Here is a 55098-nt window from a genome sequence, read left to right on the forward strand (position 1 = left end):
AATGACCAACGGGGCGGGGCCAAAGATCATGAAAGCACGCCGTAGAGGGGGCACGGTTTGCCCTTAAGGTCCGCCACGTCACCACGAGTGATGCAATCCCTTGATTGTTCACCGAGTAAACCGTTCTTATCTCTGACAAGCCCGTTACAATCAACCAAACCTCGCTTTACCGCCACCATCCAGACAGGGACTCGTTATGCAGATCGGTACCGTATTGCTTCTTTTTGTAGGCTTGGCTATCGCCATCCTCTTCATGGGTTTCAAGGTCGTGCCACAGGGCTATCAGTGGACGGTCGAACGTTTCGGGCGCTACACCAACACGCTCACACCCGGCCTGAACATCATCATTCCGGTCATGGACCGCATCGGTCGCAAGATCAACGTGATGGAAAGCGTGCTGGATATTCCGCCCCAGGAAGTCATCACCGCCGACAACGCCACGGTACAGATCGATGCTGTGTGCTTCTTCCAGGTGGTCAACACCGCCCAGGCGGCCTACGAGGTGAACAACCTCGAACACGCCATCCGCAACCTGCTGCAAACCAACATCCGTACCGTGCTCGGCTCCATGGAACTGGACGCGATGCTCAGCCAGCGTGACGGTATCAACGAAAAACTGTTGCGCACCGTCGACGAAGCGACCGCGCCGTGGGGCATCAAGATCACCCGGATCGAAATCAAGGACATCAGCCCGCCTGCCGACCTGATGGCCGCCATGTCCGGCCAGATGAAGGCCGAGCGGATCAAGCGTGCCCAGATCCTTGAAGCCGAAGGCCTGCGGGCGGCGGCGATCTTGACGGCTGAAGGCAAGAAGCAGGCACAGATTCTTGAAGCCGAGGGTGGTCGCCAGGCCGCATTCCTGGAATCCGAAGCCCGTGAGCGTCAGGCCGAGGCAGAAGCCCGCGCCACCAAAGTGGTATCGGAGGCAATTGCCACCGGTAACGTGCAAGCCATCAATTATTTTGTTGCACAGAAGTACATCGAAGCCCTCGGCAAGCTGGCCTCGGCCAACAACAGTAAAGTGATCCTGATGCCTCTGGAAGCCAGCCAGGTGATCGGTGCGGTGGGCGGCATCGGCGAGATCGTCAAAGCCACCTTCGACAACAAGAAAGCCTGAGGCACACGCCATGTGGGAATTCTTGCAGAACCTGTCTTTTTGGGACTGGCTGGCACTGGGCACCGTGCTATTGATCCTTGAGGTGTTCGGTGCCGGTGGCTATCTGTTGTGGATGGGTATCGCGGCGGCGGCCGTCGGCGTGCTCAAGTTCCTGATCCCAGGGCTTGGGCTGGAACTGCAGCTGCTGCTGTTTGCCGTGCTGTCCATATTGACGGCGGTGTATTGGTGGAAACGCCAACGCAGCAGCGCCAAGGTCAGTGACCAACCGGGGCTGAACATGCGTGGTTCGGAGCTGATCGGTCGCACCTTCGTGGTGCATCAAGCGATTATCGACGGCCGGGGCAAGATCAAAGTCGGCGATGGCGTGTGGATGGCCACCGGTAAAGATGCGCCGGTAGGGGCTCAAGTCCGAGTGATTGGCCAGGATGGCGTGGTTCTGCGGGTTGAAACTGTTTAGTCAGCCAGGGAACTAGGCTGGGCTATCTATAATCCAACGATTTAGATAACCCAGTTGGAGTCACCCATCATGCGTCTCAAATATGCTGTCGCAACCCTCGCCGTGCTATCCCTTCCTGTCGGTTCAGCCATGGCCGACAGCTTCTGGCGTAATGTCATCTCCTCGGGCGCCACAACCGGCTCAACGTACCTGACCTTCAAGGACCACAAGCTCGTGGTCGCAGCCCAGGACGACGCCGGCAGTTTCGTCGCCAGCGACGGCGGCATCCGTGGCCCGTACCTGGAAGCCGCAATGCAGAAGGTCCGCGCTGACAACCCTGGCCTGAAAGCCACGGACATGGAGCTGGCCAACGCCATCCTGGCGAAAAACGCCATCGCTTCCGAGTAAAACCGCCTCATGAAAAAGCCGCTTTTGAAGCGGCTTTTTTTTGCCTGGAGGGTGACAATTCGTTCACAGATGACAGGCTATATTCAGTCTCTGCATGTAACCATGTTGATATGTTTTTACCCATTGCCTCTCTTAAACGGATACCTGCCACGTCATGAGCCAGTTGCCCTTCCTGCCGTTTTCAAAGCCCACCATTGATGAAGCCACCATCTCGGCGGTTGGTGATGTGTTGCGCTCTGGCTGGATCACCAGCGGGCCCAAGGTGCTGGCGTTCGAGGCGCAGTTATCGGAATATTTTGGCGGCCGGCCGGTGCGCACGTTCAACTCAGGCACCTGCACGATGGAGATTGCCTTGCGCATCGCTGGCGTTGGGCCTGGGGATGAAGTCATCACCACGCCGATCTCCTGGGTGGCCACGGCCAACGTGATTCTTGAAGTGGGCGCCACACCGGTGTTTGCCGATATCGACCCGGTCACCCGCAACATCGACCTGGCCCAGGTGGAAGCGGCCATCACGCCGCGCACCAAGGCAATCATTCCGGTGTACCTGGCGGGCCTACCGCTGGACATGCCAATGCTCTACACGCTGGCCAATAAGTACGGCCTGCGCATCGTCGAAGATGCCGCGCAGGCACTGGGCTCCAGCTGGGATGGCCAGCGTATTGGTGCCACCGGAGATTTTGTGTCGTTCAGCTTCCAGGCGAACAAAAACATTACGTCCTCCGAAGGCGGCTGCCTGGTGTTGAACAACGCAGAAGAAGCCCGACTGGCAGAGAAATATCGCCTGCAAGGCGTTACCCGCAGCGGCTTCGACGGCCTGGACGTGGATGTGCTGGGCGGCAAGTTCAACATGACCGATATTGCGGCGGCCATCGGCCTGGGTCAGTTTGCCCATATAGAGAACATCACCGCCCATCGCCAAGCACTGGCCCAGCACTATTTCGAATGTTTTGGCAGTAATTTTGAAGAGAAGTACGGCGCGCAACTGCCGCCGGCAGACTTCGAGAACAGCAACTGGCACCTGTTCCAGCTGGTGCTGCCGGAGCGCCAGGACGGCCTGCCGGCACGCGCCACGTTCATGGAGCAGATGCAGGCCCACGGCGTCGGCATTGGCTATCACTACCCGCCGATCCACCTGCTGAGCCTGTATCGGGCACAAGGATTCAAGGAAGGCATGTTCCCGGTGGCGGAAAAAGTCGGGCGTTTGATTGTTTCGTTGCCGATGTTTACGGCGATGACGAAAGCGGATGTAGAGCGTTCGGTGGCGGCGGTCAAAGCAGTGTTGAAGGCAAGCTAAACAACGATTTTTAGCCTCCCCCAATCAAATGCAGGAGCTGGTTTGCCAGCCCCCGCACTGATTTGCGCCGTTGCAGCTCTCGGGCTTATTCGCCGATGACAGCCTTGTAGCCGGCAGCATCCAGCAGTTTGTCCAGTTCAGCGGCATTGCCTGGCTTGAGCTTGAAGATCCAGGCGCCGTACGGGTCAGTGTTCAGCGACTCGGGGCTGCCACCCAAGTCTTCGTTGACTGCAATCACTTCACCGGCAATCGGTGCATAGATGTCCGAGGCCGCTTTCACCGACTCAACCACGCCAGCCTGATCGCCCTTGCCAAACACCTTACCCACTTCAGCCAACTCGACGAACACCACATCCCCCAGAGCTTCCTGGGCATGGTCGGAGATTCCGACGGTTACGGTGCCGTCAGCTTCCAGTCGGGCCCATTCGTGACTTTCGGCAAAACGCAGGTCGGCAGGGATATCGCTCATAATCTGTGTCCTCAAGAAGAAATGTCAGCGGCCATTGGCCCGCCGGAAAATTTAAATCAATGTTTTACCATGGCGCACAAAGGTCGGTTTGACCACCCGGACCGGGTACCACTTACCGCGAATTTCCACTTCGGCACGGTCAGCGGTCGCCATCGGTACACGCGCCAGGGCAATGGATTTGCTTAGCGTAGGAGAGAAACTACCACTGGTGATCTCTCCTTCGCCAACATTGGCGATACGGACCACCTGATGAGCACGTAAAACCCCGCGCTCTTCCAGCACCAGGCCCACCAGCTTGAACTTCACACCGCCAGCCCGCTCGGCTTCCAGCGCAGCGCGGCCGATGAAGTCGCGGCCGGCAGGTTCCCAGGCGATGCTCCAGGCCATATTGGCGGCAAGCGGCGATACATTCAGGTGAATATCCTGTCCGTAGAGGTTCATCCCGGCCTCAAGGCGCAGGGTGTCACGGGCGCCGAGGCCGATGGGCGAGATACCCGCACCTACCAGGTCGTTGAAAAACGCCGGGGCCTGATCGGCAGGCAGGATAATTTCCAGGCCATCTTCGCCGGTATAACCGGTACGCGCAATAAACCAGTCGCCGTCGGCCTGACCTTCAAAAGGTTTGAGCTGGTGAATCAGGACACCACGGGACTGGGTCACCAGTTCGGCGATTTTGTGCCGAGCATGGGGGCCCTGAATGGCGAGCATGGCCAAGTCCGCGCGCTCGTGCAGTTGCACCTGGTAGCTGCCCAAATGAGCCTGCATCCAGGCGATGTCCTGGTCGTGGGTGGCAGCGTTGACCACTAGCCGATAGCCGGCTTCAGTGCGGTAGACAATCATGTCGTCCACCACGCCGCCTTGCTCGTTGAGCATGGCGCTGTACAAGGCACGGCCGCAGCCATGCAAACGATCAACATCATTGGCCAATAAATACTTGAGCCATTGCGTGGCCTGAAGGCCGGTGACGTCGATCACGGTCATGTGGGAAACATCAAATACTCCGCAGTCACGTCGCACCTGATGGTGCTCTTCGACCTGCGAGCCGTAATGCAGAGGCATATCCCAACCGCCAAAATCGACCATTTTCGCGCCAAGGGCGAGATGCAGGTCATACAGAGGCGTACGCTGTCCCATGGGTTTCTCCTTCCGGGCGTGGCGAAGGTGCGGACGGTTGCCGTTCGGGCCACACACCTTGCAATACAAGGCCTGCAGCCACGTTCAGTCACCCGATCTAAAAGATGGACCGCACCGAATGCCGCGCATTGTAGCCTCAAGCCGTAGGACTGACACCTAACCGATTCGTCGCGCTGAACGCCGGATCAATCCGATGACCGGTAATAGGCCCACCAGCACCAGGGTCAACGCTGGCAGAGACGCGCGCGCCCACTCGCCTTCACTGGTCATTTCGAAGATTCGTACCGCCAACGTGTCCCAACCGAACGGGCGCATCAGCAGGGTCGCAGGCATCTCCTTGAGCACATCGACAAACACCAGCAGCGCCGCGCTCAAGGTCCCCGGCAGCAATAACGGCAGATACACTTTGCAAAACAGTCGCGGACCACTTACCCCCAAACTGCGGGCGGCTTCAGGCAGCGAGGGCCGGATTCGCGCCAGGCTGTTTTCCAGCGGCCCGTAGGCCACCGCCATGAACCGCACCAGATAAGCCAACAGCAATGCCGACAGGCTGCCCAGCAGCAACGGCTTACCCGCACCACCCAACCAGCCCGACACCGGGATCACCAGTTCACGGTCCAGGTAACTGAATGCCAACATAATCGACACCGCCAGCACCGAACCCGGCAGGGCGTAACCGAGGTTGGCCAGGCTGATACCCGAACGAATAGCCCGGGTCGGCGCCAGGCGATGGGCAAACGCCAGCACCAACGCCACGCTAACGGTGATCAACGCCGCCATGGCGCCCAGGTACAAGGTATGGACGATCAACCCGGCGTAACGCTCGTCGAGGTCGAACCGGCCGCGCTGCCAGAACCAGGCCACCAGCTGCACCATGGGGATGACGAAAGCGCAGGCGAAAACCAATCCGCACCAGCCGCTGGCCGCTGCCGCCTTGAACCCGCGCAGGTGATAGAGCGCCTTGCCACGCGGCCGTTCATTGCTCGGCCGGCTGGAACCCCGGGCACGACGCTCGCCGTACAGCACCAGCATCACCACCAGCAGCAACAGGCTTGCCAGTTGCGCGGCGCTGGAAAGGCTGAAAAAACCGTACCACGTCTTGTAGATGGCGGTAGTGAAGGTGTCGAAGTTGAACACCGAGACCGCGCCGAAATCCGCCAGGGTTTCCATCAGCGCCAGCGCCACACCAGCCCCGATGGCCGGCCGGGCCATGGGCAAGGCCACGCGCCAGAACGCCTGCCACGGCGATTGCCCCAGCACCCGCGCCGCTTCCATCAGGCCCTTGCCCTGGGCCAGGAATGCGGTGCGCGCCAGCAGGTAGACGTAGGGGTAGAACACCAGCACCAGCACGATGATGACGCCACTGGTGGAGCGCACCCTCGGCAGGCGCAGGCCGCTGCCGAACCATTCGCGCAGCAGGGTTTGCACGGGGCCGGAGAAGTCCAGCAGGCCGACGAAGACAAATGCCAGAACATAGGCGGGAATGGCAAACGGCAGCATCAGCGCCCAGTCCAGCCAGCGGCGGCCAGGGAACTCGCAGAGGCTGGTCAGCCAGGCCAGGCTGACACCCAGCACCGTAACGCCCACGCCCACGCCCAGCACCAGGGTCAGGGTGTTACCCAGCAGGCGCGTCATCTGGGTTTCCCATAAATGGGACCAGATTTGCTGGTCGATGCTTTGCCACGACAGCAACAGGACGCTCAGCGGCAACAGCACCAGGGCGGCGACGGTGAAGACCGGCAGGTACCAGCGGCGTTGAGCGGGGTGGGCCAAGGAAAACTCTCGATCAAGGTAGGAATGTGTGCGCTTTGCAGAACACGCCGTTGCTCTACTGTAGGAGCGAGCTTGCTCGCGAAAAACGTCAACGACAAATCGGACTTACCTGGAAGAATGCGGCGCTCTCAGGCTTTTCGCGAGCAAGCTCGCTCCTACACAAAGCAAAGCCCGTTAAGCAAAACGCCCCGCAAATGCGGGGCGCAGTATAGCGTTTGGCTTAGTTCCAACCAGCGCGATCCATCAGGCGAATGGCTTCGGCCTGGCGCTTGCCAGCCACTTCAACCGGCAGGGTGTCGGCGACAAACTTGCCCCAGGCGGCCACTTCGGCCGACGGCGGCACAGCCGGGTTGGCCGGGAACTCCTGGTTCACGTCTGCAAAAATTCTCTGGGCCTCAGGTGTAGTCATCCACTCCACCAGCGCCTTGGCCGCTTCCGGGTGAGGCGCGTGCTTGGTCAGGCCAATACCCGACAGGTTGACGTGCACACCACGGTCGCCCTGGTTCGGCCAGAACAGTTTCACCGCCAGGCTCGGCTTCTGCTTGTGCAAGCGGCCGAAGTAGTAGGTGTTGACGATGCCGACATCACACTGGCCGGCGTTGATGGCTTCCAGTACCGCGATGTCATCGGAGAACACGTCGGTGGATAGGTTGTTGACCCAGCCCTTGACGATTTCTTCAGTCTTGGCCGCGCCGTGGGTTTCGATCAGGGTGGCGGTCAGCGACTGGTTGTAGACCTTTTTCGACGTGCGCAGGCACAGGCGGCCTTCCCATTGCTTGTCGGCGAGGGCTTCGTAAGTGGTCAAGTCGCCCGGTTTTACGCGATCGGTGGAATAGGCGATGGTCCGCGCCCGCAGGCTCAAGCCAGTCCAGGCATGGGTCGATGAGCGGTATTGCAGCGGGATGTTGGCGTCGATCACCTTGGAGGTGAGCGGTTGCAGGATGCCCATTTGCTCGGCTTGCCAGAGGTTGCCGGCGTCGACGGTGAGCAGCAGGTCGGCGGTGGCGTTTTCGCCTTCGGCCTTGATGCGCTGCATCAGCGGCGCTTCCTTGTCAGTGATGAACTTGATCTGCACGCCGGTTTTTTTGGTGTAGGCATCGAAGACTGGCTTGATCAGTTCGTCGATACGCGAGGAGTAGACCACCACCTCGTCAGCCGCCTGGACGGTGGTGCTGCCAATTAGGGTGAGTGCCAGGGCAGTCAGGAGGCGCTTGGGTACCAACATGAGTGCGGTCTCTCGTAGCGAAATGAGCGTAAATGATAAGGACTCACATTTAGCTTCTCAACTGAACACTTGGCGAAGGCGTTACGAGATGTTGCGCAACCGGAATTTCGGGTGAGGCCATCAGCCGCACCCTCTCCTTCACGCCTTGGCCAGTTCCGGCAAATCCCCGGTCAACCCCAACGCCTGACGCACGAACACCGCCTTGGCCTCAGGCATCTGGTCCACCACTTTCAAGCCGGCATTGCGCAACCAGCGCAACGGTAGTTGATCGGCCTGGAACAACCGCTCAAAGCCTTCCATTGCCGCCATCAGCGCCAGGTTATGGGGCATGCGCCGGCGCTCATAACGGCTGAGCACTTTCACATCCGCCAGCCGCTCGCCGCGCTCCGATGCCTGCAACAACACCTCGGCCAACACGGCTGCATCCAGGAAGCCCAGGTTCACACCCTGCCCCGCCAGCGGGTGAATGACATGAGCCGCATCGCCGATCAGCGCCAGGCCTTCGGCCACATAGCGCTTGGCATGGCGTTGACGCAGCGGCACGCACAGTCGCGGGTCGGCGCTTACCACGGCGCCAAGACGGCCTTCAAAGGCACGCTCCAGCTCACGACAGAAGCTTTCATCATCCAGCGCCATCAGGCGTTCGGACTCGCTCGGCGTGGTCGACCAGACGATCGAACACCAATCTTCCTGGCCGTCCCGTACCAGCGGCAGGAACGCCAGCGGGCCATGGTCGGTAAAGCGCTGCCAGGCGGTACGCTGATGCGGCAGGCTGCTGCGCACGCTGGTGACGATGGCGTTATGCAAGTAATCCCATTCACGTGTCGCGGTACCGGTCAGACGCCGCACCGCCGAATTGGCGCCGTCAGCGGCGATCACCAGCGGCGCACGCAAGGTGCGGCCATCGGCCAGGGTCAGCAGCCAGTCGTCGCCGGAGCGGCGCATCTGCTCCAGCCGCGCATTGGCCAGCAGGCCCAGGTCGCAGTCGTGCAGGCGGTCGAGTAAGGCGTCCTGGACCACGCGGTTTTCGACGATATGCCCGAGCACCTCGGCATGTACGCTGGCCGCCGAAAAGTGGATCTGCCCAGTGCCACTGCCGTCCCACACCTGCATCTCGCCATAAGGGCTCGCGCGGCGCTCAACGATGCCGTCCCAGACGCCGAGTCGCTCCAGAATCCGCTGGCTGGCAGCCGACAAGGCGCTCACCCGCGGTTCGAACGGCGCATCCACGTCGAAGGGCTTGACGCTCAGCGGGCTGCCATCGAGCAGCAGCACTTGCAGGCCACTGCCCTGCAACGCCAGCGCCAGGGCGCTTCCGACCATTCCGGCCCCGACAATCAGCACATCTGCGCGCATGTCCATGCTTTAAGCCTGTCTCGCTGGCGGCTTGCGCCGCACGTAAAGGGTTTTGTCGACCCGCGCCACCAGGGTGCCGGAGCCGTCATGAATCAGGACCTTGAGGTGCGGCAAATACTTGTCGCCGCTATCGGTCTGTCGGCGAATCTCGTCCAGCAAGGCTTCGTCGATGGAAAACTCGGCAAACACCGGGCCTTTACCCGGCGAGATAAAGTCGATGGCCGCAGCCTTGTCCCATACGATGTAGTCGCGGCCCAGGTTCTCCATCAGCATCAGCATGAAAAACGGGTCGACCATCGAGTACAGGCTGCCGCCAAACTGCGTGCCTACGTAATTACGGTTGTACCAGCCCAGGCCCATGCGCACCTTGACCTGACGAAAGTCGCTGCTGATGTGCTGCACGCGAACCCCGGCGCCGAGGTACGGCGGGTACAGGGTCATGATCCAGCGCAACAGCCGCGCCTTGCCCTGGCGCTCGATCAGCCACCTACGCATCGGGACGGGTGCCCAGGCCCATGGCCTGACGGGCGAACCAGCGCTTGGCCGGTGGCAACAAGTCCAGACCGAGCAAGCCCATGTTGCGGCCCAACGCGACCAACGGCTGGGCACTGCCAAACAGGCGGGTGACCTGATCGGAGAAACCCACGGTCAATTTCTGATCCATGCGCTGGCGTTCGCGGTACGCCTGCAAGGTCGCCAGGTCACCCGGCACCGCCGGCCCGGCCAACAAGGCCTCGGCCAGGGCGTAGGCATCGCGCAGGGACAAGTTGAAACCCTGCCCCGCAATCGGGTGCAGGCTATGGGCGGCGTTACCCAGTATCGCCAGATGGGAGCGCACCTGCTCCTCGGCTTCCACCAGGGTCAACGGATACAAATGCCGAGCGCCCACCTGTTTCAGGGTGCCAAGGCGATAGCCGAACACGCCTTGCAACTCACTGAGGAAACTACGTTCGTCGAGATTGGCAAGACGCTGGGCGTCCATGCCGACACGGGTCCAGACCAGCGCGCAACGGTTGTCCGGCAGCGGCAGCAAGGCCATCGGGCCGTCATCGGTGAAACGTTCGAACGCCTCGCCGTTATGGACTTCACTCGGGGTGATGTTGGCAATCAACGCGCTCTGGTTGTACGGGCGTTGTTTAACGCCGATGCCTAACTGCTCCCGCAGCCCGGAACGGCCACCATCGGCGAGTACCGCGAGATCACACTCGAGGACGGTTTCATCGTTCAGCGTCAGGCGATAGCCGTCGGCCAGCGGCTCCATGCGGGTGACTTCGGCCGGGCAGCGCCAACTGATTACGTCCTTGTCCAGGCCTTGCCACAGGCATTGGCCGAGCCAGGCGTTTTCCACCACGTAGCCGAGAGCCGGAACGCCCTCTTCCATGGCCGACAAGCGCGCGGTAGAGAAACGTCCACGGTCCGACACATGAATCTGCTTGATTGGCTCGGCGCGGCGGGAGATCTCCTGCCACACGCCCAGGCGCTGATAAATCTGCCGCGCACCGAAGGACAGTGCCGAAGAGCGGGCATCGTAGCTCGGCTGGAAACTGTCGCCGGGGGCAAAGGGCTCGATCAGCACGATCTTCCAGCCGCGCGCCTTGGCCCCGGCCTGCAGCGCCAACGCCAGGCTGGCGCCCACCAGGCCGCCACCAATGATTGCCAGATTGACCCGACTCATCGTGCATCCGCCATCAGGGCTTCGATCTCGGCGACCGTCCTGGGCACGCCACCGGTCAGAATTTCACAACCTTGCTTGGTCACCACCACGTCGTCCTCGATGCGTACGCCAATGCCACGCCATTTCTTCGCCACGTTCTGGTTGTCCGACGAGATATAAATCCCCGGCTCCACGGTCAGGGCCATGCCGACTTCCAGCACCCGCCACTCACCGCCGACCTTGTACTCGCCGACGTCGTGCACATCCATCCCCAGCCAGTGGCCGGCGCGGTGCATGTAAAAAGCCTTGTAGGCTTCGCTGGCGATCAACTCGTCCACATCGCCCTGCAACAAGCCCAACTTCACCAGCCCGGCGGTGATGACGCGAACCGTCGCTTCGTGGGCCTGGTTCCAGTGCTTGTTCGGCGCGATCTGAGCAAACGCGGCTTCCTGGGACGCCAGCACTATTTCGTAAATCGCTTTCTGCTCAGCAGAAAACTTGCCGTTGACCGGCCAGGTACGCGTGATGTCGCTGGCGTAGCAGTCGATCTCGCAACCGGCGTCGATCAGCACCAGGTCGCCGTCCCTGAGCACCGCGTCATTCTGCTGGTAATGCAGGATGCAACTGTTGCGTCCCGACGCGACGATGGAGCCATAGGCCGGCATCTTTGCCCCGCCCTTGCGAAATTCGTAATCAAGCTCTGCTTCCAGGCTGAATTCATGCAGCCCGGCACGGCAGGCCTGCATCGCCCGTACATGGGCCGCGCAGGAAATCCGCGCCGCCTCACGCATCACCTTCACTTCCGCGGCGGTTTTATACAGACGCATGTCGTGGAGCAAATGATCCAGGGCAACAAATTCGTTCGGTGGCTGGGCGCCCAGGTGCGCCTTGGAGCGAATCACATTGATCCACTCCATCAGGTGCCGGTCGAATTCGGCGTGGCTGCCCATGGCCGAATACACCCGGTCGCGGCCTTCGATCAGGCCAGGGAGGATGTCGTCGATATCGGTGATGGGAAAAGCATCATCGGCACCAAACTCACGGATTGCGCCTTCGGTGCCGGCACGCAGGCCGTCCCACAATTCGCGCTCGGCATTGCGTTCGCGGCAGAACAGCACGTACTCGCCATGCTGGCGACCGGGCATCAACACGATCACCGCTTCGGGCTCGGGGAAGCCACTCAGGTACTGGAAGTCGCTGTCCTGGCGATAGACGTGTTCGACATCGCGATTGCGGATCGCCACGGCGGCGGCAGGCAGGATCGCGATGCTGTTGGGTTCCATCTGCGCCATGAGCGCCTTGCGGCGCCGGGTGTATTCCGCTTTGGGGATATGAATCATGGGCAGGAGGGCTTCCTTTCTTAGTGCAGCGAAGGCTTGATTGCTGCCGGCTCATCCGGTTTCTTGGTCTCGGTAAACAGCAGCAGCGGCGCGACACGCAAGTATTCCATCACTTCCATATAGTCGCTTTCGCCGTCTTCGGATTCTTCCAGGGCTTCTTGCACCTGGGAGATGGCGGCGAGATCTTGCAGCACTTCCTTGGCGTCGGTGCTCAACTCCAGGCCGGCGGCGTTCACCCCAAAACCATGGAGGAAGCCCTGGCACCATTGGCCCAGTGCCGCGGCACGGTCAGCGAGCGGCGCATCATCGGTTGGCAACAGCAGGACGACAGTCACGTCGTCGCCGGTCAGCTCGCCCTTGACCATCTCTTGCAAGCCGATCAGAGCGTTGCGAACGTTCTCTTGCGGCTCGGTTTCAAGCAGCTCGGCAACGTCAGCCAACCAGTTGTCGGCATCAAACCCGACACCGGTGCAACTGCGACCCAGCAGCACGCCGTGAAGCTCGGCAGGCGAGCAAGGATGACCGCTGATGCTCAGCAGTTTGGAAAAAGCGTCGTACGGGGAATTCTGAATAGGCATGGTGAGCTAGGCGCCAAGCGGCGCAATGTCTAGAATGAAGCGCTGTATCCTAGCATCGGCAGACGTACCAAGACTATCGAGGGCGTCAGATCGTTTATCCAGCAGTTGCCATTCATCAGACAAATCCAGTGGAACCCAATGGAAGACACCGACCTGCAAGCGCTGATGGCCAGACTCGAATTGCTAATTAACCGGGTCGAGCAACTAAAGAGCCAGAATGGACTCCTATTAGCTCAGGAAAAGACCTGGCGCGAGGAGCGCGCTCACCTCATTGAAAAAAACGAAATCGCCCGGCGTAAGGTCGAGTCGATGATTTCGCGCCTGAAGGCCCTGGAGCAAGACTCATGAGTTCAAGCAATAGCGTCACCGTGCAGATTCTCGATAAAGAATATTCGATCAGCTGCCCCCAGGAAGAACGCAGCAACCTGGTGAGCGCTGCCCGCTACCTGGATGGCAAGATGCGTGAAATCCGCAGCAGCGGCAAAGTGATTGGCGCCGATCGCATCGCCGTGATGGCCGCGTTGAATATCACCCACGATTTGCTGCATAAGCAGGAACGCCCTGACGTGCAGGCCGGCGGCTCGACGCGCGAGCAGGTACGCGACCTGCTGGAGCGCGTTGATCTGGTGCTTTCTACCGACCAGGAGCCACCCAAGGGCTGATTGCAGCGTCTGTTTCGGGTATACTTGCCCCACTCCCTGGCGTGCTTGCCAGTCGGCGATGTCCCGGAGCCGATTCGCACTACCCTGGAAGTTGCACGTTTGGCTGGTGTGCATGTCCGCTAGACGGAAAGCCTTAAAGCCTACTGCTTCTTCCACCTTGAACTTTCGGGTTCAAGGGCTTAGTCGACAGCGGTTCTGTCGGGGAGCCTGATTCCCAAATACAATGCCAGTCTTGTGACTGGCATTGTTTTATGACCCAAAAAAAGCAGAACCCCATGACCGAACCTGCGCCGCTTTCCCGCCCGCAACTTCGACGCATGCTGCGCAAAGCCCGTCGCGCCCTGACGCCGAGCGAGCAACGCCAGGCCGCCCACGGCCTGTATCGGCAACTGGCACAGCACCCGCTGTTTCGCCGGGCCAAACATATCTCTTTATATCTACCGATGGACGGTGAAATCGATCCGCGCTTGCTGCTGCGCGCCGCTCAGCGCCGGGGCAAGGCTACCTACCTGCCGGTACTCAGTGCGTGGCCGCGAACCAAGATGGTGTTTCAACGGGTGCGCCCGGGGGAAAAGCTGTCGCCTAACCGTTTTCGCATTCTTGAACCACGGGTCAACGTTGGCCGCCAGCGCAAGGTCTGGGCCCTGGATCTGGTACTGTTACCGCTGGTGGGCTTCGATGATGTGGGTGGACGCCTTGGCATGGGCGGCGGCTTTTATGACCGCAGTCTTGCCTACTTGGCGCGGCGAACAACCTGGCGCAAGCCGACGCTATTGGGCCTGGCCCATGAATGTCAGAAAGTCGAACGACTGGCGCAGGCGAGTTGGGATGTGCCGCTTGAAGGCACGGTCACCGATAGGCAATGGTATGTCGCAGAGAGGACGCAACTGGAGTCAGCGGCGCCGAAGTAGCTTCAACGCTTGAAGAGTTGTGGCGTCTGTTGTGCAAGTTCAATCGGTGCTTCGGTCTTGTTCGTCCACAGGCTTTGCGCGTAGCCAGTGGTCACGACGCCCAGACCGAACAAAATAACCAAAATCCATAGTAAATCCGGTTTGCGTTTCATCGATTGCCCCCCTTCAGGCATATCACACACGATGACAGCAACGTTCCATAAGTAGTCCGTTCTGGCTGCGTCAAGCTTAAAATCCCGGCATTCTGCGTTAACGTGATCCAACACGCAAACCTTGACGTCAACCGACCGTCGGTTTGTCATGCAATTGCCGAACAACTTGCCCAATACCCCAAAAGGAGCAAAAACATGGCCTATTGGCTGATGAAATCCGAGCCCGACGAGCTGTCCATCAAGGACCTGGGGAAACTCGGTGAAGCCCGTTGGGATGGCGTGCGCAATTACCAGGCGCGCAACTTTCTGCGGGCCATGGCGGTGGGCGATGAGTTTTTCTTCTACCACTCCAGCTGCCCGGAGCCGGGGATTGCCGGGATAGGAAAAATCATCGAGGCGGCCTATCCCGACCCGACCGCGCTGGAGCCCGAGAGTCATTATTTCGATGCCAAGGCTACGTCCGAAAAGAATCCGTGGAGCGCGATCAACGTCGCCCATGTCGAGACTTTCCCCAAGGTGCTGGGCCTGGGGTATTTGAAACAACAGAGCGCCCTTACCGAATTGCCCCTGGTGCAAAAAGGCAGCCGACTGTCGGTGATGCCGGTAACCGCCGACCAATGGGCCGCCGTGCTGGGCTTGCGCTAGATAGCAGAACCCTGCGGTCACGCCACCGGCGCATGCATCTGCGCGTCAACCGGGTTAGGCTTGCGCTTCATTTGACCGGTATCAAGGGCCCTAGGGCAGTATCTGTCAAACTAGGACGCTAACGCCGCAGGATGCACCCATGTCGACGACCCATCGCAGCTCCCATCTTTTCGCCACGCTCCTGATACTTCTGCTGGTGGCCGCTGGCGGCTTCGGTTACTGGAAGTCCACCCAGGACCGCCTGCCCGAAGGCTTGAGCATGGGCAACGGCCGGCTCGAATCCACCGAAGTGCAGATCGCCACCAAAATCCCCGGGCGCCTGGCCGAGGTGCGGGTCGATGAAGGCGACAAGGTGCTCAAGGGCCAACTGCTGGCGCGCATCGACACCCGCACCCTGGAAGCCCAGCGTGCCCAGGCCGAGGCTGAAGTGCTGCGAGCCAAGGAAAACTTCGCGGCAGCCGAGGCCAACGTGCAACTGCGCCAGAGCGAACAGCTGCTGGCCAACCAGGAACTCAAGCGCACCCAGGAACTGTACAAGCGCGGCTTCGCCAGCGGCCAACTGATCGACCAGCAACAGGCCCGCCAGAACACCGGTAACGCCGCCGTGCTTGCTGCCCGCGCTCAGGTCAACGCAGTCAAGGCCGCCATCGGCGCCGCCCAGGCCAGCGTCGAACAGCTTACCAGTGAAATCGAAGACAGCAGCCTGCGGGCGCCCATCGACGGCATCATCCAGTTGCGCCTGGCCGAGCCCGGTGAAGTGCTCGGCGCCGGTGGCCGGGTGTTGTTGCTGATCGATCCCAACGACCAATACATGAACCTCTATTTGCCCGCCTCCGTTACCGGTCGCCTGACCGTAGGCAGCGAAGCGCGGATCGTCCTCGACGCCCTGCCACAACAACCGCTGCCGGCAAAAATCAGCTTTGTCGCCGCCAAATCCCAGTTCACCCCCAAAGAAGTTGAAACCCGCGACGAGCGCCAGAAACTGGTGTTCCGGGTCAAGTTACGCCTGACCCAACCCAGCGCCGTGCCGCAAGCCAAGCCCGGTATGCCCGGCGCCGGCTACGTGCGCACCGCCGAACTGGACTGGCCGGCTAACCTGCAATGACCGGCCCGGCGCTGCACGCCACAGGCATCAACCATCGCTACGGCAAGCAACAGGCCTTGATCGACATAGCCTTCAGCTTGCCGGCCGGCACCCGTTGCGGGCTGATCGGCCCGGATGGTGCCGGCAAGTCGAGCCTCCTGGGATTGATCGCCGGGGTTAAAAAGCTCCAGGACGGTCAACTTGAGGTGCTCGGCGGCTCCATCGAAGACCGCCGCCACCGCAACAGCCTGTACCCGCGCATCGCCTTCATGCCCCAAGGCCTGGGCGGCAACCTTTACCCCGAGCTGTCCATCAGCGAAAACATCCGTTTCTTCGCGACCCTGTTCGGCCTGTCGAAAGCTGATTGCGACCAGCGCATGCACAACCTGCTGCTGGCCACCGACCTGGCTCGTTTCGCCGAGCGCCCAGCGGGCAAGCTCTCCGGCGGGATGAAACAGAAGCTCGGCCTGTGCTGCGCGCTGATCCACGATCCGGACCTGTTGATCCTCGACGAACCCACCACTGGCGTAGACCCGCTCTCCCGCCGGCGCTTCTGGGAGCTGGTAGAAAACGTACGCAGCGAGCGGCCGCAACTGACCCTGCTGGTGGCCACCGCGTATATGGAAGAGGCCGAGCAGTTCGAACATTGCCTGATGCTCGACCGCGGCAAATTGATCGCCGATGGCCTGAGCAGCGAACTGGCGGCCATCACCCCCAGCGGCAAACTGGATGAAGCCTTTACCCACTTCCAGGGCGACAGCGCCCACAACAACCAACCGTTGGTAATTCCACCCAGGGCGAGCGACAACACTGACATCGCCATCGAAGCCCATGACTTGACCCTGCGTTTCGGCGACTTCACGGCGGTGGACAAGGTCAGCTTCGCTATCGGCCGGGGCGAAATCTTCGGCTTCCTCGGCTCCAACGGCTGCGGCAAGACCACTACCATGAAAGTCCTCACCGGGCTGATGCCGGCCAGTGAAGGCAGCGCCACCTTGCTGGGCAACCCGGTGAACGCCAAGGACCTGGCCACCCGCAAGCGCGTGGGCTTTATGTCACAGAGCTTCTCGCTGTACGGCGAACTCAGCGTGCGGCAGAACCTGGTGCTGCATGCGCAACTGTTCGACCTGCCCAAGGCTGACAGCGAGCAGCGCATCGACGAGTTGATCCAGCGCTTTGACCTGGGCGGCGTTGCCGAGCAGCCTTCCGGCGAGTTGCCATTGGGCTTGCGTCAGCGCCTGTCATTGGCGGTGGCGGTGCTGCATCGTCCGGAAGTGCTGATCCTCGACGAACCGACTTCCGGCGTCGACCCGGCGGCGCGGGATGATTTCTGGCGGCTGTTGGTGGAGTTGTCCCGCGAGCAAGGGGTGACGATCTTTCTGTCCACCCACTTCATGAACGAAGCTCAGCGCTGCGACCGCATCTCGCTGATGCACGCTGGCAAGGTGCTGGCTTGCGATACGCCCGATGCACTGCAACAGCAATTCCACGGCGAGACCCTGGAAGCGGCGTTTGTTACTTGCCTAGAACAAGCCCAGGGTGCGCCTGACGCGCCGACAACCGTCGAGACCGCCACTGCTGAAACACCCGCTACGGTGCCCACCAGCAAACGCGGCTTCAGCGTGGCCCGCCTGTTGGCTGTCGCCAGCCGCGAAGGCAAGGAGTTATTGCGCGACAAAGTGCGCATGGCCTTCGCCCTGCTCGGGGCGATTTTCATGATGGTGATCTTTGGCTACGGCATTTCCCTCGATGTGGAAAAGCTCGCCTTCGCCGTCTACGACCAGGACCAAACTCCACAAAGCCGCGCCTACCTGGAAGCCTTTCGCAGTTCGCGCTACTTCGCCGAACAACCGCCGATCCAGGACTCGAACGAGCTGCACAAGCGCCTGCAACGCTCGGAAATCAAGCTGGCCCTGGAAATCCCACCCGGTTTCGGCCGCGACCTGTACGCCGGGCGCCAACCGGCGGTTGCCGCCTGGCTCGACGGCGGCATGCCGTTTCGGGCCGAGACCAGCCGCAACTACGTGGAAGCAGTACATCAGGCCAATCTCCAGCAACTGGCCGAACTCCACAGCCCACCACTGAACAACCGCGCCGCCGCCAAACTGGAAACCCGCTTTCGCTACAATCAAGACGTGGTCAGCGTAAACGCCATCGGCCCCGGCGTCATGGCGCTGATCCTGGCGTTTATCCCGGCGATGCTCACCGCCCTCGGAATCGTACGTGAAAAGGAGTTGGGCTCCATCACCAACTTCTATGCCACGCCGCTGACCCGCCTGGAGTTCCTGCTGGGCAAACAGGCGCCGTACCTGGCCGTCAGCCTGATCAACCTGGCTTTGCTGGTGGCGATGAACCGCTGGCTGTTCGGCGTGCCGTTCAAGGGCAGCGGCGTGACCCTGGCCTTCGGCGGCCTGCTTTACGTGCTGGCAACCACCAGCATGGGCCTGTTGATTTCGGCGTTCACCCGCACCCAGATCGCCGCGATCCTCGGCACCATGATTATCACCAGCCTGCCGACCATTCAGTTTTCCGGGTTGATCGTGCCGCGCTCGTCCCTGGAAGGTGCGGCCGCGCTGATGGGCATGCTGTTCCCGGCCGGTTACTTTCTCGATATTGCCGTCGGCACCTTCACCAAGGCTCTGGACCTGCGCCAGCTGTGGCCGCAGTGCCTGGCGCTGTTCGGGTTTTTCCTGGGGTTTACCGGGCTTAGCCTGATCATGCTCAAGAAGCAGGAGGCCTGATGCACAAGCTCGCTCATATCCTGCGCCTGGGCATTAAAGAACTGACCAGCCTGCGCCACGACAGCGTGTTGCTGTTGTTTTTGTTCTACGCCTTCACGGTGGCGATCTATATGCCGGCGGCCGGTTCGGTCATCGGCGTACATAACGCCAGCGTTGCCCTGGTGGATGAAGACCACAGTCACTTGTCCCGCCAGTTGGCCGAAGCCTTGCAACCGCCAGAGTTCCAGCCCGCGGTGCCGTTGCCCTATGACCAGCTGGACAAGGTCATGGATAGCGGCCAGTACACCTTCGTGATCAACGTGCCGGCAAATTTCCAGGCCGACCTGTTGGCCGGGCGCCAGCCGAGTGTGCAGGTCAATGTCGATGCCACAGCCATGAGCCAGGCCTTTATGGGCGCCGGGTACATCGGGCGGATTTTCCAGCGCGAACTGCTCACCTATAGCGGTCAGGCCGAGGCGGCCAACAAGGCGCCGGCGTTACTCACCACGCGGGCGTTGTTCAATACCAACCTGGAAGGCGGCTGGTTCCTGGCGGTGATCCAGATCGTCAACAACATCACCATCCTCGCCATTGTGCTGACCGGCACCGCATTGCTGCGCGAGCGCGAACACGGCACCCTCGACCACTTGCTGGTGCTACCGCTGACGGCGCTGGAAATCATGCTGGCGAAAATCTGGAGCAACATGCTGGTGGTGGTGCTCTGTACCTGGCTGTCGCTGGAAGTGGTGGTCAAGGGCTTGCTCGGGGTACCGCTGGCAGGATCGCTGACGTTGTTTCTTCTGGTCACGGCACTGTATCTGTTTGCCAGTACTGCCCTGGGAATCTTCCTCGCCACCCTCGCCCGCTCGACGCCACAGTTCGGCTTGCTGGCGATCCCGGTGATCATTCCGATGCTGTTGCTGTCAGGCGGCAGCACACCGCTGGACAGCATGCCGCAATGGTTGCAATGGGTGATGCAGGGCTCGCCGTCGACGCACTTTGTCAGCCTGAGTGCGGCGATCCTGTTCAGGGATGCGGGTGTGAGCGTGGTGTGGCCGGACTTGCTGGCGCTGGCGGGGATTGGCTTGCTGTTTTTTGCGGTGGCGTTGGCGCGGTTCAGGAAGAGCCTTGCCTCTTAAGGTATTGCCTATCTCTGTGGCGAGCGGGCTTGCCACAAAGGGCCCGCCGCACACAGCAATAGGGTGCGATTACTGGATGATCAGGTTGTTGAACAACAAATCCTCAACCATCGGTTTACCGGTCTCGTCGTTCATCACTTGCTGGGTCTGCTTCAAGGCTTCCTGACGCAGTTTTTCCTTCCCCTCGACGCTGCCCATGGCTTCGGCGGTTTGCTGGGTGAACAGGGCCACCAACTGATTACGAATCAACGGATCATTGGCTTTGACCGCCGCGGCAGCCTCCGGCCCGGTCACACGCAGGGCGATGTCAGCCTTGTACACCTTGAGCTTCGCAGTGCCGTCCAGGCCATAGTTGCCAACGAAGGGCGGCGTCAGGCTGATATAGCTGACCTTCGGCGCTTCGCCTTCCTTGGCTTCCTTGGCTTCTTCGGCATGGGCTGCCATCGGCAACGTCAGGGCCAGCATCAACAGGGTCCACGCTTTCACAGTTCATTCCTCAATTCGGTTGCTCAGTAGCATAACGCTAGCAAGGCTGAGCACAAGCTTATGGCGACTTATCAGGCCAAGGTATGCTCGTTGACCCCTCGACTTACCCACCTACACTTATCGGCCAATACACCAAAAGGAAGAGTCCGATGAAAGCCGTGCTGTGCAAAGCCTTCGGCCCCGCCGAAACCCTGGTGCTGGAAGACGTCGAAAGCCCGGCAATCAAGAAGAACGAAATCCTGCTGGATGTGCACGCCGCCGGGGTGAATTTCCCGGACACCTTGATCATCGAAGGCAAATATCAGTTCAAGCCGCCCTTCCCGTTTTCGCCGGGTGGTGAAGCGGCGGGCGTGGTCAGCGAAGTCGGGGAAAAGGTCAGCCACCTGAAAGTCGGCGACCGGGTCATGGCCTTGACCGGCTGGGGCAGCTTTGCCGAACAGGTCGCGGTACCGGGCTACAACGTGCTGCCAATCCCGCCGAGCATGGACTTCAACACCGCCGCCGCCTTCAGCATGACCTACGGCACTTCGATGCATGCCTTGAAACAGCGCGCCAACCTGCAAGCAGGGGAAACCCTGTTGGTACTGGGCGCGTCTGGCGGCGTTGGTCTGGCTGCTGTGGAAATCGGCAAGGCCATGGGCGCCCGGGTGATCGCTGCCGCCAGCAGTGCGCAAAAGCTCGCGGTGGCCAAGGCGGCCGGCGCTGATGAGTTAATCAACTACAGCGAAACCAGCCTCAAGGATGAAATCAAGCGCCTCACCGACGGCAACGGCGCTGATGTGATCTACGACCCGGTGGGTGGCGATCTGTTTGACCAGGCCATCCGCGCCATCGCCTGGAACGGCCGGCTGCTGGTGGTGGGTTTTGCCAGCGGGCGCATCCCCGAGCTGCCGGTGAACCTGGCACTGCTCAAGGGCGCGGCAGTGGTCGGGGTGTTCTGGGGTTCGTTTGCCCAGCGCCAGCCCCAGGATAATGCGGCGAACTTTGCGCAGTTGTTTGGCTGGTATGCCGAGGGCAAGTTGAAGCCGTTGGTGTCGCAGGTGTATCCGCTCGACAACGCCGCCCAGGCGATCAATGACCTCGGCCAGCGCAAGGCGGTGGGCAAAGTCGTGGTTCAAGTCCGCTAACCCTGCCTTTCTGTAGGAGCGAGGGACGCCTAGTTCTTACTCGCGAAAAACCCGAGAGCGTCGCGTTCATCCAGGCCGAACGTGTCATCGTTAACGTTTTTCGCGAGCAAGCTCGCTCCTACCTATTACGCCCCTCACTTATCTATTAGCGACATGTTCGTAAAAGAACATGCAATAGCTCCCAATTCCTGTGCTCCCAGATAAGAGGCGATGCTATTTTCGGTAACGAAACTGTAACATTCGCATCCGCAGTCAAAACAAGAAACTTGGAGCTCTTGAATGTTTGCTTTCTTTCGACCTGCCGCACACCAGGCACCCCTGCCTGAAGAAAAAATAGACAGCACCTACCGACGCCTGCGCTGGCAGATCTTCGCCGGTATTTTCGTTGGTTACGCCGGGTACTACCTGCTGCGCAAAAACTTCTCCCTGGCCATGCCGTATCTGATCGACGAGGGTTACACCCGCGGCCAGTTAGGCCTGGCGATGTCGGCGATTGCAATTTCCTACGGCTTGTCCAAGTTCCTCATGGGCCTGGTTTCCGACCGCTCCAACCCACGTTACTTCCTGCCCTTCGGCCTGCTGGTTTCCGCCGGGGTGATGTTCATTTTCGGTTTCGCACCTTGGGCGACGTCCAGCGTCACCATGATGTTCATTTTGCTGTTCATTAACGGCTGGGCCCAGGGCATGGGTTGGCCGCCAAGTGGGCGAACCATGGTGCACTGGTGGTCGCAGAAGGAACGCGGCGGCGTGGTGTCTGTGTGGAACGTGGCGCATAACGTCGGCGGCGGCCTGATCGGCCCGCTGTTCCTGCTGGGCATGGCCTTGTTCAACGACTGGCACGCGGCATTCTACGTCCCGGCCACCGTGGCTTTGCTGGTGGCGGCCTTTGCCTTCATCACCATGCGCGACACCCCGCAATCGGTAGGACTGCCGCCGATCGAGCAGTACAAAAACGATTACCCGGAAGGCTATGACGCCAGCCACGAAGAGGAATTCAGCGCCAAGGAAATCTTCGTCAAGTACGTGCTGCGCAACAAAATGCTCTGGTACATCGCCTTCGCCAACGTCTTCGTCTATCTGCTGCGCTATGGCGTACTGGACTGGGCGCCAACTTATTTGAAAGAAGCCAAGCACTTCGACGTCGATAAAACGTCCTGGGCCTATTTCCTCTACGAGTGGGCAGGGATCCCAGGCACGCTGTTGTGCGGCTGGATGTCAGACAAGATCTTCCGTGGCAACCGTGGCCTGACCGGCATTGTGTTTATGGCATTGGTGACGGTCGCGACCCTTGTTTATTGGCTCAACCCACCAGGCAACCCGATGGTCGACATGATCGCGCTGTTCTCCATCGGTTTCCTGATCTACGGCCCGGTGATGCTGATCGGCCTGCAGGCGCTGGAATTGGTACCGAAGAAAGCCGCTGGTACGGCGGCAGGCTTTACCGGCCTGTTCGGTTACCTGGGCGGTTCCGTGGCAGCCAGTGCGGCCATGGGCTACACCGTTGACCACTTCGGCTGGGATGGCGGTTTTGTGTTGCTGATCGGTGCGTGTCTGTTGGCGATTGCCTTCCTGATCCCCACCTTGTGGCACACCAATAACGTCAGCAACGCGCGCTAGTCGACGGAGCAATCCTTCGAACAACGCTTGAGCCGCGCCTCCAGGTTTTTATCTGGCATGGCGTGGCTACGCAGGGCGTTAACGGTCTGCTCGACATAATCGCGCGTAGTGCCATAACGCCCGCAAGCGCTTTCAAATACCTGGTACAGCACGCTGTCCGGCAAGTTGCCGGCGTAGCTGGGCAGGTGCCGTTCCAGGACAAATCCCAACGCCTGCACCTGGCTGCCATCGGCAAGACGGCAGTTGAGCCAGTGCGGGCGGTAGGATGGAAACGGCATCTCGCGGCGCCACAGGGCGTAGAGCGACGCTTCTAGTTGCTCTTCCGGCAAGCGGTAGGCAAACCCGCTGCAGGAGCCGCCACGGTCCAGGCCAAACACCAGCCCCGGTAACTCCGGCGTGCCCCGATGCTCGTGGGACCACAGGTACAAGCCGCGATGATAACCATGCACCCGTCCCCGCACCCGCTCTACGGCTGAGCATTCAGGCCGCCAGATCAGCGAGCCATACGCGAATAGCCAGACCGGCCCACCCTTGTGCCGGCCCATGGTGGCCTGCATCGAGCTCATCAACTGTTCGTGAGTGAGTTGCGGCCCAAGATCGAGCCGCGGAGGGTAAGCCAATTGCAAAAGATCAGATTCAATGGCGGTCATGGCGAATCGCTTAGGTCTCCCTTCTTAATTACCAATTGTATGCAACTTTACCGTAATAGAACGCGCCGCTGTAACCGTACGGCGAAAAAGTGCTATAGGCCAAGTTACCACCGCTACTCGCGTAGGCATTGAGCTTTTCCGGGTATTTGTCGGTGACGTTGTCGCCGCCGAAGGTGTAGAACTCGGCCGTCAGGATTCAGCGACTCAATCCCGGTACTTTCAGCATCCGTTCAGCCTTTGTGCACCCCGAGCCTTCAAAATAGGCGTACGTCACGACCCACTTAGCCGTCACTCAATCGACTATCGAGGTCGCACCATGAAATACCGACTTTGCGGCCTGCTGCTTATTGCACAGGCCAACACTGCCCTGGCGGTCGAAACACCACCGACCGAGGATGACAAAGGCTTCTGGTACGCCCAGACCAGCGTCTACACCCGGCACTTTGCCCCGGACCCCGAGCACAACAACAACCAGGACCTGATTGGCCTGGAGCGCAATGAAGCTTCGGGGCTGGTGTATGGCGGGGCGACGTTTCGCAACTCGTTCAGCCAAAGGTCCTACTACGCCTATGCCGGCAAGCGCTATGACATGACCGACTATCCGGTGTACCTGAAGCTGACCGGCGGGGTGATCCAGGGCTATCGCGGCAAGTATCGCGACAAGATCCCGCTGAACCGTTTTGGCGTGGCGCCGGTGATCATTCCGTCAGTGGGCGTTCACTATGGGCCTGTGGCCGGGGAATTTGTGTTGCTGGGGTTTAATGCGGCGATGGTGACAACGGGGCTGCGGTTTTGATTGCTGTGGCGAGCGGGCTTCCACAACAAGCCCGCTCGCCACAGGATACCCGGCAGTTTTTGAGGTTAGGACCTTGGGGCATAGGCAAACACATCGGCACGCATCTGGTGCGCATCCATGCCGGCCGTCACCAACGCATCCAGCGTGGCATAGATCATCGCTGGGGAACCGCTGGCGTAGACATGCACGGACTTGAGCTCGCTGATGTCTTCGCACACCGCTTCATGCAACATCCCGCAGCGCCCTTCCCAACCGCAGAGGTCGCTGACCACTTTGTGCAAGAACAGGTTGGGCAGTTGCTTCCATTGCTCCCAATGCTCGATCTGATAAAAGTCGTCGGGACGACGCACGCCCCAATACAGGTGCACCGGGTGTTTGAAACCGCTGGCCCGGCAATGTTCGATCAGGCTGTGCATCTGCGCCATGCCGGTACCGGCGGCGATCAACACCAGCGGCCCGTCGGGCAATTCCGCCAGGTGAGTATCACCAAACGGCAGTTCGACCCGCGCCATCTGGTTGCGTTGCAACTGCTCGATCAGGCTACGGGCACTGTCTTCGCGGACCAGCACATGCAGCTCAAGCTCACGTCCACCGTGGGGGGCCGAGGCCAGTGAAAATGCCGACTTCTCGCCGTTTTCCCGCTCAATCATCAAGTACTGCCCGGCGTGATAACGCACCGGCTTGCCGGCCGGCGCCCGCAAGCGGACGCGCCAGACATCACCACCGATGTCCACGCACTCGCTCAGCTGGCACGACAGCTTGCGCACGGGCAACTCTCCCGGCGCCAACACGCCATCCCATAGAACGATGCAATCTTCCAGCGGCTCGGCAATGCAGGTATAGAATTCGCCATGGTCACGCACCTCGCCGGCCTGCTGCACGCGGCCCTCGACCAGCAGTGCCGCGCACACGTGGCACACGCCGTTGCGACAGGCCTGGGGGCAATCGTAGCCCAGGCGCCGCGCGCCATCGAGAATCCGCTCACCGGGCACAAGCTCAAGTACCGCACCAGAAGGCTGCAGGGTTACACGCATCAATCTATTCCTAATTCTTTCCAGAGCGCATCGATACGAGCAGTCACCGCCTCGTCCTTGACGATCACGCGGCCCCACTCGCGGGTGGTTTCACCCGGCCATTTATGGGTGGCATCCAGGCCCATTTTTGATCCCAGGCCTGATACCGGCGAGGCGAAGTCGAGGTAGTCGATTGGCGTGTTGTCGATCATCACCGTGTCGCGCTTGGGGTCCATGCGCGTGGTAATGGCCCAGATCACGTCATTCCAGTCCCGGGCGTTGATGTCGTCGTCGGTCACAATAACGAACTTGGTGTACATGAACTGTCGCAAAAACGACCAGACACCGAGCATTACCCGCTTGGCGTGGCCCGGATACGACTTCTTCATGGTCACGATGGCCATGCGGTACGAGCAACCTTCGGGCGGCAGGTAGAAGTCGGTGATTTCCGGAAACTGCTTCTGCAGGATAGGCACGAACACTTCGTTCAGCGCCACGCCGAGAATCGCCGGCTCATCCGGCGGACGGCCCGTGTAGGTGCTGTGGTAGATCGGTTTGATCCGGTGGGTGATGCGCTCGACGGTGAACACCGGGAAGCTGTCGACTTCGTTGTAGTAGCCGGTGTGGTCGCCATACGGACCTTCAGCAGCCATTTCGCCGGGATGTATCACGCCTTCAAGGATGATTTCGGCAGTGGCCGGCACTTGCAGGTCGTTGCCACGGCACTTCACCAGCTCGGTGCGATTACCGCGCAGCAGTCCGGCGAAGGCGTATTCGGACAGACTGTCGGGCACCGGTGTCACCGCACCAAGGATGGTCGCCGGGTCTGCGCCCAGAGCCACGGCGACCGGGAACGGTTTGCCGGGATGCTTCTCGCACCACTCGCGATAATCCAGCGCACCACCTCGGTGACTCAGCCAACGCATGATGACCTTGTTGCGGCCGATCACTTGCTGACGGTAAATGCCGAGGTTCTGGCGGTCCTTGTTCGGGCCCTTGGTGACGGTCAGGCCCCAGGTGATCAGCGGGCCAACGTCGCCGGGCCAGCAGGTTTGCACCGGAAGCATGCCAAGGTCGACGTCATCGCCTTCGATGACGACTTCCTGGCATACCGCATCCTTGACCACCTTGGGGGCCATGGCAATGATCTTGCGGAAGATCGGCAGCTTCGACCAGGCGTCTTTCAGGCCCTTGGGTGGCTCGGGCTCCTTGAGGAAGGCCAGCAACTTGCCAATCTCGCGCAACTCGCTGACCGCTTCGGCGCCCATGCCAAAGGCCACTCGCTCGGGGGTGCCGAACAGGTTGCCGAGCACCGGGATATCAAAGCCCACCGGTTTTTCGAACAGCAACGCCGGGCCCTTGTTACGCAAGGTGCGGTCGCAAATCTCAGTCATTTCCAGGACCGGGGAAATCGGCACCTGGATACGTTTCAACTCTCCGCGCTGCTCAAGTTGCTGCACGAAATCCCGAAGATCCTTGAATTTCATTAACCATGCCACCCGTAAAATAGGCGTACATCCTACCTGCTCTGAGGGCGGCTGGCAGCTTATCGCGGTGTAATTGAGCGCCGCGCACGCTTAATTGGCCGTCAGCCCTCGCGATTGCAGCGAACTGAACAACGGCTCCAGGAAACCCTCAATGTAACGCGCGCCCACCTCGGAAATGTGGTTGTCGTCGGTATACAGCGCCTGGCCATTGAGTTCGACCCGGCACAGGCTGTCGATAGCACACAACCGGGACGCAGGGTCCAACGCTACGACGCCTGGGTCGGCGGCGGCCATCTGATCGAACAACTGGTTAATGAACCCCTGGCGCTGCAAGTGATGAGCCAGCGGCAATCCTTGGCCTTCCACCGACCGATGGAGCATCGCCAGACGGCTCAGACGGTACGGCACGCTAAACTCCTGCAGCGGCACTTCCTTGACCAGCCAGACCCGATGCCCTGCGGCGCGCAACCCGGCGACGCGCTCACGCATGCCCTCGGCGAAACGCTGTTCGGCAATAGCCTGCACGTAGTGGCCGGTGGCCGGGTCCTTGAGCGCATGCTCTTTGTCGCCAGACACCTGCCCATAAACGTATAGGCTCCAACGGGCCACCAGCACCACATCGCTGAAGGTTTGCTGGGCCAGGACCTCTTGCACGCGCTGATTGAAATGCGCACAACGGGGAATATTTTCCAGGCCTGCAAGGGGCACGCAGCCGGCAAAACTAGCCTGAACCAGGCTGATATCGTGTTTCTGCGCCCCATCCTCAAGGGCCGGGATCAACGCCGTGGCATGGCTGTCGCCCCAGACCAGGGCGGAAACCGAGCGACTCCTGGGGCCGAAATGGCAAAAAAGCCGGTCATCAGGGGTGTCCTTCTCGGCTAGGCACGCCAACAGTTCCGGGCTCCACTCTTTGGCCTGGGCATAACGCAACGCCTCCTCGGACAGCCGCCAGGGCAAGCCATCGGTCCAGCGCAACGCTTGCCCGGCCAGGCCGATACAAAGAATGCCGACGCCCGCCGCGGCCAATATCGCCTTGCGTCCCGCCAACAAACGCTTTTCCCGGAACGGGCTTTCCACCAGCCGCCAGGACAGGTAACCCAGTCCCAGGGTCAGCAGAATCAGCCCAGCGAGCTCGAACGGCCCCAGGCCATCGACGCTGGCATAACTGGCAAAAACAAACACTGGCCAATGCCACAGGTACCAGGAATAGGAAATCAGACCCAACCCCACCAACACTCGCGTGCCCAGCAGCCGTCCCATCAGCGTTTGCTGATGTCCGTTGGCCCATATCAGCCCGACCACGCCCAGCACCGGCAGCAACGCCGCCACACCTGGAAATGGCGTGCGGGGATCAAAACAGAACACCGCCAGCAAGATCAGCACCATGGACACCAGGCTGACGCCTTGAGCCAGGGCCGGTGATGCGCGCCAGTCGCGCTTGGGCTGTACCGCCAGCATGGCACCGGCAAGGAGTTCCCAGGCACGCATCGGCAGCAGGAAAAAGGCTTTTTCCGGGTGATAAGCCACGGCCCAGACACTGAGCCCGAACGACACCAGTAACACCGCGAACAACGCCGTGCGCCAGTGTTTCAAGTAACGAGACAGCAGCGCCAGTAACAGCGGGAACAGGATGTAGAACTGCTCCTCCACCGCCAGCGACCAGGTGTGCAGCAAGGGCTTGAGGTCGGACGCCACGTCAAAATAGCCGTCCTGGCGCATAAACAGCAGGTTGGAGGTGAACAGCACCTGATAGCGCACCGAACGCCCCAGCTCTTCATAGTCCTTGGGCGCCAGCAGAAACCAGCCCATCAGCAGCGCCGCGATCATCATCACGAACAGCGCAGGCAGGATGCGCCGGGCACGACGGGCCCAGAAATCCACGAAACTGAAACGATTGGATTGGCGCTCGCGCCAGATGATGGAAGTGATCAAATAGCCAGAAATCACAAAGAACACGTCGACGCCAATAAAGCCGCCGGTGAAACCTGGAACGCCAAAATGGAATAACACTACAGCGATTACAGCTATTGCGCGCAGGCCGTCGATATCCCTTCGGTAAGCAAGTGTGGTCATAAATTCTTATTGTCAGTCAGATGCGAATGGGGTGAGCGTAGACGTGCTCACCTTTTTTGTTTCTTAACAGACATGCATAGCGCCTAAACCTCCCACTCTCGACACAAAAAAAATGGCGCCCCGTAGGGCGCCATCTTTTTTCGACCTGAAAAGTCGCGTTACTTGCGCTTCATCGACAAGAAAAACTCGTCGTTGGTCTTGGTTTGTTTCAACTTGTCGATCAGGAACTCGATGGCGGCTACTTCGTCCATCGGGTGCAGCAACTTGCGCAGAATCCACATGCGTTGCAGTTCGTCGTCGGCAGTCAGCAACTCTTCGCGGCGGGTGCCGGAGCGGTTGATGTTGATGGCCGGGAAGACGCGCTTTTCAGCGATCTTGCGATCCAAAGGCAATTCCATGTTGCCGGTACCTTTGAATTCTTCGTAGATCACCTCATCCATCTTCGAGCCGGTTTCAACCAGCGCGGTGGCGATGATGGTCAGCGAGCCGCCTTCTTCGATGTTCCGTGCGGCGCCGAAGAAACGTTTCGGTTTCTCCAGGGCGTGGGCATCGACACCACCGGTGAGGACCTTGCCGGAGCTCGGGATCACGGTGTTATAGGCACGGGCCAGACGGGTGATGGAGTCGAGCAGAATCACCACGTCCTTCTTGTGCTCGACCAGGCGCTTGGCCTTCTCGATCACCATTTCGGCAACCTGCACGTGGCGGGTTGGCGGCTCATCGAACGTCGAGGCAACCACTTCGCCGCGCACGGTGCGCTGCATTTCGGTCACTTCTTCCGGACGCTCATCGATCAACAATACGATCAGGTGAACTTCAGGATTGTTACGGGCGATGTTCGCTGCGATGTTCTGCAGCATGATGGTCTTGCCCGCTTTCGGCGGCGCGACGATCAGGCCGCGCTGGCCTTTGCCGATCGGGGCGCACAGGTCGATGACTCGACCGGTCAAGTCTTCGGTGGAACCGTTGCCAGCTTCCATCTTCATGCGCACGGTCGGGAACAGCGGCGTCAAGTTCTCGAAGAGAATCTTGTTTTTCGCGTTCTCGGGACGATCGTAGTTGATCGTGTCGACCTTGAGCAGGGCGAAATAACGCTCGCCTTCCTTCGGAGGACGGATCTTGCCAACGATGGTGTCACCGGTGCGCAAGTTGAAGCGACGGATCTGGCTCGGCGAGACGTAGATATCGTCTGGACCGGCAAGATAGGAAGCGTCTGCAGAGCGGAGGAAGCCGAAGCCGTCCTGGAGGATCTCCAGCACGCCATCACCGGAGATTTCCTCGCCGCTTTTCGCGTGCTTTTTCAACAAGGAGAAAATCACGTCCTGCTTGCGCGAACGGGCCATATTTTCTATGCCCATCTGTTCGGCCAATTCGAGCAGTTCGGTAATCGGCTTTTGCTTGAGTTCAGTCAGATTCATATAGGAATGACGTAATCATTTATGGAGGGGGGGAATTAAGCTTTGGGCTTAATGAGGCCGCGCCGCAGAGAAGGCGACAGAATCGCGTACTAATCGAAAAGAAGAGCGTCGGCGACGGCTTGCAGGGGGCAGTGGAGAAACCAGTGCGGGGCCGAATGTACCACCTGAGTTTCAGAGCGTCTAGCCCTGACTTACGAAAAAGCCCCGCAATTTGCGGGGCTTTTTTTTACGACGCTTAGATGTTGGCGTCGAGGAATGCTTGCAACTGGGACTTGGACAGTGCGCCGACCTTGGTGGCTTCGACGTTGCCGTTCTTGAACAGCATCAGCGTCGGGATACCACGCACGCCATGCTTGGCCGGGGTTTCCTGGTTGTCGTCGATGTTCAGCTTGGCAATGGTCAGTTTGCCTGCGTAAGTGGTAGCAATGTCGTCCAGGACCGGAGCGATCATTTTGCAAGGACCACACCATTCAGCCCAGTAGTCAACCAGCACCGGGCCTTGGGCCTGAAGTACTTCTGCCTCAAAGGTCGCGTCGGTGACGTGCTTGATAAGATCGTTGCTCATGGATGTCTCCGGGTTGTAAGCAAAAAAAACGTTGCCCATCATAGCTGCCCTTCCCTCGTTCAGGAAGCCGCCTCTGATTGACTCTTGCTATGGTGGTGCATGAGTTTGGGTATAGCCCAACTTAAGGCGCGACGGGAGTAGTGAAGGCAATTCCTGTACGCAACGCCGCATTGCGTACATGTTCCTGCATGGTTTTCTGCGCCACCCCGCTAGCGCGCCGGGCCAGCGCCCGGAGAATCTTGCGGTGCTCCTGCCAAGTTTCCATGGCCCGCTCCGGCCGGATGAACGGTAGCTTCTGGCTCTCCAGAAACACCTCGGCACTGGCACTGAGAATGCTGAGCATTGCCTGATTGCCGCTGGCCTGAAGGATGTGCTGGTGGAATTCGAAGTCCAGCCGGGCCGACGCTTCAAAGTCGCCGGCCTTGAGCTCCTTGCGCATCGCCTCGACATTATCTTCCAGGATATCCAGCTCATCGGTGGTCAACGTCACCGCCGCCAGCCCTGCCGCGAACCCTTCCAGGGCGTAGCGCAGTTGAAAGATGTCCAGCGGCGTGGCCTGCGCAGCAAAAGGCCAGGCCAGCTCTGGGGTTTCCTCGGGCGCTTGTACGAACACGCCTTTACCTGGCTGCACACTGACCACGCCCAAGGCGCTGAGGGAAGACAAGGCTTCGCGCAACGAGGCGCGACTCACGCCCAATTGCAGCGCCAGGTCGCGCTGGGAGGGCAGCGCATCGCCCGGCCCGAAACCCTCTTCAGCGATCAGTTTGCGGATGGCTTGCAACGCCACCTCCGGTACGGCCTGCGCGATGGAATTCATAAAAACTCAAGTTTCCAGTCAACTGATCGGCTAGTTGTAAAGCTATTCGCGCCAGCCGGCAAGCCACGCCCTAAAGGGGCTCGCGGGTTTTTGGCGACGCTCGAAAAGGGTGCAAGAAGCGCAGCAACTGTTCAGACCAGTAAGACCGCCGTAGCTCAACAGATACCGGTCTTGCAGCCGATCTAGGCAGTGATGGCATGGGCTGTGCACTGGCAGAAACCAGAAAATCCCTTCGCCCTTTTCGGAGAGTTGCCATGACCAAGCGTTGCAGCGTCCTGCTCACTGCCCTGTTTGCCAGCCTGATGCTGAGCCAGGCGCCCGCACAGGCTGACAGCCTGGACGATATCGTTGCCCGTGGCACCCTCAAGGTCGCCGTGCCTCAGGACTTCCCGCCGTTTGGTTCGGTAGGACCCGACATGAAGCCTCGCGGCCTGGATATCGACACCGCAAAACTGTTGGCCGACCAGCTCAAGGTCAAGCTGGAACTGACCCCAGTCAACAGCACCAATCGCATTCCGTTCCTGACCACCGGCAAGGTCGACCTAGTGATTTCCAGCCTGGGCAAGAATCCGGAGCGGGAAAAAGTCATCGACTTCTCCAAGGCTTATGCGCCGTTCTACCTGGCGGTCTTCGGTCCGCCTGACGCTGCGATCAGCACCCTCGACGACCTCAAGGGCAAAACCATCAGCGTGACCCGTGGCGCCATCGAAGACATCGAGCTGACCGCCGTCGCGCCCAAAGAAGCCACCATCAAGCGCTTTGAAGACAACAACTCAACCATCGCCGCCTACCTCGCAGGCCAGGTGGACCTGATCGCCAGCGGCAACGTGGTCATGGTGGCCATCAGCGCGCGCAATCCCAAGCGCGTGCCGGCACTGAAAGTGAAGCTCAAGGACTCGCCGGTCTACGTGGGCGTGAACAAGAACGAGCCAGCGCTGCTGGACAAGGTCAACCAGATCCTGGTCGCGGCCAAGGCCGACGGCAGCCTGGAAAAGAACGCAAAACTGTGGCTCAAAGAGCCGCTGCCAGCTGATCTCTAATCGCTGCGAAGAGGGTTAGATATGGCCTATCAATTCGACTTTGTGCCAGTCCTGGCCAATACCGATCTGTTGCTGCGCGGTGCGCTGTTCACACTTGAGCTGACCGCCATCGGCGCGGTGCTGGGCGTGGCCCTGGGGATCGTCGGGGCGGTGGTGAGGGCGTGGAAGATCCAGCCGTTTTGCTGGATCTTCGGGGTGTATGTCGAGTTGATCCGCAACACGCCGTTCCTGGTGCAGTTGTTTTTCATCTTCTTCGGTTTGCCCTCCCTCGGCCTGCAGATTTCCGAATGGCAGGCGGCTGTGCTGGCGATGGTGATCAACCTGGGGGCCTACTCCACGGAGATTATCCGTGCAGGCATCCAGGCCATTCCTCGCGGACAGCTGGAAGCCGCGGCGGCGCTGGCGATGACCCGCTTCGAGGCGTTCCGCCATGTGGTGCTGCTGCCGGCGCTGGGCAAGGTCTGGCCCGCCCTGAGCAGCCAGATCATTATCGTGATGCTCGGCTCGGCAGTCTGTTCACAAATCGCCACTGAGGAGTTGAGCTTTGCCGCCAATTTTATCCAGTCGCGCAACTTCCGCGCGTTTGAAACCTATGCCCTGACCACCCTGGTCTACCTGTGCATGGCGTTGATGATCCGTCAGTTGCTCAATTGGATCGGCCGCCGCTATGTGATGAGAAACAGTCAATGAGTGATTTTTCCTTCTGGGACATCGTGCGCAACCTGCTCACCGGCCTGCAATGGACCCTGCTGCTGTCGCTGGTAGCGTTTATCGGTGGCGGCCTGATCGGTTTGCTGGTGATGACGATGCGCATCAGCACCAAGGCGTTCCCACGCAACGTCGCGCGGACTTACATCGAACTGTTCCAGGGCACGCCGCTGTTGATGCAGCTGTTTTTGGTGTTCTTCGGCGTGGCCCTGCTGGGGATTGATATCTCACCCTGGCTGGCGGCCGCGATTGCCTTGACCCTGTTTACCAGCGCCTACCTGGCGGAGATCTGGCGTGGCTGCGTCGAATCCATCGTCCACGGGCAATGGGAAGCGTCGGCGAGCCTGGCCCTCAACCCGTATGAGCAACTGCGCTACGTAATCCTGCCCCAAGCCCTGCGCATCGCCGTGGCGCCCACCGTAGGTTTCTCGGTGCAGGTGGTCAAAGGCACCGCCGTGACCTCGATCATCGGCTTCACCGAACTGACCAAGACCGGCGGCATGCTCGCCAATGCCACCTTCGAACCCTTCATGGTCTATGGCCTGGTGGCGCTGGGTTACTTCCTGCTCTGCTACCCCTTGTCCCTTAGTGCGCGCTACCTGGAAAGGAGACTGCATGCCTCTGCTTAGAATTTCTGCCCTGCATAAGTATTACGGCGATCACCATGTGCTCAAGGGCATCGACCTGACGATCGAAGAAGGCCAGGTGGTCGCGATCATCGGCCGCAGCGGCTCGGGAAAATCCACTTTGCTGCGCACCCTCAACGGCCTGGAGTCGATCAACGATGGCGTGATCGAGGTCGATGGCGAATACCTCGACGCCGCCCGTGCCGACCTGCGCAGCCTGCGGCAGAAAGTCGGCATGGTATTCCAGCAGTTCAACCTGTTCCCCCATCTGACGGTGGGTGAAAACGTCATGCTCGCGCCGCAGGTGGTGCAGAAAGTGCCCAAGGCCAAGGCCGCACAGCTGGCGAGGCAGATGCTGGAACGGGTTGGGTTGGGGGAGAAGTTCGATGCTTTCCCCGATCGCCTGTCCGGCGGCCAGCAACAGCGTGTGGCCATCGCCCGTGCGCTGGCAATGTCGCCCAAGGTGTTGCTGTGCGACGAAATCACCTCGGCGCTGGACCCGGAGCTGGTCAACGAAGTGCTCAGCGTGGTCCGTCAACTGGCCAAGGACGGCATGACCCTGATCATGGTCACCCACGAGATGCGTTTTGCCCGGGAGGTGGGTGACAAACTGGTGTTCATGCACCAGGGCAAGGTGCACGAAGTCGGCGACCCGAGGGTGCTGTTTGCTAACCCGCAGACAGCTGAACTGGCCAACTTCATCGGTTCGGTGGAACAGCCGGGCTGACCAGCTCAAAATTCCCAAGGCACTACGCGTTGGCGTCAGCGTTTGATCGTGGCACGATGGCGAGGTTATCGACCGAGATCCCCTACCCATGCCGCAATCCCAAGCCAAGAATCTGTCCCTGATCGCCGCCATCGACCTGGGCTCCAACAGCTTTCACATGGTCGTGGCCAAGGCCCAGAACGGCGAGATCCGTATCCTTGAGCGGCTCGGTGAAAAGGTGCAACTGGCTGCAGGGATCGACGAAGAGCGCAAGCTCAACGAAGAATCCATGCAGCGCGGGCTCGATTGCCTCAAGCGCTTTGCCCAACTGATCAACGGCATGCCTCAGGGCGCCGTGCGAATTGTCGGCACCAACGCCCTCAGGGAAGCCCGTAACCGTGGCGAATTCATCCGTCGCGCCGAAGAAATCCTGGGGCATCCGGTAGAAGTCATTTCCGGTCGTGAAGAAGCACGCCTGATTTACCTCGGTGTATCCCACACCCTGGCCGACACCCCTGGCAAGCGCCTGGTGGCGGACATCGGCGGCGGCAGTACCGAGTTCATCATCGGCCAACGCTTTGAACCCTTGCTGCGCGAAAGCCTGCAGATGGGTTGCGTCAGCTACACCCAGCGTTATTTCAAGGACGGCAAGATCACCCCGGCCCGCTATGCCCAGGCGTATACGGCGGCGCGGCTGGAGATCATGAGCATCGAGCATGCCCTGCATCGCCTGACCTGGGATGAAGCCATCGGCTCATCCGGCACCGTCCGCGCCATTGGCCTGGCCCTGAAGGCCGGCGGCCACGGCACCGGCGAGGTCAATGCCGAAGGCCTGGCCTGGCTCAAGCGCAAGATTTTCAAATTGGGCGACGCCGAAAAAATCGACTTCGACGGCATCAAGCCTGACCGCCGGGCGATTTTCCCCGCCGGCCTGGCGATCCTCGAAGCGATTTTCGACGCCCTTGAACTGCAACGCATGGATCACTGTGATGGCGCCCTGCGCGAAGGTGTGCTCTACGACCTGCTGGGCCGCCATCACCACGAAGACGTCCGTGAACGTACCCTGGGCTCCCTGATGGAGCGTTACCACGTCGACCTCAAACAAGCGGAGCGAGTCGAGCGCAAGGCGCTGCATGCCTTTGACCAGGTGGCCGAGGATTGGGACCTGGCAGACGGCGTCTGGCGTGAGTTACTGGGCTGGGCGGCCAAAGTTCATGAAGTGGGCCTGGACATCGCCCACTATCATTACCACAAGCACGGCGCCTACCTGATCGAACACTCGGACCTGGCCGGTTTCTCCCGGGAAGACCAGCAAATGCTTGCGCTCCTGGTACGCGGCCATCGCCGCAATATCCCAAAGGACAAGTTCGCCGAGTTCGGTGCCGAGGGCATTAAGCTGATTCGCCTGTGCGCCCTGCTGCGGTTTGCAATTTTATTCCACCACATTCGTGGCACCCAGGAAATGCCTCAGGTCACCCTGCGCGCGCACGGTGACAGCCTCGATGTGGTGTTCCCGAAAAACTGGCTTAACGAAAACCAACTGACCCAGGCGGATTTCGCCCAGGAAGCGGAATGGCTGACGCGAGTTGGGTTTAGCCTGAACGTGCGTTGATCTGTGGCGAGGGGCTTGCTCCCTCGCCACATTGAGAGTTACCCGTCCCAATCAAAAACGGCCCTCGAAAGGGCCGTTTTTTTGTCAGGTTTAAAAGAGTCTCAACGAACGTTCAACACCGGGCTGCCCAACCGCTCCAGCAACGTCGCCTGGGCACTGCGTGGGTTCTGGTTGCCGGTTGGCGTGTTGCGCACGTAGCGACCGTCCGACTGCAGGCTCCAGCTGTGGGTGTTATCGGTGAGATAACTCTCCAGTTCCTTCTTGACCCGCATGATCAGCTTCTTGCCTTCCACCGGGAAGCAAGTCTCCACACGTTTGTCGAGGTTGCGCTCCATCCAGTCGGCACTGGAGAGGAACATCTGCTCCTCGCCACCGTTGAGAAAGTAGAACACCCGCGTGTGCTCCAGGAAGCGGCCGATGATCGAACGCACATGGATGTTATGGGAGACCCCGGCGATGCCCGGCCGCAGGCAGCACATGCCACGCACCACCAAGTCGATGCGCACGCCAGACTGGCTTGCCTTGTACAGCGCGCGGATGATCTTCGGATCCGTCAGCGAGTTGAACTTGGCGATGATGTGTGCCGACTTGCCGTCGAGGGCGAACTGGGTTTCCCGGGCAATCATGTCGAGCATGCCCTTTTTCAGGGTGAACGGCGCGTGCAGCAGCTTCTTCATGCGCAACGTCTTACCCATGCCGATCAACTGGCTAAACAGTTTGCCGACGTCTTCGCACAATGCATCGTCGGAGGTCAGCAGGCTGTAGTCGGTGTAGAGCTTGGCGTTACCGGCGTGGTAGTTACCGGTGCCCAAGTGGGCGTAACGCACGATTTCGCCGGCTTCACGGCGCAGGATCAGCATCATCTTGGCGTGGGTCTTGAAGCCGACCACGCCGTAGATCACCACCGCACCGGCCGCTTGCAGACGGCTGGCCAGTTGCAGGTTGGATTCTTCATCGAAGCGCGCGCGCAATTCGATCACCACAGTGACTTCCTTGCCGTTACGCGCGGCGTCCACCAGCGCATCGACGATTTCCGAGTTGGCGCCGCTGCGATACAGGGTCTGGCGCACCGCCAACACATGCGGGTCCTTGGCAGCCTGGCGCAGCAAGTCGACCACCGGGGTGAACGACTCAAAGGGGTGCAGCAGCAAGATGTCTTGCTTGCTGACCATGCTGAAAATGTTCTCGCTGTTTTGCAGCAGTTTCGGGATCTGCGGGGTAAAGGGGATGTATTGCAGCTCCGGATGGCTGTCCAGGCTGGTGATGCTGAACAGGCGCGTCAGGTTCACCGGGCCGTTGACCTGATACAACTCGGTCTCGGCGAGGTTGAACTGCTTGAGCAAATAGTCGGACAGGGGCTTGGGACAGGTGTCCACCACTTCCAGGCGCACTGCATCGCCGTAGCGACGGGAGAACAATTCGCCGCGCAAGGCGCGGGCCAGGTCTTCGACGTCTTCGGTGTCTACCGCAAGGTCCGCGTTACGGGTCAGGCGGAACTGGTAGCAGCCCTTGACCTTCATGCCCTGGAACAGGTCATCGGCGTGGGCGTGGATCATCGACGAAAGGAATACATAGTTATCGCCAGCGCCCCCAACCTCTTCGGGTACCTTGATGATGCGCGGCAACAGACGCGGGGCCGGAATGATCGCCAGGCCCGAATCGCGACCGAAGGCGTCGATACCTTCCAGCTCAACAATGAAGTTCAGGCTCTTGTTCACCAGCAGCGGGAACGGGTGCGTCGGGTCCAGGCCGATCGGGGTGATGATCGGTGAGATCTCGTCACGGAAATAGCGACGCACCCAAGCCTTGAGCTTGACGGTCCAGTTGCGGCGACGAATGAAGCGGACCTGATGTTTTTCCAGTTCCGGCAACAGGATGTCGTTGAGGATGGCGTATTGACGATCAACATGACCGTGCACCAACTCGCTGATGCGGGCCAAGGCCTGGTGCGGTTGCAGGCCATCGGCACCGGCCTGTTCGCGGGCGAAGGTGATCTGTTTCTTGAGGCCAGCGACACGAATCTCGAAGAACTCGTCCAGGTTGCTGGAGAAAATCAGCAGGAACTTCAGTCGTTCCAGCAGCGGGTAGGACTCATCCAGCGCCTGTTCCAGCACGCGAATGTTGAATTGCAGTTGCGACAGCTCGCGATGGATGTACAGGCTGCTGTCATCCAGGTTCGGAATCACGATCGCAGGCGCCACCACCACCGGCGGTTCCGCGATCACGGCAGGCGGCGCGGGCTCTTGTACCGACGGGGTTTCGGCAACTTGTTCGACCACCGGGTGAGCGTCTTTTACGGCAACTTCTGTGAGTCCTTCGGTATTCATCGAGTGTTCCTGTGAGGGCTATTTTTGCTCTCTAAGCAATTGGGCGGCACGGACGGCAAAGTAAGTCAGGATGCCATCAGCACCCGCACGTTTAAAGGCAGTCAAGGATTCAAGAATCACCCCTTCACTCAACCAACCATTCTGGATCGCGGCCATGTGCATGGCGTACTCACCGCTGACCTGATAGACAAAGGTCGGCACCTTGAATTCATCTTTGACGCGGTAAAGGATATCCAGGTACGCCATGCCAGGCTTGACCATAACCATATCGGCGCCTTCGGCCAAGTCCGCCGCCACTTCGTGCAGGGCTTCGTGGCTGTTGGCCGGGTCCATCTGGTACGAGGCCTTGTTGGCCTTGCCCAGGTTAAGCGCCGAGCCGACCGCATCGCGGAACGGGCCGTAATAGGCGCTGGCGTACTTGGCCGAGTAGGCCATGATCCGCACGTTGACGTGGTCGGCCAGCTCCAGGGCTTCGCGGATCGCCTGGATTCGACCGTCCATCATGTCCGATGGAGCAACCACCTGAGCGCCCGCCGCAGCATGGGACAGCGCTTGCTTGACCAGTGCGTCGACGGTGATGTCGTTCTGCACATAACCGCCTTCGTCCAGGATGCCATCCTGCCCATGTGTGGTGAACGGGTCCAGGGCCACGTCGGTAATCACCCCAAGCTCCGGGAAACGCTCGCGAAGGGCACGAGTGGCGCGCTGGGCGATGCCTTCGGGGTTCCAGGCTTCGGCGGCGTCCAGTGACTTGAGTTCGGATGGCGTCACCGGGAATAGCGCCAGCGCCACAATTCCCAACTCGACCCAGTGCACCGCTTCTTCAAGCAACAGATCAATGGTCAAGCGCTCGACACCCGGCATCGACGCCACCGCTTCCCGACGGTTTTCACCGTCCAGCACAAATACCGGCAGGATCAGATCATCCACCGTCAGGACGTTTTCACGAACCAGACGGCGGGAAAAATCATCACGGCGGTTGCGGCGCAGACGCGTGGCAGGGAACAAGCGATTGGCGGGAGTGAAGCTCACGGCAGACTCCTGAGCCCATGTTGACGGGCGAGCGTGACAGTTATAGGCGGCCATTATGACGAAGGAATGACAGTTGTGCTTAGCCATGCGACCTGTAGTCGCATTCGCAGTTTTTGTAGGAATTGTTCACTTCGTGACACATCTCGATACTTTCATGAATGTTCACGAAGGCGTAGGCTGCGCGTTCATTTCGCTAGCACCCAGACAATGCTCCAACAATTTCTGCATGACTTCGGCTATTTTGCCCTCTTCCTAGGCACGTTCTTCGAAGGCGAAACCATCTTGGTGCTCGCAGGCTTCCTGGCGTTCCGCGGATACATGGATATCAACCTGGTGGTGGTCGTTGCCTTTTGCGGCAGCTACGCCGGCGACCAGCTGTGGTATTTCCTGGGGCGCAAGCATGGCCGCAAACTGCTGGCACGCAAACCGCGCTGGCAACTGCTGGGTGACAAGGCGCTGGAGCATATCCGCAAGCATCCGGACATTTGGGTGTTGAGTTTCCGTTTTGTCTACGGCCTGCGCACCGTCATGCCAGTGGCCATCGGCCTGTCGGGCTATCCGCCGGGACGTTACCTGCTGCTTAACGGCATCGGTGCGGCGATCTGGGCGACTGCGCTGGGCGCTGCGGCCTACCACTTCGGCGCGGTACTCGAAGGCATGCTGGGCAGCGTCAAGAAATACGAACTGTGGGTACTGGGCGCCTTGCTGGTACTGGGCCTGGGCCTGTGGATCCGCCGCCGCATCAAGAACGCCCGCCTGATCCGGGAAGCCTGCGCGGCCGAAAAGGTGCGCCTGGCAGAAGAACAGTTGAGCGAACCGCAAACATCCAACACGCCTAAGACGCCAGTCGAGTAAGCCGGTCTCTGCAACAGTAGAGGCCGATGACGCTAAGCAAGCTGTAGCTGAGCAACCCCAGCCAGCCCAGCGAACTGGCCGGCCATAACCCGACCAGTGGCGCCAGCCACACCAACGGCACGTTCAGCGCCAGTCGCACAAGCTCAGCCTTCAATGCCCATGGGCGATTCTCCAAAGCCACGCCCAGCGTAAACAACCCCAATGCCATCGCGCTCCAGCCCAATACCAGGGCCGCAGTCGGCATGGCTTCGCCAAAATTCATCAGATAGCTGCCAAATCCTACATAAGCGGCGAATTGCAGGGCGACATAAACCTGCTGGCGCGCATCCAACGGCACCTCGAATTTGCGGAACTGGCTCAGGTCCGGCTTGGCCAGCGGGTACTTGGCCTTCACGTCCGCCGGGCGCCAACCGGTGCGCATAAACCAGATGCGTAGCTTATCCCACCTACTTTCGGTGCGCCGGGCATCGCTCCACAGCTGTGCATAAAACTGCAGGTTAGCCCACAGCGGGTTCCAACTGGCCAGCGGCGTGGTCACGCCAAAGATGACCGGCTCGTTTTCGTCTTCTTCCTGGAAGGAACCAAACAGCCGGTCCCAAATAATGAACACACCGCCGTAGTTGCGATCCATGTAGAGAGCGTTCTGCGCATGGTGAGCCCGATGATTGGACGGCGTGACGAAAAACCACTCGAACCAGCCAAGCTTAGGCACATGGCGGGTGTGGACCCAGAATTGATACAGCAGGTTGAGGGACGCTACGCTGATAAACACCACCAGCGGCACGCCGAGCACGGTCAGCGGCAGGTAGAAGATCCAGCTCAGCAGAAAGCCGGTGCTGGTCTGGCGCAAGGCGGTGGTGAGGTTGTAATCCTCGCTCTGGTGATGCACCGAATGCGCGGCCCAGAGGATGTTGCGCTCGTGGCCGCAGCGATGCAGCCAGTAGTAACAGAAGTCATAGAAGACAAAGGCGAATACCCACGTCCAGACGCTTTGGGCCGAGAGTTCGATGACTGCCAGGTGCTTGAGGGCAAACGCATAGGTCAACAGCCCCACACCTTTGGTCAGCAACCCCGTGGTGGTGGAAAGCACGCCGGTGCTGAGACTATTAATGGCGTCCGCCACCCGATAGTTGCGCTCACCGCGCCAACGGTCAGCCAGCAGCTCGACCACGATCAGCGCAATGAAAAACGGTACCGCGTAAGGAACGAAGTCCATGGGCAAGTCCGGTCAATTATTGTTACATCAAGATTAGGTGTAGCGGCTTGAGATCCCATTGGCAGCGAGTGACAAATTAGTAGACATTTAACGCCATGAATCAGGAGAAATGCCCATGAGCAAAAAGATTGCAGTGATCCTTTCCGGCTGTGGCGTGTACGACGGTGCTGAAATCCATGAAAGCGTGATCACCCTGCTGCGCCTGGACCAACGCGGCGCTCAGGTGCAGTGCTTTGCACCCAATATTGCGCAGCTGCATGTGATCAACCATCTGACTGGCGAAGAAATGCCCGAATCACGCAACGTGCTGGTGGAGTCGGCGCGCATTGCCCGGGGCCAGGTGAAGGATATTTGCGAAGCCCGCGCCGAAGAGTTTGACGCGCTGATCGTGCCCGGCGGTTTTGGCGCGGCGAAAAACCTGTCGAACTTCGCTATTGAAGGCGCCGGGTGCAGCGTCAATCCGCAGGTGCTGGAACTGGCTGAAGCCTTTGCTGAAGCGGGCAAGCCGGTGGGGCTGATCTGCATCTCGCCGGCCTTGGCGGCGAAGATCTACGGCCCTGGCGTGATCTGCACCATCGGCAACGACGCCGACACAGCGGCGGCCATGGACAAGATGGGTGCGACTCACCAGGAATGTACCGTGGATGAGATTGTCGAAGACAAGGCCCGCAAACTGGTAAGCACACCGGCTTACATGCTGGGGCAGAACATCAGTGAAGTGGCCTCAGGGATCAATAAACTGGTGGACCGCGTGCTGGAGCTGACCCACGAGAACGATTAATCGGTGCGCATCAACCGGATCAAGATCCGGTCCAGGGCATTGGCGAAGGCTTGCTTCTCCCGTTCACCGTGAGGCGGCGGACCGCCGCCCATCTGACCCTGCTCCCGCAGATCGGTGAACAGGTTGCGCACTGCCAGCCGCTCGCTCATGTTCTGCGGGCTGAACTCCTTGCCGCGGGGGTCGAGAGCAGTCACGCCGTTTTTCACCAGGCGATCCGCCAACGGCACATCGCTGCAAATCACCAGTTCGCCAGGCACCGCGTGTTCCACCAGGTAATCATCGGCGGCGTCCGGGCCGCTGGGCACGACAATCAGCTTCACGCACGAAAAACTCGGCTTGATCTGACTCTGTCCGGCCACCAGCACCACTTCAAACTGGCGCTTGAGGGCGAACTTCACCACCTGATCCTTGGCTGCCCGAGGGCAGGCGTCGGCATCGATCCAGACTCGCATGGGTATTTCCTTTTGATCAGGCCGTAGCCCGGCGCTTATCGGCCAGCCGACTGCGGCCATACAGCACCACAATCGCCAGAATTGCCACCGCCTGGGCACTCAACGAATAGGCATCAGCGTGGATGCCCAGCCAGTCGAAGTCAAAGAACGCCACCGGCCGCGTGCCAAAGACACCGGCTTCCTGCAACGCCTTGACGCCATGCCCGGCGAACACCACCGACAGTGCGCACAGCAGAGCTGCGTTGATGCCGAAAAACAACGCCAGCGGCAGTTTTGCCGAACCGCGCAAAATCACCCATGCCAGGCCCATTAACAGCACCAGCGCCGTGGCGCCGCCTGCCAGTACTGCGTTGTGCCCGGCGGGGCCTGCCTGCAGCCACAGGGTTTCATAGAACAGAATCACTTCAAACAACTCACGGTAGACCGAGAAGAACGCCAGCACCGCAAAGCCAAAACGCCCGCCGCCGCCCACCAGGCTGCTTTTGATGTAGTCCTGCCAGGCCGCCGCGTGGCGCCGGTCATGCATCCACACCCCGAGCCACAGCACCATGACGCTGGCAAACAGCGCCGTGCAGCCTTCCAGCAATTCGCGCTGGGCGCCGCTGACATCAATCACATACGCCGCCAACGCCCAGGTCGCCAAGCCAGCCACCAGCGCCAGGCCCCAACCAACGTTGACGCTGCGCACCGCCGATTGCTGGCCGGTGTTACGCAGGAACGCGAGGATCGCTGCCAGCACCAGAATCGCTTCCAACCCTTCACGCAGCAGAATCAACAAGCCGGAGATATAGCTCAACGACCAGCTCAAGCCATCGCTGCCCAACAGGCCGGCAGATTCCGTGAGCTTGCCCTTGGCCACATCCAGGCGCTGCTGGACTTGCTCGATCGGCAACCCATCCTGCAACGACTGCCGATAGGCCATCAGGGCTTTTTCGGTGTCCTTGCGCACGTTGGCGGCGACGTTGTCCAGAGAGCTTTCAACCAGCTCGAACCCTTCCAGGTAGGCAGCCACCGACAGGTCATAGGCCTGTTCGTGTTCACCGTTGCGAAAGGCGGCAAGGCTCTTGTCCAGAGTGGTCGCGGTGTAATCAAGCAACTGCGCCGGGCCTCGCTTGACCTGAGGCGGCTGCGCCCGTTGCGCACGGAAAGTGCCCGCCGCGTCCGGGCCTTCGGCGGCCAATACTTCGTTGGGGGTCTGACGAGCCAGCTCGGCAAGGTTGAAGGATTTTTCGCTTTTCGCCGCAGCCGGGTTGGCGGTGAAGCCGGCGATGTAGGTGGCCAGGTCCCAGCGCTGGCGGTCGTCCAGTTGATCGGCGAAAGACGGCATGTCAGTGCCTTCGACCCCGAGACCAAGGGTGTTGTAGATCCCGTAAAGACTCAAACGGTCCAGCCTCGCGGTATCGCGCAGGTTGGCCGGTGGCGGCGTCATGCCAACGCCCGCAGGACCGTCGCCGGCGCCTGCATCGCCGTGGCACACCGAGCACTGCTGGGCGTACAACGGCGCGCCACGCGTCGGGTCTGGAGTGATGGCCGGGGCCTGGCTGACTTCATAGGCCACCGCCAGCTTCGCGCCCAATTGGCGAGCCTGATGGGCTACCGCCTCACCATCCTGATGCCCGTTCACGGCAGCAACCAGTTGATCAACGCCTTTCACCAGTTCAGCTCGCTCGGGCTTGTCCGGTAGTTCAGCGACAAGCCCCTGCAAAACGCCAAGGAATTCCACCTGTTCACGGTATTCAGAATCATCGATAACCTTGCCCGCCTCCACCGTCGGCGGGTAATCGGCGCCGATATAGTCCAGTAGATGCAGAGCCTGAGTGGCACCCTCTGCGGTTGCAGCCAGCAGGTTGAAGCTGCACGACACCAACGCAGGCAGGAGCAGCCAGGCGAGAAAACGGGAAGGGGCAGTCATGAATGATTACCAAATGGAAATAAGAAGTAACACATTGTCGAGTGTTAGAAGGTTTGACTCAAGACGTTAGTGATTTGTCGGGTGCAATAACCCGTCATTGGGTCGATGTAGGTAGTGGCATTTTCGTTAAGCAATAGCACTGAAAAGCCATTGTTTTGCCAGTAACGGGGCCTATAATGCGGCGCCTTCGTTATCGCGAAATGGCATTTTGCTCCTCTTTTATGAGGGATTTGTGGGATAGAGGCTTCTCCTGCGATTGGTTATTCGGCCCGACCAGCACATTAGGCCGATTACGCTCAGGGAAGCAGCACTCCAATGGTATCTCGCCTCTTTACTTCGCTTGCGCTCAGCGCGGTCATCTTGCTGTCGGGCTGTTCTATGTTTCGCAGTTACGATTCGGAGTTGCAGGCTACCAATCAGCAGTTGGCCACCGGTAATATCGACGGCGCATTGACGTTGCTGGAGAAGAACAACAGCGGCGAAGACAAGGACCTTCTCTACTACTTTGAAAAAGGCGAGCTGCTTCGGGCCAAGGGTGACTTGACCGGCAGCCAGACAGCCTGGCGCAGTGCGGATTTGGCGGTCTACAAATGGGAAGAGTCGGTGAAGTTCGACACCGAGCGCTACCTGTCGCAGTTCGGCAGCTTCCTGGTCAACGATAAAGTCCGCCGCTACGAAGGCTATGACTACGAGAAAGTCATGCTGACCACGCAGATGGCGCTGAACCTGCTGGCCGTGAATAACTTCGACGGCGCCCGCACCGAAATCAAGAAAACCCACGAACGCGAAGCAGTGATCGCGGATCTGCGGGATAAGGAATACCTCAAGCGCGAAGACGAGGCTGAACGCCAGGGCGTGAGCACCCAATTCAAGGATCTGCGCGGCTACCCGGTGGAAAGCCTGAATGCACCGGAAGTGGTCGGCTTGAAGAACAGCTACCAGAGCGCCTTCAGTCATTACCTGGCTGGCTTCGTCTACGAGGCTCTGGGCGAGAAAGACCTGGCCGCGCCGGGCTATCGCAAGGCTGCTGAACTGCGCCCCAATACGCCGTTGCTGGAACAAGCGCTGCTGGATCTGGATAAATCAGCTTCCAGCGCCGATGAAAGCGACGTGCTGATCGTCGTGCAAAGCGGTTTGGCACCGGCCCGGGATTCGATTCGCCTGCCGCTGCCGATCCCCATCAACGGCAATCTGGTGATCACTCCGCTGTCGTTCCCGGTGATCAAGCCCGACACCTCCACCGCGACATTCAACCAGATCGGCGTCGACGGTCGGCAGCAGAACCTCACCGCCCTCAACAGCACCACCGCCATGTCCCGTCGTGCCCTGCGCGATGACATGCCGGGAATCATCCTGCGCACCACCGTGCGGGCAATTACCCGAGGCATAACGCAAAAAAACCTCAACGATGTTAACCCCATGGCCGGCCTGGTGCTGGGTATCGCCTCAGCGATCACCGAAGGCGCCGACACCCGCACCTGGCGCACCCTGCCAGACCTGACCCTGGTGACGCGCCTGCGCCTCAAGCACGGCGAGCATCAGGTCAGCCTGCCCAATGCCCTGGGCGGCAGCCTGGTGACGGTTAAAGCCGACCAGCGTTATCAAGTGATCACCTTGCGCGTGGTCGGCAACCAGGTGTTCGCCAGCGGTCTGGCGGCCCATGTGGTACCGAGCAACCCTTCCCAGGCTGTCGCCAGCCTCAAACAACCTTAAGGAGCACGCTATGCGTCATTTCATTTTCGGCGCCCTGGCGCTGGTCCTGCTCGCCGGCTGCGCCACGCCGCCACCGGAACCGGGCAGCGCTGCGAGCAAAATCGTGGTGATGGGCAAGTTCAAGGGCATCGCCGTGGGCGCAATCCGCGTCGCCCGGGAAAACGGCTTCATGACCGCCAAGGTGCAACTGAGCAACATCACCAGCAGCAACCAGATGATGTATTACCGCTTCGCCTGGTTAGGTGCCGATGGTTTCCCGGTGGGCGATGAAGAGACCTGGAAAGTGCTGACGCTCTACGCCAACCAGGCCACCTTCCTGCCGGCTATCGCCAACCTGCCCCAGGCTGCCGACTTCCGCCTTGAAGTAAAAACGCCGTGATCCACCCCCCTATTAAGCTTCAGAGAGACATCCCCATGCTTGCACGCTTTTCGTTCCTCGCCGTGGTCGCCGTTTTGGCCAGCGGTTGCGCCAACACCTCGCCGGTCATCGGCGGGAAAAACATCAGTTACGGCGACACCAAGGCCGTGGAACTGGTGACCAACGAGTTCGGTTCCACCGACCTGCAGATGATCGCCGAAAGCATGACCCGCTCCCTGGCCCAGTCCGGCATCCTCCACGGTCGCCCGGTGGTGCAGGTGTACGACGTGAAGAACAAGACCAGCGAATACATCGACACGCGCGAAATCACCACCTCGATCAAGACCCAGTTGATGAAGACCGGCACCGCGCGTTTTGCCAGCGACAACACCGACATGCAAAGCCAGGTCGACCAGCTCAAGCTGCAAAACCAGAGCGGCCTGTACAAGAAGGCCACGGTCAACAAGACCGGTAACATGATCGCCGCCAAGTACCGGCTGGAAGGCTCCATCAGCTCCATCGTCAAGCGCAGCGCTGACTACAAGGACGTGTTCTACAAGTTCAGCCTTCAGCTGATCGACGTCGAAAGCGGCCTGGCCGAATGGATGGACGAAAAAGAAATCCGCAAGACCACGGAGCGCTAAGCAATGCGTGCATGGATCGGCATAATCGGCCTGCTGTGCGCCTTTGGCGCCTCGGCCGCACCCAAGATCGCAGTCACTGACCTGGCCTACGAGGCACGAGTGGAGGAGTACATCCACGCGGTCTCGGCCAACAACAACTTCCAGGCCAGCGCCTACAACGCCAGTGGTTCGTCGAGCTACAGCGAGTTCGAAAGCCGCAACAGCTACATCGAACAGACCGAGTTGCGTAAATTCACGGGCGACATCAAGGGCGAGATCCTCAAGTCGCGGCAGTTTCAGTTGGTACAGGGCACGCCCTATACCGCTGATGCCAAGGGCGACGTCTACGACGTGATCAAGCGCATCAAGGCGGGCAACTTCAAGGGCGCCGACTACGTGCTGTTCGGCACCTTGTCGGACATCGACTTCACCCAGGACATCAACGCCCTGGACAACACCAACAGCTACTCGGCGATCCTGGGCCTGACCCTGGTGGCCGATTTCAGCCTGATCAACACCCGCACCCTTGAGATCACCTCGGCGTTTACCGCCATGGGCGAGGGACAGGACACCAAGCTGGTGAACAGTCGCGACGTCAAAGTCAGCCTGAGCCGGCCACGGGTAGTGCGCGAAGTGTCGAAGGCGTTGGGGGAAGATGTAGCGCGCCAGTTGCAGGAGCAACTGGGTAGCGGCTATCAGGAGCAACCTGGACAGCCTGCATTGCGCAATAACTTGCCACGAGATGAAGCGCCGAAAATTCTGCGCTGATACACAAATCAAATGTGGGAGCTGGCTTGCCTGCGATGCAAACGCCTCAGTGTATCAGTTACACCGTGGTGATGCTATCGCAGGCAAGCCAGCTCCCACATTTTTATTCGGCTTCTTCCGTCAGGCCGTTGTGCGATGCAGGCTGGCGAGGAAACCCGCCGCGCCCACAAACAACCCGGCAAACGTACGGTTCATACGTTTCTGTTGTTTGGGCGTGCGCAACAACCGCAACACTTTCGACGCCAGCCCCGTGTAGCCCGCCATCACAATCATATCCACGCAGATCATCGTCGCGCCCAAGATCAGGTACTGAATCAGCAGCGGAGCCTGCGGGTTCACGAACTGCGGCAGCACCGCCAGCATGAACACCAGAGCCTTGGGGTTGCTGGCATTTACCAGGAAGCCACGAAACATCATCGCCAACGGCTTGCCGATGGGGCGAACCGCTGCGTCATCGGTCAGGTCGGCCGGCAGTGCGCGCCATTGCTTGATGGCCAGGTATACGAGGTAGGCCACGCCAAACCATTTGATTGCGTAGAAGGCAGTGGACGATGTGGCGAGAATCGCGCCCAGGCCGCCGGCAACCACGGCAATCTGCATTGCCAGGCCCAGTTGCAGGCCCAGGGCGTTCCAGTAGCCGCGCAGGAAACCGTATTGCAGGCCACTGGACATCGAGGCGATGGCGCCCGCGCCAGGAGAGAGACTGATGATCCAACTGGCCAGGAAAAAGGCCAGCCATGTGTCGAGCGCCATTACACACCTCGGGGAGAGTTTGCTGAATATTTCTTAAACTAACCCCGGCACCCGAACAATGGCTACAGTTTTTTCTGTAGGAGCGCTCACGCCTACAAAGGTGTTACATCGGTGCCGCGCCAACGGCGCACCGAGCGCTGGAAGAACAGGCTGTTGGGCACTTGCACCATGACGCTGCCGGTCCCCGCCTCCTCCACTTCAATCAGCGTGGTGTAGAGCAGGTTGATCGCCACCACTCGTCCTTTGACGCCCGGTTTGTCGACGGTGTCCACCAACTCGACCACATCTCCGAGGCGAAACGGCCCAACGGTGAAGATCAAAATGGCGCAGAGCAGGTTGGACAGCACCGACCATATGGCGAAGAACGCTACCGCTGCCACGGCGACAAAACCCGACAGCGCAGTCCACAGCACCGTGGCAGAAACGCCGAGGCGCTCCAGTACAAAGATCAGCGCACTGCCCATGATCAGCCAGCGCAGGCCGCCGCGCAGGGGCATCAACAGTTGCGGCGGGAACGGATAATGCTCGCCCAGACGGGTCAGGCACCTGGCGACAAAACGCTGGGTAAGGTAGCCGGCCAGCAGGATCAGCAGGATTTGCACGCCGACCCATATAGGCTCGACCCATTGCGGCGGCAGCGGTAGGTGCAACGCTTCCATCAGGACAGCGCCTCCAGCTCTGCTTGCAGGCTTTCCAGCAGTTCGAGGGATTCCATCCAGGTTTCTTCCAATTGCGCTTCACGCACCTTGAGCTTGGCCTGTTCGGCCAGCAGGTCGCGCAACTCGTCCTTGCGCGCAGGTTCGTACACGGCGCTGTCACCGAGACTGGTTTCGATCTTCGCCAGCTTCTCGTGGACCTTGCCCAACTCGGCTTCCAGCTTGTCGGCTTCGCGCTTGTGGGGTGCCAGTTGCTGACGCAGCGCGGCGGCGGCCTGGCGCTGGGCCTTCTTGTCGGTTTTGTCGGGATTGATCGGAGTGTTGCTGGCCGGCGCGTGGCGTAGACGATAGTCCGTCAGCCAGCGGGCATAGTCTTCCAGGTCTCCGTCGAACTCTTCAACCTTGCCATCGGCCACCAGCAGGAAATTATCGGTGGTGCTCTTGAGCAAGTGCCGATCGTGAGACACCACCAGCACGGCGCCGGTGAACTCCTGCAGGGCCATGGTCAGCGCCAGGCGCATTTCCAGGTCCAGGTGGTTAGTCGGCTCATCGAGCAGCAACAGGTTCGGCCGGCCCCAGGCGATCAACGCCAGGGCCAGACGAGCTTTTTCGCCGCCGGAAAAATTCAGCACCGGCTCGTCGATGCGCGCGCCACGGAAGTCAAACCCGCCGAGGAAGTCGCGCAGGACCTGCTCCCGTTCGGTGGGCGCCAGGCGCTGCAAGTGCAACAACGGGCTGGCCTTGGAGTCGAGAGAGTCCAACTGATGCTGGGCGAAGTAGCCCACCACCAGGTTCTCGCCACGCACCAGGCGGCCGGCCAGGGGTTGCAGATCGCCGGAAAGGTTTTTGATCAGCGTGGACTTGCCCGCACCGTTGGGGCCGAGCAAACCGATCCGCGCGCCCGGCGCGAGTTGCAGCTTGACCTTCTCCAGGATGGTTTTATCACCGTAGCCCAGGCGAGCATCGGACAGGTCGAGCAAGGGGCTGGAGATTTTCAGCGACTCGCGGAACACAAAGTCGAACGGTGAATCGACGTGGGCCGCCGACAGTTCTTCCATGCGTTCCAGGGCCTTGATCCGGCTCTGGGCCTGACGGGCCTTGGTGGCCTGGGCCTTGAACCGGGCGATGTAGCTTTCCATGTGCGCCCGTTGCACCTGTTGCTTCTCGTAGGCTTGTTGCTGTTGGGCAAGGCGTTCGGCACGGGCACGCTCGAACGCGCTGTAACCACCGCGATAGAGGGTGATTTTTTTCTGTTCGATGTGGGCAATGTTGTCGACCACGGCGTCGAGGAAGTCCCGGTCGTGGGAAATCAGCAACAGAGTGCCCGTGTAAGCTTTTAGAAAGTCTTCCAGCCACAGAATCGCATCAAGATCCAAGTGGTTGGTCGGTTCATCGAGCAGCAGCAAGTCCGAGGGACACATCAGCGCTTGGGCCAGGTTAAGGCGCATGCGCCAGCCACCGGAGAAGTCCGCGACCGGGCGATCCATTTGTTCGTTGGTGAATCCGAGGCCAGCCAGCATCTTGCGGGCGCGGGCGTCGGCGGTGTAACCATCGGCGCTGTCCAACTCGGCATGCAGGCGGGCCTGTGCGGCGCCGTCCTGGGACTTCTCGGCCTCAGCCAGGTCGTGTTGCACCTGGCGCAGGCGCAGGTCGCCATCGAGCACGTAGTCGATCGCGATGCGGTCCAGGGTGTCGATCTCCTGGCGCATATGGGCGATTCGCCAGTCGGCCGGCAGCAGACAATCCCCAGAATCGGGAGTCATCTCGCCCAGCAACAAGGCAAACAACGTGGATTTGCCGGCGCCGTTGGCACCGATCAGGCCGGCTTTGTGACCGGCGTGCAGGATTAGCTCGGCGTCTTCAAGAAGACGTTGCGGGCCACGCTGTAATGTTAGGCTTTGAAGTCGGATCATAATGGCGGCGGAGTCTACCAGCTTCGTTGACCGCTGGCTTGGGGGGAATATGTGCGCTGACCTGTGGAGCTTTGCCCTATTGACCTACGCCCGCCCGGGTATCGAGGACGCTTGCCTGCGCCTGCAGGGTCAAGGGGCCGATGTATGCCTGTTGCTGTGTGGGTTGTGGCTGGATCAGCGTGGCGTGGCGTTCGAACAGCGGCGCTTGCAGGCGCTGCGACAGATCGCAGATCCCTGGCAGGCCAAGGTGGTCGAACCCCTACGACACGTGCGCAAGCAATGGCGTGCCATGGCGCAGCAGGATGCCGAGTTGGGAGTGTTACGGGAGCGGGTCAAGGCCCTGGAGCTGGATGCCGAACGGCAATTGCTGTCGCGCCTGGAAACCCTGGCGCAGATATGGCCATTGGGCGAGGCGACCGATCAAGGTACCTGGCTTGAAGGACTGGCGACCGAAGCCGCCAACCTTGACCGCGACGCGCTGCATCAGCTGCGCGTCGCGATCACCGGCACTTAGGAAGCGCTGGTTGGGGTGGTGCTTGCCGGTGCAGGGGTGCTGCTGGCCGGCGCGACGCTGGCAGCCGGTGCGGCCGGGGTAGCTGGCTTGGCAGCGATAGCGGCTGGTTTTGCTACAGCAGGTTTAGCGGCGGCTGGCTTGACGGCCGGCTTTGCAGCAGCAGGTTTAGCAGCTGGCTTGGCGGCCGGTTTTGCAGCAGCGGTTTTAGCAGCCGGCTTGGCAGCTGGTTTCGCAGCAGCGGTTTTAGCAACTGGCTTGGCGGCCGGTTTTGCAGCAGCAGTTTTAGCAACTGGCTTGGCAGCTGGTTTTGCAGCAGCGGTTTTAACTGCTGGCTTGGCGACCGGTTTTGCAGCAGCGGCTTTAGCAGCTGGCTTGGCGGCTGGTTTCGCAGCAGCGGCTTTAGCAGCTGGCTTGGCGACCGGTTTTGCAGCAGCGGCTTTAGCAACTGTCTTGGCGGCTGGTTTCGCAGCAGCGGTTTTAGCAGCTGGTTTCGCAGCAGCTTTAGCGGGTGCTTTAACCGCAGGCTTGGCTACAGCTTTTGCAGGCGCCTTGGCAGCAACTGCTTTGCTCGCAGGCTTTTTCGATGCGCTCGCCGCAGCCGGTTTGGCCGGTGCGCGGGAGCCCAAGACCTTACCAACGGCTTCTTTCACACGACCAATACCCTGAGCCAATTTCAGGCTCTCTTGAGCATCGCGCTTGAGTTGCAGAATGTAGGTGCGGGTTTCGGACTGACGACCTTTGAGGGCGTCGAGCAAGTCCTCAAGTTCTTTGACTGCGCCCTTGGCTTTGGCTTGTGCCTTGGCTTTGCCGGCGGTTGCGGCGTCTTGCAGTTTGGTGCGGGATTTGTGCAGTTTTTCCTGAGCCTTGCCGCGTTGTTTTTCCAACTTGGCGAGCAACTTCTCAGCATCAGCCAAGGCTTGGGAACACGCACTTTCCAAATGTTCGAGCAGGCTGCTCGATAGCTGTTGGAGCAAGTGCAATGGGGTATTTACAGGCTTCTGTTTGGCCGACATGGTTTACCTCCTGGCTGACGTGGGTGCGGCTCATACTAGCTCTCTGCTCTTGCCGCCGCTAGGGCATGTTGACAGTATCGAATGCCTTGCGTTGCACAGCGTCAAAATTCTTATCGATATAACAAAAAGCCGCTCCACTTTTTGGGCACTCACACTGGCATAATCCAACGCACTTTCGGCTGGAGAACGCCCATGTCGCGTTACCTTTTTTTAGTGTTGAGTTTGTCGATTTACGCAGCCCAGGCAAATGACCAAGCCCCGTCTAACGACAGCCATGATCTCGCCTACAGCCTAGGCGCCAGCCTGGGTGAACGCTTGCGCCAGGAAGTCCCCAACCTGCAAATCCAGGCCTTGATCGACGGACTCAAGCAGGCCTATCAAGGCAAGCCTCTGGCTCTGGATGACGCGCGCATCGAACAGATCCTGGCTCAGCATGAAGCCCAGAGCACAGCAGAGGCGCAAGTTCCGCAAAGCGAAAAAGCACTCGCCGCCGAACAGCGTTTTTTAGCCACGGAAAAAACCAAAACCGGTGTGCACGAATTGGCAGACGGAATCTTGCTAACCGAACTGACCCCCGGCGCCGGAAAAAAACCGGGGCCCAACGATCGGGTTCAAGTGAAGTATGTGGGGCGGCTGCCCGATGGGACGATCTTCGATCAGAGCGCACAGCCCCAATGGTTTCGCCTGGACAGTGTGATCACTGGCTGGCGCAACGCGTTGCAACAGATGCCGGTCGGGGCGAAATGGCGCCTGGTGATCCCATCGGCACAAGCCTATGGCACTGACGGTGCAGGCGAGTTGATCGCGCCCTACACGCCGCTGGTATTCGAAATTGAGCTGCTCGGCACAAGTGCCTGAACTCAACGAAAAACGGTGCGCAATGCGCACCGTTTTTTGATCCTGCAGCGACCTATCAAGCCTGTGCTACCGGCTCTTCCTTGTGGGCGTTGTGCAGCACCTCGATCAGGCAATCTTCCAGCTCAAAGCGCTCATGGAGCAGACCGCCCAACTCTTTGAATTTCGCCGCAACGCACTCGCCCTTGTCGCAAAGATCGTTGAAGGCCAGGAGCTTTTCGGTGATGACGTCGATGCGTGGGTAAATCGTCTCAGCCAAGTCAAGACCTCGCTGATCGTCGAAAGCTTCTGCTTCCTTGGTCAACTGCTCATAAACACCGAAGTGGCCAGCAGACACGTAATCCACCAAGACACCACAAAACTCCTGCAAAAGCTTGCGATTCTCAGCTAGCGCTTCGGGCTTGGCACCGAGAGCATCATAGGCCCGAACCAGTTCGTGACGCGCCTTCAACCAACCATCGATCAGTTTGTGCACACCACCCCAACGTTCCTGAGCATTCTGACAACTTTCCAGCA

55 protein-coding genes and 1 other RNA gene (1 of these 56 running past the window's edge) are annotated in these 55098 nt (G+C 60.1%); 28 read left to right on the plus strand and 28 right to left on the minus strand.

Features of this window, described 5'->3' with window-relative positions; genetic code table 11:
• Window positions 1-196: 196 nt before the first annotated feature.
• From ACZRJ6_RS07525 to ACZRJ6_RS07540, 4 genes are all read left to right on the plus strand, one after another.
• A complete protein-coding gene (locus tag ACZRJ6_RS07525; RefSeq protein WP_463967697.1) occupies window positions 197-1117 on the plus strand; it encodes an SPFH domain-containing protein in 921 nt (306 codons plus the stop codon).
• 10 nt (window positions 1118-1127) lie between these two features.
• On the plus strand, window positions 1128-1574 hold the full coding sequence (locus ACZRJ6_RS07530) for an NfeD family protein (RefSeq protein ID WP_463967696.1): 447 nt from the start codon (window positions 1128-1130) through the stop codon (window positions 1572-1574).
• A 69-nt stretch (window positions 1575-1643) separates the two neighbouring features.
• Window positions 1644-1961 (plus strand): DUF2388 domain-containing protein, encoded by a 318-nt coding sequence (locus tag ACZRJ6_RS07535; protein ID WP_041161049.1) that lies wholly within the window; start codon window positions 1644-1646, stop codon window positions 1959-1961.
• Between the two features lie 154 nt (window positions 1962-2115).
• The gene (locus ACZRJ6_RS07540; protein WP_463967695.1) at window positions 2116-3258 is read left to right on the plus strand and encodes a DegT/DnrJ/EryC1/StrS family aminotransferase; all 1143 of its coding nucleotides are present in this window, start codon (window positions 2116-2118) and stop codon (window positions 3256-3258) included.
• An 85-nt stretch (window positions 3259-3343) separates the two neighbouring features.
• Here ACZRJ6_RS07540 and gcvH read toward each other — a convergent pair whose 3' ends face one another.
• The 9 genes from gcvH to ACZRJ6_RS07585 all read right to left on the minus strand — a co-directional run bounded on the left by gcvH (window position 3344) and on the right by ACZRJ6_RS07585 (window position 12787).
• Window positions 3344-3727, minus strand: coding sequence for a glycine cleavage system protein GcvH (gene gcvH / locus ACZRJ6_RS07545; RefSeq protein WP_463967694.1), 384 nt, complete (start codon window positions 3725-3727; stop codon window positions 3344-3346).
• Between the two features lie 51 nt (window positions 3728-3778).
• Entirely contained in the window at window positions 3779-4861 is a 1083-nt protein-coding gene (gcvT, locus tag ACZRJ6_RS07550; RefSeq protein WP_463967693.1) for a glycine cleavage system aminomethyltransferase GcvT, read from the minus strand.
• Between the two features lie 156 nt (window positions 4862-5017).
• Window positions 5018-6634, minus strand: a complete 1617-nt coding sequence (locus ACZRJ6_RS07555; RefSeq protein ID WP_133100859.1) for an ABC transporter permease subunit — start codon at window positions 6632-6634, stop codon at window positions 5018-5020.
• Between the two features lie 220 nt (window positions 6635-6854).
• Complete coding sequence (locus ACZRJ6_RS07560; RefSeq protein ID WP_463967692.1) at window positions 6855-7859, minus strand: extracellular solute-binding protein; 1005 nt, start codon at window positions 7857-7859, stop codon at window positions 6855-6857.
• 138 nt (window positions 7860-7997) lie between these two features.
• Window positions 7998-9215 carry a 2-octaprenyl-3-methyl-6-methoxy-1,4-benzoquinol hydroxylase gene (locus ACZRJ6_RS07565; protein ID WP_463967926.1) on the minus strand — a complete coding sequence of 406 codons (1218 nt, stop codon included), beginning with the start codon at window positions 9213-9215 and terminating at the stop codon, window positions 7998-8000.
• 9 nt (window positions 9216-9224) lie between these two features.
• Window positions 9225-9710, minus strand: coding sequence for a DUF4442 domain-containing protein (locus ACZRJ6_RS07570; protein ID WP_463967691.1), 486 nt, complete (start codon window positions 9708-9710; stop codon window positions 9225-9227).
• Complete coding sequence (ubiH, locus tag ACZRJ6_RS07575; protein ID WP_463967690.1) at window positions 9703-10890, minus strand: 2-octaprenyl-6-methoxyphenyl hydroxylase; 1188 nt, start codon at window positions 10888-10890, stop codon at window positions 9703-9705. The genes ACZRJ6_RS07570 and ubiH overlap by 8 nt, the downstream gene beginning before the upstream one ends.
• Window positions 10887-12209 (minus strand): Xaa-Pro aminopeptidase, encoded by a 1323-nt coding sequence (gene pepP, locus ACZRJ6_RS07580; RefSeq protein WP_463967689.1) that lies wholly within the window; start codon window positions 12207-12209, stop codon window positions 10887-10889. Before pepP ends, ubiH begins: the two co-directional genes overlap by 4 nt.
• 20 nt (window positions 12210-12229) lie before the next feature.
• Window positions 12230-12787 (minus strand): YecA/YgfB family protein, encoded by a 558-nt coding sequence (locus ACZRJ6_RS07585; RefSeq protein ID WP_463967688.1) that lies wholly within the window; start codon window positions 12785-12787, stop codon window positions 12230-12232.
• A 138-nt stretch (window positions 12788-12925) separates the two neighbouring features.
• On the opposite strand from ACZRJ6_RS07585, the gene ACZRJ6_RS07590 reads away from it, so the two are divergent.
• From ACZRJ6_RS07590 to ACZRJ6_RS07605, 4 genes are all read left to right on the plus strand, one after another.
• Complete coding sequence (locus tag ACZRJ6_RS07590; protein ID WP_003213954.1) at window positions 12926-13135, plus strand: TIGR02449 family protein; 210 nt, start codon at window positions 12926-12928, stop codon at window positions 13133-13135.
• The gene (locus ACZRJ6_RS07595) at window positions 13132-13449 is read left to right on the plus strand and encodes a cell division protein ZapA (protein ID WP_149412300.1); all 318 of its coding nucleotides are present in this window, start codon (window positions 13132-13134) and stop codon (window positions 13447-13449) included. The genes ACZRJ6_RS07590 and ACZRJ6_RS07595 overlap by 4 nt, the downstream gene beginning before the upstream one ends.
• A 30-nt stretch (window positions 13450-13479) precedes the next feature.
• Window positions 13480-13658: non-coding RNA, 6S RNA (gene ssrS, locus ACZRJ6_RS07600), on the plus strand.
• A gap of 66 nt (window positions 13659-13724) precedes the next feature.
• Window positions 13725-14360: a 5-formyltetrahydrofolate cyclo-ligase gene (locus tag ACZRJ6_RS07605; protein ID WP_463967925.1), complete on the plus strand. Its 636-nt coding sequence runs from the start codon at window positions 13725-13727 to the stop codon at window positions 14358-14360.
• A 2-nt stretch (window positions 14361-14362) separates the two neighbouring features.
• On the opposite strand, the gene ACZRJ6_RS07610 is transcribed toward ACZRJ6_RS07605, so the two are convergent.
• On the minus strand, window positions 14363-14512 hold the full coding sequence (locus tag ACZRJ6_RS07610; protein ID WP_178114368.1) for a hypothetical protein: 150 nt from the start codon (window positions 14510-14512) through the stop codon (window positions 14363-14365).
• A gap of 195 nt (window positions 14513-14707) precedes the next feature.
• Between ACZRJ6_RS07610 and ACZRJ6_RS07615 the strand changes: the two genes are divergently transcribed.
• The 4 genes from ACZRJ6_RS07615 to ACZRJ6_RS07630 all read left to right on the plus strand — a co-directional run bounded on the left by ACZRJ6_RS07615 (window position 14708) and on the right by ACZRJ6_RS07630 (window position 20100).
• A complete protein-coding gene (locus ACZRJ6_RS07615) occupies window positions 14708-15157 on the plus strand; it encodes an EVE domain-containing protein (RefSeq protein WP_463967687.1) in 450 nt (149 codons plus the stop codon).
• 139 nt (window positions 15158-15296) lie between these two features.
• Window positions 15297-16262 carry an HlyD family secretion protein gene (locus tag ACZRJ6_RS07620; RefSeq protein WP_463967686.1) on the plus strand — a complete coding sequence of 322 codons (966 nt, stop codon included), beginning with the start codon at window positions 15297-15299 and terminating at the stop codon, window positions 16260-16262.
• Complete coding sequence (gene rbbA, locus ACZRJ6_RS07625) at window positions 16259-18982, plus strand: ribosome-associated ATPase/putative transporter RbbA (RefSeq protein WP_463967685.1); 2724 nt, start codon at window positions 16259-16261, stop codon at window positions 18980-18982. Before ACZRJ6_RS07620 ends, rbbA begins: the two co-directional genes overlap by 4 nt.
• Window positions 18982-20100, plus strand: coding sequence for an ABC transporter permease (locus ACZRJ6_RS07630; protein ID WP_463967684.1), 1119 nt, complete (start codon window positions 18982-18984; stop codon window positions 20098-20100). The genes rbbA and ACZRJ6_RS07630 overlap by 1 nt, the downstream gene beginning before the upstream one ends.
• A gap of 69 nt (window positions 20101-20169) precedes the next feature.
• On the opposite strand, the gene ACZRJ6_RS07635 is transcribed toward ACZRJ6_RS07630, so the two are convergent.
• Entirely contained in the window at window positions 20170-20586 is a 417-nt protein-coding gene (locus ACZRJ6_RS07635; protein WP_149412306.1) for a flagellar basal body-associated protein FliL, read from the minus strand.
• A 149-nt stretch (window positions 20587-20735) separates the two neighbouring features.
• Here ACZRJ6_RS07635 and ACZRJ6_RS07640 point away from each other — a divergent pair, with 149 nt between their 5' ends.
• Window positions 20736-21713 carry an NADPH:quinone oxidoreductase family protein gene (locus ACZRJ6_RS07640; protein WP_149412307.1) on the plus strand — a complete coding sequence of 326 codons (978 nt, stop codon included), beginning with the start codon at window positions 20736-20738 and terminating at the stop codon, window positions 21711-21713.
• Window positions 21714-21992: 279 nt separating this feature from the next.
• Entirely contained in the window at window positions 21993-23330 is a 1338-nt protein-coding gene (glpT, locus tag ACZRJ6_RS07645; RefSeq protein ID WP_463967683.1) for a glycerol-3-phosphate transporter, read from the plus strand.
• Here glpT and ACZRJ6_RS07650 read toward each other — a convergent pair.
• Window positions 23327-23980, minus strand: a complete 654-nt coding sequence (locus ACZRJ6_RS07650; RefSeq protein ID WP_463967682.1) for a gamma-glutamylcyclotransferase — start codon at window positions 23978-23980, stop codon at window positions 23327-23329. The two genes, glpT and ACZRJ6_RS07650, sit on opposite strands and share 4 nt — an antisense overlap.
• 316 nt (window positions 23981-24296) lie before the next feature.
• Here ACZRJ6_RS07650 and ACZRJ6_RS07655 point away from each other — a divergent pair, with 316 nt between their 5' ends.
• The gene (locus ACZRJ6_RS07655) at window positions 24297-24776 is read left to right on the plus strand and encodes a sn-glycerol-3-phosphate transporter (protein ID WP_463967681.1); all 480 of its coding nucleotides are present in this window, start codon (window positions 24297-24299) and stop codon (window positions 24774-24776) included.
• A 65-nt stretch (window positions 24777-24841) separates the two neighbouring features.
• Here ACZRJ6_RS07655 and ACZRJ6_RS07660 read toward each other — a convergent pair whose 3' ends face one another.
• The 6 genes from ACZRJ6_RS07660 to ACZRJ6_RS07685 all read right to left on the minus strand — a co-directional run bounded on the left by ACZRJ6_RS07660 (window position 24842) and on the right by ACZRJ6_RS07685 (window position 32149).
• The gene (locus ACZRJ6_RS07660; RefSeq protein WP_463967680.1) at window positions 24842-25810 is read right to left on the minus strand and encodes a CDP-6-deoxy-delta-3,4-glucoseen reductase; all 969 of its coding nucleotides are present in this window, start codon (window positions 25808-25810) and stop codon (window positions 24842-24844) included.
• A complete protein-coding gene (ubiD, locus tag ACZRJ6_RS07665; protein WP_133100840.1) occupies window positions 25810-27276 on the minus strand; it encodes a 4-hydroxy-3-polyprenylbenzoate decarboxylase in 1467 nt (488 codons plus the stop codon). Before ubiD ends, ACZRJ6_RS07660 begins: the two co-directional genes overlap by 1 nt.
• Before the next feature lie 90 nt (window positions 27277-27366).
• Window positions 27367-29349 (minus strand): acyltransferase family protein, encoded by a 1983-nt coding sequence (locus tag ACZRJ6_RS07670; RefSeq protein ID WP_463967679.1) that lies wholly within the window; start codon window positions 29347-29349, stop codon window positions 27367-27369.
• A gap of 158 nt (window positions 29350-29507) precedes the next feature.
• A complete protein-coding gene (gene rho / locus ACZRJ6_RS07675) occupies window positions 29508-30767 on the minus strand; it encodes a transcription termination factor Rho (RefSeq protein ID WP_133100838.1) in 1260 nt (419 codons plus the stop codon).
• A 235-nt stretch (window positions 30768-31002) separates the two neighbouring features.
• Window positions 31003-31332, minus strand: a complete 330-nt coding sequence (gene trxA / locus ACZRJ6_RS07680) for a thioredoxin TrxA (RefSeq protein WP_133100837.1) — start codon at window positions 31330-31332, stop codon at window positions 31003-31005.
• Window positions 31333-31453: 121 nt separating this feature from the next.
• Window positions 31454-32149 carry a FadR/GntR family transcriptional regulator gene (locus ACZRJ6_RS07685; RefSeq protein ID WP_463967678.1) on the minus strand — a complete coding sequence of 232 codons (696 nt, stop codon included), beginning with the start codon at window positions 32147-32149 and terminating at the stop codon, window positions 31454-31456.
• A gap of 254 nt (window positions 32150-32403) precedes the next feature.
• Between ACZRJ6_RS07685 and ACZRJ6_RS07690 the strand changes: the two genes are divergently transcribed.
• The 5 genes from ACZRJ6_RS07690 to ppx all read left to right on the plus strand — a co-directional run bounded on the left by ACZRJ6_RS07690 (window position 32404) and on the right by ppx (window position 36841).
• Complete coding sequence (locus ACZRJ6_RS07690; RefSeq protein ID WP_463967677.1) at window positions 32404-33189, plus strand: transporter substrate-binding domain-containing protein; 786 nt, start codon at window positions 32404-32406, stop codon at window positions 33187-33189.
• 21 nt (window positions 33190-33210) lie between these two features.
• Complete coding sequence (locus ACZRJ6_RS07695; RefSeq protein ID WP_463967676.1) at window positions 33211-33879, plus strand: amino acid ABC transporter permease; 669 nt, start codon at window positions 33211-33213, stop codon at window positions 33877-33879.
• The gene (locus ACZRJ6_RS07700) at window positions 33876-34526 is read left to right on the plus strand and encodes an amino acid ABC transporter permease (protein ID WP_133100833.1); all 651 of its coding nucleotides are present in this window, start codon (window positions 33876-33878) and stop codon (window positions 34524-34526) included. Before ACZRJ6_RS07695 ends, ACZRJ6_RS07700 begins: the two co-directional genes overlap by 4 nt.
• Window positions 34513-35250, plus strand: coding sequence for an amino acid ABC transporter ATP-binding protein (locus tag ACZRJ6_RS07705; protein ID WP_463967675.1), 738 nt, complete (start codon window positions 34513-34515; stop codon window positions 35248-35250). Before ACZRJ6_RS07700 ends, ACZRJ6_RS07705 begins: the two co-directional genes overlap by 14 nt.
• Before the next feature lie 88 nt (window positions 35251-35338).
• Window positions 35339-36841 (plus strand): exopolyphosphatase, encoded by a 1503-nt coding sequence (ppx, locus tag ACZRJ6_RS07710; RefSeq protein ID WP_463967674.1) that lies wholly within the window; start codon window positions 35339-35341, stop codon window positions 36839-36841.
• 101 nt (window positions 36842-36942) lie between these two features.
• On the opposite strand, the gene ppk1 is transcribed toward ppx, so the two are convergent.
• The gene (gene ppk1, locus ACZRJ6_RS07715; protein WP_463967673.1) at window positions 36943-39168 is read right to left on the minus strand and encodes a polyphosphate kinase 1; all 2226 of its coding nucleotides are present in this window, start codon (window positions 39166-39168) and stop codon (window positions 36943-36945) included.
• A gap of 18 nt (window positions 39169-39186) precedes the next feature.
• The gene (hemB, locus tag ACZRJ6_RS07720; RefSeq protein ID WP_463967672.1) at window positions 39187-40200 is read right to left on the minus strand and encodes a porphobilinogen synthase; all 1014 of its coding nucleotides are present in this window, start codon (window positions 40198-40200) and stop codon (window positions 39187-39189) included.
• A gap of 207 nt (window positions 40201-40407) precedes the next feature.
• Here hemB and ACZRJ6_RS07725 point away from each other — a divergent pair, with 207 nt between their 5' ends.
• Window positions 40408-41055, plus strand: a complete 648-nt coding sequence (locus ACZRJ6_RS07725; RefSeq protein ID WP_133100828.1) for a VTT domain-containing protein — start codon at window positions 40408-40410, stop codon at window positions 41053-41055.
• Here the strand turns inward: ACZRJ6_RS07725 and ACZRJ6_RS07730 are convergent.
• Window positions 41036-42271 carry a sterol desaturase family protein gene (locus ACZRJ6_RS07730; RefSeq protein WP_463967671.1) on the minus strand — a complete coding sequence of 412 codons (1236 nt, stop codon included), beginning with the start codon at window positions 42269-42271 and terminating at the stop codon, window positions 41036-41038. The two genes, ACZRJ6_RS07725 and ACZRJ6_RS07730, sit on opposite strands and share 20 nt — an antisense overlap.
• 115 nt (window positions 42272-42386) lie before the next feature.
• Here ACZRJ6_RS07730 and elbB point away from each other — a divergent pair, with 115 nt between their 5' ends.
• A complete protein-coding gene (gene elbB / locus ACZRJ6_RS07735) occupies window positions 42387-43052 on the plus strand; it encodes an isoprenoid biosynthesis glyoxalase ElbB (RefSeq protein WP_463967670.1) in 666 nt (221 codons plus the stop codon).
• Here elbB and ACZRJ6_RS07740 read toward each other — a convergent pair.
• Window positions 43049-43504, minus strand: coding sequence for a YaiI/YqxD family protein (locus ACZRJ6_RS07740; protein ID WP_133100825.1), 456 nt, complete (start codon window positions 43502-43504; stop codon window positions 43049-43051). The genes elbB and ACZRJ6_RS07740 overlap by 4 nt on opposite strands.
• A 16-nt stretch (window positions 43505-43520) precedes the next feature.
• Window positions 43521-45416: an FTR1 family protein gene (locus ACZRJ6_RS07745; RefSeq protein WP_463967669.1), complete on the minus strand. Its 1896-nt coding sequence runs from the start codon at window positions 45414-45416 to the stop codon at window positions 43521-43523.
• Window positions 45417-45731: 315 nt separating this feature from the next.
• Here ACZRJ6_RS07745 and ACZRJ6_RS07750 point away from each other — a divergent pair, with 315 nt between their 5' ends.
• From ACZRJ6_RS07750 to ACZRJ6_RS07765, 4 genes are read left to right on the plus strand one after another with little or no spacing between them, the layout of a single operon-like run.
• Complete coding sequence (locus tag ACZRJ6_RS07750) at window positions 45732-47129, plus strand: COG3014 family protein (RefSeq protein WP_463967668.1); 1398 nt, start codon at window positions 45732-45734, stop codon at window positions 47127-47129.
• A 10-nt stretch (window positions 47130-47139) separates the two neighbouring features.
• Window positions 47140-47508 (plus strand): YcfL family putative periplasmic lipoprotein, encoded by a 369-nt coding sequence (locus ACZRJ6_RS07755; protein ID WP_133100822.1) that lies wholly within the window; start codon window positions 47140-47142, stop codon window positions 47506-47508.
• A gap of 35 nt (window positions 47509-47543) precedes the next feature.
• Window positions 47544-48131: a penicillin-binding protein activator LpoB gene (lpoB, locus tag ACZRJ6_RS07760; RefSeq protein WP_463967667.1), complete on the plus strand. Its 588-nt coding sequence runs from the start codon at window positions 47544-47546 to the stop codon at window positions 48129-48131.
• 3 nt (window positions 48132-48134) lie between these two features.
• The gene (locus tag ACZRJ6_RS07765; RefSeq protein WP_463967666.1) at window positions 48135-48878 is read left to right on the plus strand and encodes a penicillin-binding protein activator LpoB; all 744 of its coding nucleotides are present in this window, start codon (window positions 48135-48137) and stop codon (window positions 48876-48878) included.
• A gap of 120 nt (window positions 48879-48998) precedes the next feature.
• Here the strand turns inward: ACZRJ6_RS07765 and ACZRJ6_RS07770 are convergent, their stop codons facing one another.
• The 3 genes from ACZRJ6_RS07770 to ACZRJ6_RS07780 all read right to left on the minus strand — a co-directional run bounded on the left by ACZRJ6_RS07770 (window position 48999) and on the right by ACZRJ6_RS07780 (window position 52200).
• Window positions 48999-49631 (minus strand): LysE family transporter, encoded by a 633-nt coding sequence (locus ACZRJ6_RS07770; protein ID WP_463967665.1) that lies wholly within the window; start codon window positions 49629-49631, stop codon window positions 48999-49001.
• A 92-nt stretch (window positions 49632-49723) separates the two neighbouring features.
• A complete protein-coding gene (locus ACZRJ6_RS07775) occupies window positions 49724-50290 on the minus strand; it encodes a mechanosensitive ion channel domain-containing protein (RefSeq protein WP_463967664.1) in 567 nt (188 codons plus the stop codon).
• Entirely contained in the window at window positions 50290-52200 is a 1911-nt protein-coding gene (locus ACZRJ6_RS07780) for an ATP-binding cassette domain-containing protein (protein WP_463967663.1), read from the minus strand. The genes ACZRJ6_RS07775 and ACZRJ6_RS07780 overlap by 1 nt, the downstream gene beginning before the upstream one ends.
• Window positions 52201-52249: 49 nt before the next feature.
• Between ACZRJ6_RS07780 and ACZRJ6_RS07785 the strand changes: the two genes are divergently transcribed.
• Complete coding sequence (locus tag ACZRJ6_RS07785) at window positions 52250-52714, plus strand: TIGR02444 family protein (protein ID WP_463967662.1); 465 nt, start codon at window positions 52250-52252, stop codon at window positions 52712-52714.
• Here the strand turns inward: ACZRJ6_RS07785 and ACZRJ6_RS07790 are convergent.
• Window positions 52711-53727, minus strand: a complete 1017-nt coding sequence (locus tag ACZRJ6_RS07790) for an AlgP family protein (protein ID WP_463967661.1) — start codon at window positions 53725-53727, stop codon at window positions 52711-52713. The two genes, ACZRJ6_RS07785 and ACZRJ6_RS07790, sit on opposite strands and share 4 nt — an antisense overlap.
• Before the next feature lie 192 nt (window positions 53728-53919).
• Between ACZRJ6_RS07790 and ACZRJ6_RS07795 the strand changes: the two genes are divergently transcribed.
• A complete protein-coding gene (locus ACZRJ6_RS07795; RefSeq protein ID WP_463967660.1) occupies window positions 53920-54585 on the plus strand; it encodes an FKBP-type peptidyl-prolyl cis-trans isomerase in 666 nt (221 codons plus the stop codon).
• Between the two features lie 55 nt (window positions 54586-54640).
• On the opposite strand, the gene rsd is transcribed toward ACZRJ6_RS07795, so the two are convergent.
• Window positions 54641-55098, minus strand: the 3' portion of a protein-coding gene (gene rsd, locus ACZRJ6_RS07800) for a sigma D regulator (protein ID WP_133100813.1). It continues 1 nt past the right edge of the window; only the last 458 of its 459 coding nucleotides appear in the window; the start codon is cut by the window's right edge — 2 of its three bases fall inside, at window positions 55097-55098; the stop codon is at window positions 54641-54643.

The organism is Pseudomonas sp. C321 (assembly GCF_055407105.1).

Coding starts and splice junctions, on each gene's coding strand:
- lpoB (WP_463967667.1), top strand. CDS start 47,544: ATGCTTGCACGCTTTTCGTTCCTCGCCGTGGTCGCCGTTTTGGCCAGC.
- ACZRJ6_RS07785 (WP_463967662.1), top strand. CDS start 52,250: ATGTGCGCTGACCTGTGGAGCTTTGCCCTATTGACCTACGCCCGCCCG.
- ubiD (WP_133100840.1), bottom strand. CDS start 27,276: ATGAAATTCAAGGATCTTCGGGATTTCGTGCAGCAACTTGAGCAGCGC.
- ACZRJ6_RS07590 (WP_003213954.1), top strand. CDS start 12,926: ATGGAAGACACCGACCTGCAAGCGCTGATGGCCAGACTCGAATTGCTA.
- ACZRJ6_RS07740 (WP_133100825.1), bottom strand. CDS start 43,504: ATGCGAGTCTGGATCGATGCCGACGCCTGCCCTCGGGCAGCCAAGGAT.
- ACZRJ6_RS07640 (WP_149412307.1), top strand. CDS start 20,736: ATGAAAGCCGTGCTGTGCAAAGCCTTCGGCCCCGCCGAAACCCTGGTG.
- ACZRJ6_RS07700 (WP_133100833.1), top strand. CDS start 33,876: ATGAGTGATTTTTCCTTCTGGGACATCGTGCGCAACCTGCTCACCGGC.
- ppk1 (WP_463967673.1), bottom strand. CDS start 39,168: ATGAATACCGAAGGACTCACAGAAGTTGCCGTAAAAGACGCTCACCCG.
- gcvH (WP_463967694.1), bottom strand. CDS start 3,727: ATGAGCGATATCCCTGCCGACCTGCGTTTTGCCGAAAGTCACGAATGG.
- trxA (WP_133100837.1), bottom strand. CDS start 31,332: ATGAGCAACGATCTTATCAAGCACGTCACCGACGCGACCTTTGAGGCA.
- pepP (WP_463967689.1), bottom strand. CDS start 12,209: ATGATTCATATCCCCAAAGCGGAATACACCCGGCGCCGCAAGGCGCTC.
- ACZRJ6_RS07690 (WP_463967677.1), top strand. CDS start 32,404: ATGACCAAGCGTTGCAGCGTCCTGCTCACTGCCCTGTTTGCCAGCCTG.
- ACZRJ6_RS07660 (WP_463967680.1), bottom strand. CDS start 25,810: ATGCGTGTAACCCTGCAGCCTTCTGGTGCGGTACTTGAGCTTGTGCCC.
- ACZRJ6_RS07725 (WP_133100828.1), top strand. CDS start 40,408: ATGCTCCAACAATTTCTGCATGACTTCGGCTATTTTGCCCTCTTCCTA.
- ACZRJ6_RS07745 (WP_463967669.1), bottom strand. CDS start 45,416: ATGACTGCCCCTTCCCGTTTTCTCGCCTGGCTGCTCCTGCCTGCGTTG.
- ACZRJ6_RS07610 (WP_178114368.1), bottom strand. CDS start 14,512: ATGAAACGCAAACCGGATTTACTATGGATTTTGGTTATTTTGTTCGGT.
- ACZRJ6_RS07770 (WP_463967665.1), bottom strand. CDS start 49,631: ATGGCGCTCGACACATGGCTGGCCTTTTTCCTGGCCAGTTGGATCATC.
- ACZRJ6_RS07570 (WP_463967691.1), bottom strand. CDS start 9,710: ATGCGTAGGTGGCTGATCGAGCGCCAGGGCAAGGCGCGGCTGTTGCGC.
- ACZRJ6_RS07560 (WP_463967692.1), bottom strand. CDS start 7,859: ATGTTGGTACCCAAGCGCCTCCTGACTGCCCTGGCACTCACCCTAATT.
- ubiH (WP_463967690.1), bottom strand. CDS start 10,890: ATGAGTCGGGTCAATCTGGCAATCATTGGTGGCGGCCTGGTGGGCGCC.
- ACZRJ6_RS07650 (WP_463967682.1), bottom strand. CDS start 23,980: ATGACCGCCATTGAATCTGATCTTTTGCAATTGGCTTACCCTCCGCGG.
- ACZRJ6_RS07790 (WP_463967661.1), bottom strand. CDS start 53,727: ATGTCGGCCAAACAGAAGCCTGTAAATACCCCATTGCACTTGCTCCAA.
- rbbA (WP_463967685.1), top strand. CDS start 16,259: ATGACCGGCCCGGCGCTGCACGCCACAGGCATCAACCATCGCTACGGC.
- ACZRJ6_RS07795 (WP_463967660.1), top strand. CDS start 53,920: ATGTCGCGTTACCTTTTTTTAGTGTTGAGTTTGTCGATTTACGCAGCC.
- ACZRJ6_RS07535 (WP_041161049.1), top strand. CDS start 1,644: ATGCGTCTCAAATATGCTGTCGCAACCCTCGCCGTGCTATCCCTTCCT.
- ACZRJ6_RS07620 (WP_463967686.1), top strand. CDS start 15,297: ATGTCGACGACCCATCGCAGCTCCCATCTTTTCGCCACGCTCCTGATA.
- ACZRJ6_RS07750 (WP_463967668.1), top strand. CDS start 45,732: ATGGTATCTCGCCTCTTTACTTCGCTTGCGCTCAGCGCGGTCATCTTG.
- ACZRJ6_RS07595 (WP_149412300.1), top strand. CDS start 13,132: ATGAGTTCAAGCAATAGCGTCACCGTGCAGATTCTCGATAAAGAATAT.
- ACZRJ6_RS07525 (WP_463967697.1), top strand. CDS start 197: ATGCAGATCGGTACCGTATTGCTTCTTTTTGTAGGCTTGGCTATCGCC.
- ACZRJ6_RS07655 (WP_463967681.1), top strand. CDS start 24,297: ATGAAATACCGACTTTGCGGCCTGCTGCTTATTGCACAGGCCAACACT.
- gcvT (WP_463967693.1), bottom strand. CDS start 4,861: ATGGGACAGCGTACGCCTCTGTATGACCTGCATCTCGCCCTTGGCGCG.
- ACZRJ6_RS07530 (WP_463967696.1), top strand. CDS start 1,128: ATGTGGGAATTCTTGCAGAACCTGTCTTTTTGGGACTGGCTGGCACTG.
- ACZRJ6_RS07670 (WP_463967679.1), bottom strand. CDS start 29,349: ATGACCACACTTGCTTACCGAAGGGATATCGACGGCCTGCGCGCAATA.
- ACZRJ6_RS07705 (WP_463967675.1), top strand. CDS start 34,513: ATGCCTCTGCTTAGAATTTCTGCCCTGCATAAGTATTACGGCGATCAC.
- ACZRJ6_RS07540 (WP_463967695.1), top strand. CDS start 2,116: ATGAGCCAGTTGCCCTTCCTGCCGTTTTCAAAGCCCACCATTGATGAA.
- elbB (WP_463967670.1), top strand. CDS start 42,387: ATGAGCAAAAAGATTGCAGTGATCCTTTCCGGCTGTGGCGTGTACGAC.
- ACZRJ6_RS07585 (WP_463967688.1), bottom strand. CDS start 12,787: ATGCCTATTCAGAATTCCCCGTACGACGCTTTTTCCAAACTGCTGAGC.
- ACZRJ6_RS07780 (WP_463967663.1), bottom strand. CDS start 52,200: ATGATCCGACTTCAAAGCCTAACATTACAGCGTGGCCCGCAACGTCTT.
- ACZRJ6_RS07605 (WP_463967925.1), top strand. CDS start 13,725: ATGACCGAACCTGCGCCGCTTTCCCGCCCGCAACTTCGACGCATGCTG.
- ACZRJ6_RS07565 (WP_463967926.1), bottom strand. CDS start 9,215: ATGCGCGCAGATGTGCTGATTGTCGGGGCCGGAATGGTCGGAAGCGCC.
- ppx (WP_463967674.1), top strand. CDS start 35,339: ATGCCGCAATCCCAAGCCAAGAATCTGTCCCTGATCGCCGCCATCGAC.
- ACZRJ6_RS07615 (WP_463967687.1), top strand. CDS start 14,708: ATGGCCTATTGGCTGATGAAATCCGAGCCCGACGAGCTGTCCATCAAG.
- ACZRJ6_RS07630 (WP_463967684.1), top strand. CDS start 18,982: ATGCACAAGCTCGCTCATATCCTGCGCCTGGGCATTAAAGAACTGACC.
- ACZRJ6_RS07695 (WP_463967676.1), top strand. CDS start 33,211: ATGGCCTATCAATTCGACTTTGTGCCAGTCCTGGCCAATACCGATCTG.
- ACZRJ6_RS07730 (WP_463967671.1), bottom strand. CDS start 42,271: ATGGACTTCGTTCCTTACGCGGTACCGTTTTTCATTGCGCTGATCGTG.
- glpT (WP_463967683.1), top strand. CDS start 21,993: ATGTTTGCTTTCTTTCGACCTGCCGCACACCAGGCACCCCTGCCTGAA.
- ACZRJ6_RS07755 (WP_133100822.1), top strand. CDS start 47,140: ATGCGTCATTTCATTTTCGGCGCCCTGGCGCTGGTCCTGCTCGCCGGC.
- ACZRJ6_RS07765 (WP_463967666.1), top strand. CDS start 48,135: ATGCGTGCATGGATCGGCATAATCGGCCTGCTGTGCGCCTTTGGCGCC.
- ACZRJ6_RS07685 (WP_463967678.1), bottom strand. CDS start 32,149: ATGAATTCCATCGCGCAGGCCGTACCGGAGGTGGCGTTGCAAGCCATC.
- ACZRJ6_RS07775 (WP_463967664.1), bottom strand. CDS start 50,290: ATGGAAGCGTTGCACCTACCGCTGCCGCCGCAATGGGTCGAGCCTATA.
- rho (WP_133100838.1), bottom strand. CDS start 30,767: ATGAATCTGACTGAACTCAAGCAAAAGCCGATTACCGAACTGCTCGAA.